Origin of the sequence: Acinetobacter sp. ANC 4862 (assembly GCF_004336635.1) — a bacterium.
In the GTDB taxonomy this organism is placed as follows: Bacteria; Pseudomonadota; Gammaproteobacteria; order Pseudomonadales; family Moraxellaceae; genus Acinetobacter.
This window is the reverse complement of sequence record NZ_SJXH01000031.1, coordinates 1-40,518: the sequence shown is the minus strand read 5'-3', so window position 1 is coordinate 40,518 and position 40,518 is coordinate 1. Positions and strand designations below refer to the sequence as shown.

The 40,518-nt window shown below is 40.8% G+C and carries 37 protein-coding genes and 2 pseudogenes; 18 read left to right on the top strand and 21 right to left on the bottom strand.

What is annotated here, in order from left to right:
• A pseudogene (locus tag E0409_RS12685) lies at positions 1–164 on the top strand (IS982 family transposase); the annotation flags it as partial.
• Positions 165–484: 320 nt separating this feature from the next.
• Here the strand turns inward: E0409_RS12685 and E0409_RS12680 are convergent.
• Entirely contained in the window at positions 485–1,417 is a 933-nt protein-coding gene (locus E0409_RS12680; protein WP_131291414.1) for a hypothetical protein, read from the bottom strand.
• Between the two features lie 283 nt (positions 1,418–1,700).
• Here E0409_RS12680 and E0409_RS12675 point away from each other — a divergent pair, with 283 nt between their 5' ends.
• Entirely contained in the window at positions 1,701–2,171 is a 471-nt protein-coding gene (locus tag E0409_RS12675; protein WP_067863637.1) for a YaiI/YqxD family protein, read from the top strand.
• A gap of 12 nt (positions 2,172–2,183) precedes the next feature.
• Positions 2,184–3,095, top strand: coding sequence for a DMT family transporter (locus E0409_RS12670; protein ID WP_131291412.1), 912 nt, complete (start codon positions 2,184–2,186; stop codon positions 3,093–3,095).
• 4 nt (positions 3,096–3,099) lie between these two features.
• Here the strand turns inward: E0409_RS12670 and E0409_RS12665 are convergent, their stop codons facing one another.
• On the bottom strand, positions 3,100–3,669 hold the full coding sequence (locus E0409_RS12665) for a PilZ domain-containing protein (RefSeq protein ID WP_131291410.1): 570 nt from the start codon (positions 3,667–3,669) through the stop codon (positions 3,100–3,102).
• A 23-nt stretch (positions 3,670–3,692) separates the two neighbouring features.
• Between E0409_RS12665 and E0409_RS12660 the strand changes: the two genes are divergently transcribed.
• The 3 genes from E0409_RS12660 (at position 3,693) to E0409_RS12650 (ending at position 8,117) form a co-directional block, all read left to right on the top strand.
• The gene (locus tag E0409_RS12660) at positions 3,693–4,928 is read left to right on the top strand and encodes a lipoprotein-releasing ABC transporter permease subunit (RefSeq protein WP_131291407.1); all 1,236 of its coding nucleotides are present in this window, start codon (positions 3,693–3,695) and stop codon (positions 4,926–4,928) included.
• Complete coding sequence (gene lolD / locus E0409_RS12655) at positions 4,921–5,604, top strand: lipoprotein-releasing ABC transporter ATP-binding protein LolD (RefSeq protein WP_131291405.1); 684 nt, start codon at positions 4,921–4,923, stop codon at positions 5,602–5,604. Before E0409_RS12660 ends, lolD begins: the two co-directional genes overlap by 8 nt.
• A gap of 86 nt (positions 5,605–5,690) precedes the next feature.
• Positions 5,691–8,117 (top strand): DNA internalization-related competence protein ComEC/Rec2, encoded by a 2,427-nt coding sequence (locus tag E0409_RS12650; RefSeq protein WP_131291403.1) that lies wholly within the window; start codon positions 5,691–5,693, stop codon positions 8,115–8,117.
• Here E0409_RS12650 and E0409_RS12645 read toward each other — a convergent pair.
• Positions 8,114–9,070, bottom strand: coding sequence for a lysophospholipid acyltransferase family protein (locus E0409_RS12645; RefSeq protein ID WP_131291401.1), 957 nt, complete (start codon positions 9,068–9,070; stop codon positions 8,114–8,116). The two genes, E0409_RS12650 and E0409_RS12645, sit on opposite strands and share 4 nt — an antisense overlap.
• Before the next feature lie 130 nt (positions 9,071–9,200).
• On the opposite strand from E0409_RS12645, the gene sppA reads away from it, so the two are divergent.
• Entirely contained in the window at positions 9,201–10,226 is a 1,026-nt protein-coding gene (gene sppA / locus E0409_RS12640; protein WP_131291399.1) for a signal peptide peptidase SppA, read from the top strand.
• Positions 10,223–11,026, top strand: coding sequence for an alpha/beta fold hydrolase (locus E0409_RS12635; protein WP_131291396.1), 804 nt, complete (start codon positions 10,223–10,225; stop codon positions 11,024–11,026). The genes sppA and E0409_RS12635 overlap by 4 nt, the downstream gene beginning before the upstream one ends.
• An 81-nt stretch (positions 11,027–11,107) precedes the next feature.
• Here the strand turns inward: E0409_RS12635 and purN are convergent, their stop codons facing one another.
• A complete protein-coding gene (gene purN, locus E0409_RS12630) occupies positions 11,108–11,737 on the bottom strand; it encodes a phosphoribosylglycinamide formyltransferase (protein ID WP_131291394.1) in 630 nt (209 codons plus the stop codon).
• 10 nt (positions 11,738–11,747) lie between these two features.
• On the bottom strand, positions 11,748–12,815 hold the full coding sequence (gene purM / locus E0409_RS12625; RefSeq protein ID WP_131291392.1) for a phosphoribosylformylglycinamidine cyclo-ligase: 1,068 nt from the start codon (positions 12,813–12,815) through the stop codon (positions 11,748–11,750).
• Positions 12,816–12,949: 134 nt separating this feature from the next.
• On the opposite strand from purM, the gene cxpE reads away from it, so the two are divergent.
• From cxpE to E0409_RS12605, 4 genes are all read left to right on the top strand, one after another.
• Entirely contained in the window at positions 12,950–14,170 is a 1,221-nt protein-coding gene (gene cxpE / locus E0409_RS12620; RefSeq protein ID WP_131291390.1) for a chloramphenicol efflux transporter CxpE, read from the top strand.
• A 15-nt stretch (positions 14,171–14,185) separates the two neighbouring features.
• Entirely contained in the window at positions 14,186–14,890 is a 705-nt protein-coding gene (gene hda / locus E0409_RS12615; RefSeq protein ID WP_131268040.1) for a DnaA regulatory inactivator Hda, read from the top strand.
• 118 nt (positions 14,891–15,008) lie between these two features.
• Positions 15,009–16,805 carry a rhombotarget A gene (gene rbtA / locus E0409_RS12610; RefSeq protein WP_131291388.1) on the top strand — a complete coding sequence of 599 codons (1,797 nt, stop codon included), beginning with the start codon at positions 15,009–15,011 and terminating at the stop codon, positions 16,803–16,805.
• A gap of 36 nt (positions 16,806–16,841) precedes the next feature.
• A complete protein-coding gene (locus E0409_RS12605; protein WP_131291386.1) occupies positions 16,842–19,271 on the top strand; it encodes a CSLREA domain-containing protein in 2,430 nt (809 codons plus the stop codon).
• 57 nt (positions 19,272–19,328) lie between these two features.
• Here E0409_RS12605 and E0409_RS12600 read toward each other — a convergent pair whose 3' ends face one another.
• From E0409_RS12600 to E0409_RS12580, 5 genes are all read right to left on the bottom strand, one after another.
• Positions 19,329–19,736 (bottom strand): DUF3106 domain-containing protein, encoded by a 408-nt coding sequence (locus tag E0409_RS12600; RefSeq protein WP_131291383.1) that lies wholly within the window; start codon positions 19,734–19,736, stop codon positions 19,329–19,331.
• Complete coding sequence (locus tag E0409_RS12595; protein ID WP_131291381.1) at positions 19,726–20,046, bottom strand: hypothetical protein; 321 nt, start codon at positions 20,044–20,046, stop codon at positions 19,726–19,728. Before E0409_RS12595 ends, E0409_RS12600 begins: the two co-directional genes overlap by 11 nt.
• Positions 20,043–20,657 (bottom strand): RNA polymerase sigma factor, encoded by a 615-nt coding sequence (locus E0409_RS12590; RefSeq protein ID WP_131291416.1) that lies wholly within the window; start codon positions 20,655–20,657, stop codon positions 20,043–20,045. Before E0409_RS12590 ends, E0409_RS12595 begins: the two co-directional genes overlap by 4 nt.
• Positions 20,658–20,826: 169 nt before the next feature.
• Positions 20,827–21,603: a TrmH family RNA methyltransferase gene (locus E0409_RS12585; RefSeq protein WP_131291379.1), complete on the bottom strand. Its 777-nt coding sequence runs from the start codon at positions 21,601–21,603 to the stop codon at positions 20,827–20,829.
• 54 nt (positions 21,604–21,657) lie between these two features.
• On the bottom strand, positions 21,658–22,632 hold the full coding sequence (locus E0409_RS12580; protein WP_131291377.1) for a class 1 fructose-bisphosphatase: 975 nt from the start codon (positions 22,630–22,632) through the stop codon (positions 21,658–21,660).
• 187 nt (positions 22,633–22,819) lie between these two features.
• Between E0409_RS12580 and E0409_RS12575 the strand changes: the two genes are divergently transcribed.
• The gene (locus E0409_RS12575; protein WP_131291375.1) at positions 22,820–23,014 is read left to right on the top strand and encodes an NF038105 family protein; all 195 of its coding nucleotides are present in this window, start codon (positions 22,820–22,822) and stop codon (positions 23,012–23,014) included.
• A 51-nt stretch (positions 23,015–23,065) separates the two neighbouring features.
• Here E0409_RS12575 and pal read toward each other — a convergent pair whose 3' ends face one another.
• From pal to E0409_RS12540, 7 genes are all read right to left on the bottom strand, one after another.
• Positions 23,066–23,635: a peptidoglycan-associated lipoprotein Pal gene (gene pal, locus E0409_RS12570; protein WP_131291372.1), complete on the bottom strand. Its 570-nt coding sequence runs from the start codon at positions 23,633–23,635 to the stop codon at positions 23,066–23,068.
• 38 nt (positions 23,636–23,673) lie between these two features.
• Complete coding sequence (gene tolB, locus E0409_RS12565; protein ID WP_165541338.1) at positions 23,674–24,957, bottom strand: Tol-Pal system beta propeller repeat protein TolB; 1,284 nt, start codon at positions 24,955–24,957, stop codon at positions 23,674–23,676.
• A 207-nt stretch (positions 24,958–25,164) separates the two neighbouring features.
• Positions 25,165–26,430: a cell envelope integrity protein TolA gene (gene tolA, locus E0409_RS12560; RefSeq protein ID WP_131291368.1), complete on the bottom strand. Its 1,266-nt coding sequence runs from the start codon at positions 26,428–26,430 to the stop codon at positions 25,165–25,167.
• 3 nt (positions 26,431–26,433) lie between these two features.
• Positions 26,434–26,883, bottom strand: a complete 450-nt coding sequence (gene tolR, locus E0409_RS12555) for a protein TolR (RefSeq protein ID WP_131291366.1) — start codon at positions 26,881–26,883, stop codon at positions 26,434–26,436.
• On the bottom strand, positions 26,883–27,581 hold the full coding sequence (gene tolQ, locus E0409_RS12550) for a protein TolQ (RefSeq protein WP_131291363.1): 699 nt from the start codon (positions 27,579–27,581) through the stop codon (positions 26,883–26,885). Before tolQ ends, tolR begins: the two co-directional genes overlap by 1 nt.
• Positions 27,582–27,605: 24 nt before the next feature.
• Positions 27,606–28,016 (bottom strand): tol-pal system-associated acyl-CoA thioesterase, encoded by a 411-nt coding sequence (gene ybgC / locus E0409_RS12545; protein ID WP_067724926.1) that lies wholly within the window; start codon positions 28,014–28,016, stop codon positions 27,606–27,608.
• 245 nt (positions 28,017–28,261) lie between these two features.
• Positions 28,262–29,611, bottom strand: a complete 1,350-nt coding sequence (locus E0409_RS12540; RefSeq protein ID WP_165541337.1) for an amidohydrolase — start codon at positions 29,609–29,611, stop codon at positions 28,262–28,264.
• Positions 29,612–29,918: 307 nt separating this feature from the next.
• On the opposite strand from E0409_RS12540, the gene E0409_RS12535 reads away from it, so the two are divergent.
• Positions 29,919–30,500 carry a hypothetical protein gene (locus tag E0409_RS12535; protein ID WP_131291359.1) on the top strand — a complete coding sequence of 194 codons (582 nt, stop codon included), beginning with the start codon at positions 29,919–29,921 and terminating at the stop codon, positions 30,498–30,500.
• A 382-nt stretch (positions 30,501–30,882) separates the two neighbouring features.
• Here the strand turns inward: E0409_RS12535 and ruvB are convergent, their stop codons facing one another.
• From ruvB to E0409_RS12520, 3 genes are all read right to left on the bottom strand, one after another.
• Positions 30,883–31,884 (bottom strand): Holliday junction branch migration DNA helicase RuvB, encoded by a 1,002-nt coding sequence (gene ruvB / locus E0409_RS12530; RefSeq protein ID WP_131291357.1) that lies wholly within the window; start codon positions 31,882–31,884, stop codon positions 30,883–30,885.
• Between the two features lie 256 nt (positions 31,885–32,140).
• A complete protein-coding gene (gene ruvA / locus E0409_RS12525) occupies positions 32,141–32,743 on the bottom strand; it encodes a Holliday junction branch migration protein RuvA (protein WP_131291355.1) in 603 nt (200 codons plus the stop codon).
• A 122-nt stretch (positions 32,744–32,865) separates the two neighbouring features.
• A complete protein-coding gene (locus E0409_RS12520; protein ID WP_131291354.1) occupies positions 32,866–34,206 on the bottom strand; it encodes a deoxyguanosinetriphosphate triphosphohydrolase in 1,341 nt (446 codons plus the stop codon).
• Between the two features lie 581 nt (positions 34,207–34,787).
• Between E0409_RS12520 and purL the strand changes: the two genes are divergently transcribed.
• From purL to E0409_RS12510, 3 genes are all read left to right on the top strand, one after another.
• Positions 34,788–38,618 (top strand): phosphoribosylformylglycinamidine synthase, encoded by a 3,831-nt coding sequence (gene purL, locus E0409_RS12515; RefSeq protein ID WP_131291353.1) that lies wholly within the window; start codon positions 34,788–34,790, stop codon positions 38,616–38,618.
• Between the two features lie 220 nt (positions 38,619–38,838).
• A complete protein-coding gene (locus E0409_RS16780; protein WP_252151816.1) occupies positions 38,839–38,970 on the top strand; it encodes a KGW motif small protein in 132 nt (43 codons plus the stop codon).
• Positions 38,971–39,257: 287 nt separating this feature from the next.
• The gene (locus tag E0409_RS12510) at positions 39,258–39,959 is read left to right on the top strand and encodes a hypothetical protein (RefSeq protein ID WP_131291352.1); all 702 of its coding nucleotides are present in this window, start codon (positions 39,258–39,260) and stop codon (positions 39,957–39,959) included.
• 84 nt (positions 39,960–40,043) lie between these two features.
• On the opposite strand, the pseudogene E0409_RS12505 reads toward E0409_RS12510, so the two are convergent.
• Positions 40,044–40,241, bottom strand: a pseudogene (locus E0409_RS12505) (hypothetical protein); the annotation flags it as partial.
• A gap of 51 nt (positions 40,242–40,292) precedes the next feature.
• Here E0409_RS12505 and E0409_RS12495 point away from each other — a divergent pair.
• Positions 40,293–40,518: transposase (locus E0409_RS12495; RefSeq protein WP_131291350.1), on the top strand; the 226-nt coding region annotated here is incomplete at its 3' end.

Genomic DNA, 40,518 nt, shown 5'->3' with positions numbered 1-40,518 from the left:
AAACTTTAATTGGCTTATTGAAAGAAAAATACCATTTAGTAAGCAGTAAACATCGGGCTATTTCCGGTTTCCTAGCAGGCATATTTTCTTCTCTATGTGCCTATCAACTCTGTCAGAAGAATAAGCCAAAAATTCATGTCGTTAGAAATTTAGCTTATCCGTAACTAGGGTTAATTAAAATATTTATTTTATCGAAATAAATATCGCACTTATTCTCAGCTTCTTATCAATCAAGGGTTGGACTGTATAAAATGCTTAAAAATTAACCATAAAATATAATCAGCGGCGTATTTTAAAAGATAATGTTTTGAATTTAAAATTGTGGATAAATTTATTTTATTTTGAATTTAAAAATATTAAATATAATGTTTAACTGTGGATAAATATGAAGCATCATTTGAAACCAGATAATAAAAATCCGACATAAAAAAAAGCAGCTAAATCGTGATGTTGATCATCACAATATTGAGCTGCTGTTTGTAGCTTACTGTTTTTTAGAATGAATATTGACTTGAATCCAAAGGTTGCCTCGAATAAATTGACCAATTTGGAAGTCTTTATATGCTGCATTCTGGGTTGCAATACGGATCAGGGTTGCTTCCTGATTTTCATCATGAATCAAGGCCACATCATAAAGCGTGTAGTCTTGCTCCATAAAGGACATTGAGGTTTTACCGACAATATTACCCTGAAACCAGGCTTCATCTTCTTGCCCCATATTTTCGCCATAAAGATAAGCCACCATTTTTGAGAAATCGACGGTGACCGGTTCTTTATCATCTTCTGATTTAGGCTCCCAGGCATCAATTTGCTCTTGCAAATTGGCAGGGGCAACGCCGTCATTGGCCGCTAAAATATCATTTAAAGCACGGTGGTGCTTGATTGAAGCAGGGTCATCGACCACCAAGTGTTCATGGTCTGAAACAGCTTCAAGTTCATAAGCCCATGCATTTAACTGAGCCAGATAGGTTTGACCTTTTTCATAGTGTTCATGATTCACGCTATATAGGGTATCAAAGGCATAAACAGTGGTATTTTCACCTAGGTTTAAGCGTAAAACAGCCTGCGTATTGGATTTACAGCTAATAATACGTTCAATTTTGGCCTCAACTTTATACGGGCCTTCGAAACTTGGAAATGCAGTTTTCACCGCTTGTGGCTTGTTATTTTCAACCGCAATCACTTGGTTTATTTGTACCGCTGCTTTCTTTGGTCCTTGAATGAGCCATGTGGTTTCGTCCATGTCACATTCTTCGGCACACAAACCCATTGGCATAACCGGTGCATTCAGCGCTAGACCAAGCCACTTTGGTACATCTGTCGTTGGATTATCTGTGAGTAAATTCCAGTGTTCAACATGGCTGCCAAAGTTTTGATCTTCAATGGTGATAATTTCTGGTCTATTCTGATTTTTCATATTCACAATTGATGTTGGGTTGTATTTGTATATTAAATCGAGGGTTATTTTAAAATTTCAAGTCATCTGGCTAAATTTAATCATCAAATTATGAGAAAAGTGCTCAATACTCAGGCTAAGAGCTGCTTGTATTAGAAATACCTATGTATAAAAACTTATGTATAAAAACCAGGTTCATCGCATTCAAATACCAGGTAGGGAATTGACTTAATAGATTTATCCATCCTCTTGTCATACGAATTTGTTAAACTAGCTCTTAATATTTTCTTGCTATGGATGCTTTGTGCTGCCATTTAAACTTTGGGTCGATGCCGATGCATTACCTAAAATTCTACGTGAAGTCATTATTCGCGCTTCAGATCGTTATCAGTTAGAAGTCACTTTTGTCGCCAATCAAAATGTCGGGATTACTCCTTCAGTTCGAATCAATTCCATTCAGGTGATGAGTGGGGCAGATGCGGCCGATAAAGAAATCATAGATCGCATGAAAGAGCATGATATTGTGATGACACAAGACATTCCGCTTGCGGCTTTGGTAATTGAAAAGGGTGGAATTGCGATCCATCCACGCGGTGAAGTTTATACCACGGCGAATGTAAAAGCCCGTCTGCATTTACGTGATTTTATGGATTCATTACGCGGGGCAGGTGTCAACACTGGTGGGCCACCGCCGATTTCTGAACGTGATAAACGTGAATTCTCCAGTTCACTCGATCAAACCATCCAGAAACAGAAACGTAAAACTGCACAATAAACCGAGTCAATTATGCCCTCTAAAGCCAATATTGTTTCAACCTATGCCTTATTGGTATTTATTTGGGCCACGACACCACTGGCTATTGTGTGGAGTGTCTCTGACCTGCATTTAATGTGGGCATTGGTGTTGCGGTTTTTTATTGCCTTACCCCTCGCAGTGCTGTTATTGGTAATTTTAAAGGTTAAATTTCCCCTTGACCCAACCTCTTGGCATAGCTATTTGGCTGGGTCGTTTAGTTTAATCGGATCGCAGATTTTTACTTATATTGCGACCAGCTATTTAAGCTCAGGCATTATTGCCCTGATGTTTGGTTTGGCACCGATTATGGCGGGTCTGATTGGACGCTTTGGCTTTAAACAGCGTTTAAGTCGTTTACAGTGGCTGGGCATGTTGATTGCAGTTACAGGCTTAGCCATTATTTGTTTTGGCGGTGAAAATCAACATGTCAATCCAATCGGTATTGGCCTCATGTTGCTGAGCGTATTTACTTATGCCTTATCGATTTTTTGGGTCAAGAAAGTGAATGCGAATATTGATCCTGTGGCACAGGCAACCGGTTCTATTTTTGTTTCAACTGTAGCTGCAATCTGTATTATGCCTTTTATCTGGCAATATGCACCCACCCATATTCCTAATGCCAAGTCATTATTGGCACTGCTTTATGCTGTGATAATGGCATCACTGATTGCAATGTTCTGCTATTTCAAATTGGTGCAAAATATTCAAGCGACAACTTTGTCATTAACCACGGTAATGACCCCAATGATTGCTTTATTTATTGGTGCGGTACTGAATAACGAGTCATTGTCGGCAATGGTTTTTGTCGGGGCATTTATTTTATTGTTTGGTTTATTTGTCTATTTTTACCGTGACCTTAAGGCGAGTCGTAAGCTCGCCCATAAGATTAAATCGGGTACTTAAATTTTTAATCTTTAGTCTTGCTTACCGTAATACATTCGCTCAGTTTCACCCGATCTTGTGGATGTAAGGTAATGAAATAGGCGCCAGTACGGAATTTACCATTGTCTTCAGCTCGGCTATAAACCACTTGTGCAGTTGCTGCAATATGAAAGAAATTTTCAGGGTGGCTTAAGGTCACATGAATATAGGTTCCTTCCTGAATTGGATGCTCATTAAAGAAACTGAACCCGGTTTCTGAAAAATTGACATTTTCAGGGATAGGTAACATGGATTGTACAATTGCATCGTACAAAGAACCGGTAATAAGGTTTAATTTTTGATTGAATAAGGATAAGATTCGAGCAATTTGTTGATCTCTTTCAGATAATTGTTCTAATTCGTAGTTTATTGCATGATCAAATTGATCTAATTCTGCGAGTAGTAGAAAATAGCGTGGCAGTACAAAGTTAGGATCGTAAGGGTCATTAAACGCGACATCATCAGAAATAATCTGATAATTAATTCGCAAGGCAGCATCTATACGCGACATAACGCGACGTTCCATGTTGCCGCTTTGATGCTGTAAATTTTCCATAATTATTCCTCGGACTAAATGGTATGTTTAAACCAATCTCGCTGTATATAGGGTTGAGATATACTCGCGCACGGCGTAGTAACCACTTTATTTCTTTTATTGCTCTGGTTTCTATGATCGGCCTCACATTAGGTGTAGCCGTCCTCATTACAGTCTTATCTGTGATGAATGGCTTTGACCGAGAACTGAAAAACCGCGTCTTAGGAATGATACCTCAAGCTACTGTTTCTTCAACACAAATTTTAACAAATTGGCCTGAACTTGCAAAAAAAGTTGAACAACATGAGCATGTTAAAGGCGTAGCACCATTTACCCAGTTACAGGGGATGCTTACAGCGCAAGGACAGGTGGCCGGAATCATGGTCACGGGGATTGAACCTTCATATGAAAAGAAAGTTTCGATCATCCAAGATCACATGATTGCAGGCAGTATTGATAGCCTGAAAAAAGGTGAATTTGGCATTGTTTTAGGTAAACAAATGACCGATTCACTGGGTTTAGGTTTAAATGACAATATTACTTTAGTCCTTCCAGAAGCAACGCCTTCACCGGCCGGTGTAGTGCCGCGTTTCAAGCGTTTTAAAATTGTCGGGATTTTCAGTATTGGGGCAGAGGTAGATTCAATGATGGGTTATATCGCCTTGAATGATGCTTCGACTCTGTTACGCTTGCCCGATGGTGCCCAAGGTGTTCGTTTAAAACTGGATGATATCTTCCTTGCACCTGAAGTTGCGGATGATATTGTTAAAGACTTACCAAGCAATTTCTATGCATCGAACTGGACGTTTACCCATGGTAATTTGTTTAGTGCCATCCAGATGGAAAAAGCCATGGTCAGCTTGCTTTTATTCCTGATTGTTTTAGTGGCTGCATTTAATATCGTGTCATCACTGGTGATGGTGGTCACAGATAAAAAATCCGATATTGCGATCCTGCGTACCTTGGGTGCTTCACCTGCGACCATCACTCGCATTTTTATGGTGCAAGGAACCATCATCGGGGTGATTGGTACGGTTTCTGGTGCCATTCTCGGGATTATTTTTGCTTCAAGTATTAGTGGTGTGATTGGCTGGCTGAATACCACATTTGGTTTGAACCTGTTTGATGCTTATTTCATTAATTATTTACCGTCGTATTTGCGCTGGCAAGATGTGGTCGTGATTGTATGTTTATCATTACTTTTAAGCTTCCTTGCGACTATCTACCCAGCTTTGCGTGCTGCGAAAACTCAACCTGCAGAGGCTTTACGTTATGAGTAATATTGTCCTCGAAGCTAAAAATATCTCGAAAAGTTTTACCGATGGCAAAACTACAGTAGAAGTGATTAAGGACTTGTCTTTGCAAGTCAAAGCAGGTGAGTTTGTCTCGATTGTGGGTTCAAGTGGTTCGGGTAAAAGTACCTTGTTGCATGTGTTGGGGGGGCTGGATTGCCCTACTGCAGGACAAGTCTTTTTAAACGGCAAGCGCTTTGATAATTTGGGTGAAGCTGAGCGTGGTTATTTACGTAATCAGCATTTGGGTTTTGTTTACCAATTCCATCATTTATTGCCTGAATTTACAGCATTGGAAAATGTCGCAATGCCGCTGATGCTGCGTGCAGGAACCAACTATAAGCAGTCGAAAGAGCAAGCAGAATACTTGCTGAATCGCGTCGGATTATCGCACCGTATGACCCATAAACCGGGCGAGTTGTCTGGTGGTGAACGTCAGCGTGTGGCTTTGGCACGTGCTTTGGTGGCGAAACCTGAACTGATGCTGGCCGATGAACCTACGGGGAACTTGGACCGTAAAAATGCAGTGAAAATTTTTGAACTGCTCAGTGAATTACGCAGCGAATTCAATATGGCGATGCTGATAGTGACCCATGATGAACAATTGGCTCAAACCGGTGATTCGATTTTGCATATGCAAGATGGTGTCTGGATTGATGCTTAGACACTGATCGACAAATTAAAAAATTGATTGAAGCTCACTCCGGTGGGCTTTAATATTGCGCAAAATAAAAAAAACTTATAAAAATAATGATTCAATTAATCTGCGTAGGCTGGGTAATCGGTATTGCCAGTATGGGAAAGACTTTCCCGATCTTGCAGGCCTTAATGCTGCCTTGTATTGCTCTTTTCTTCCTGTCTTTGCTTTTAAAGCTCACTATTTTAAAACAAGCTCACTCTTTGTGGTTTAAATTTTTACAGCTCTGTATAGGATTCAGCCTGGGCATTACGCTTGGCTATAGTTATGCCTATCATCAACTCAATGACCGTTTACAGTTTCGAGAGAAGCAGGCTGAACCAGTTGAAGTAGTTGTTCATGTTAAAAACATCAATCAATTGGGCGATCAAACGATACAACAAAAAATACAGGTGTTGAATCGACATGCTGAAGTTGTGCAATGGCAGGCATTTTTAAAACATGAAATAGATGCTCATCATCAACCTGTACTTGAATTGGGTCAATATTATCGTTTGCAGGGGAAACTTCTGCCGGCGCATAGCTATGCAACGCAAGGTGTTTTTGATCAAGAGCAATGGTATGTCCAGCAAAATATTATGTCGGGCTTTAAAGTGATCTCGGTACAAAAGCTGTCTGAGCAAGATATTTCTGCTTTGGGGTATGGTCGATATGTAAGGCAACAGCATTCTTTTTCAAATCAGATCCAACTGTGGATGGAACAACAACGCCTAGCGCTACGAAATTTTATTGATCAGCAGCCTGTAAAGCATAAAGGGCTACTTTTGGCTTTGTTAACAGGAGATAAAAGTTTACTCAAACCCGAAACTGAACAGTTATTTCAGCGCTTTGGCATGAGCCATTTGCTGGCAATATCAGGACCACATGTGCTGATTTTTGCGTTATTAGTATGTTGGAGCTTGCATCAACTGATTTGCCGCTATTGTCCAAAAGCTTATTTAAAGTGGCCAAAGCAATATCTATTGATTTTGCCTTTTTGTATTTGCGTGCTGTTGTATTGTGCTTTTGTGGGGTTTGAAATTCCAGCCTTCAGAACTTTGCTCACGTGCTTATTGATCAGTGGATTTGTACTGTTCCAACAGAAAGTTCAACCTTTAAGTATTTTGCTGTTTAGTGCTTCAATTTTATTGATATTTGACCCGTTTAGTATTTTATCGGCTGCGTTCTGGTTGTCCTATGGTGCATGCTTTGTGTTGTTACGTATTTATCAAACTGTGCAACAGCAAAGTCACGCTGAAGAAATTAAGACCAAGGTTCAGGCGGTTAAAACCCAAGTTAAAATTTTAATCGAATCACAGTGGAAAATCTTTCTGGCCTTATTTCCATTGATGCTGGTTTTCTTTAAACAGGTGGCCTGGATTACGCCATTGAGCAATTTATTCGCCATTCCATGGATTGGTATCGTGATTGTTCCCTTAGATGTGATCGCGGCATTGTGCTATTTCATTTTTGAGCCTTTGGGAAGTCTGATTTTCCAAATCAATGATGAGGGTATTTCAGCTTTGCTTATTTTGATGCAGGGTTTAGAACATCTTTTTTCACCTGCATTACAACCGATGGCGATGAACATTTGGGTGTTGCTGAGTTTATGCCTAGGGTTAATGATTCTGTTTTTACCGCGTGGTGTAGTACCCAAAACCTGGTCAGTATTATGCTTTGTGCCTTTAATAATGATTGATTCGAGTCAAAATGAGTTTGAGTTGACAGTATTGGATGTCGGGCAGGGACAAGCGATTTTTATCCGTGATCAAGAACAGACACTGATGATTGATACGGGTGGAAATTATGATGAAGCTAAATTTAGCGTAGGCAAGCAAATCATTTTGCCCTTTTTATCGGTGAATGGTGTGGGCGAGTTGAACCAACTGATTTTGACCCATCTAGATCAGGATCATAAAGGGGCTTATGAGTCGATTAAACATGCTTTACCCATTAAAAATATATATTCAAATGAACAGGTTGAGGTCACTGATTCCAGCCAGTTTGATTATTGTCGTCAAGGTCAAAAGTGGCATTGGAGCGATCAAGTTGCTCTTACCATTTTGTCACCCAAAGCAGAGCAGTTGGGAAATGCTAAAGATGAAAAAAATGAAATGTCCTGTGTGGTTTATTTACAGGTAAAAAATGCCCAACCTTATCAAAATTTTTTATTGATGGGAGATGCCGGTTGGTCAACTGAATATCAGATTCTACAGGATTATCCTGATTTAAAAGTCGATGTTTTGGTTTTGGGACATCATGGCAGTCGACATAGCTCTGCCTATCATTTTTTAAAGCAATTGAATCCAAAAATGGCGGTGGCGTCAGCAGGCTTTAATAACCGCTATGGGCACCCAAGCGTGGTTGTTGAATCCCGCTTGAAAGAGTTAAAAATTCCGCTCCTTACCACGATAGAACATGGGAGTATTCGTTTTTTCAAACACAAAAGCATCATGGCTATTGAGTTTGAACGTGATTCAAAACAATGGTTAAAGCCCTAAGCTATTTCAGCCTGAGTTGCTTTCGCTCGAACTTCTGCAACCAATTTGAGTGCTTCATCTGTATTTAAATGATAAACATGATCCAGCTCTGGATTGGCTTTAAAGCGCTTATAACTCCAGTGATAATGTTCTGGATAACGGCGAATTAAATTTTCGATGGCTTCGAAAATAACAGCGGTACCATCATTGGCGTTACCTTGGTAAATACGGTCATCGATAGGCTCGATGTGCATATCAAAACCATGATTATCATTACGCAGCGCATATAAAAATAAAGTTTTGGCTTTGGTTTTTTGAATCAGTTTGGCGCTCAAATTACTGGTGGCTAGAGGAATCCCAAAATAAGGAATCATTTCTCCACCCACATTCGGGGTATGGTCTGGCAAAATCACCGTGGTACCACCTTGTTTTAGCGCTTTAAAAATTTGTCTTACCCCGGATTCATCGGTAGGCACCAAATGAGCTTGTTCACGACTTCGGGCTGCACGTACAAACTGATCAGCAGATTCATTTTTGACCGGTTTATACAGAATGGTCATTTGTGTGAATTGAGCCAAGTAGGCATTCATGATTTCCCATGTGCCAAAATGCGGGATAATCAGTACCAAACCTTCAGGTGCTTTGAGTGCATCTTGAAGCAGGTGTTCACCGCTAATGGAATGAATACGTGCAATATTCTTATTGTTATCAGCACCCCAAATGCTAAAAAATTCGAAATATGAAGTCAGCTCATTATGAATTGCCTTTGGAATAATCTGCTCATGTTGTTCAGCCGTTAATTCTGGCAAAGCAATTTGAAGATTAAGGCGAATCGTATCTGAGGTTTTTGACATTTTTAAAAAATTGACGAGCCCAGCTAACATTCGAGCGATAAATCTAGAAATTTGAATCGGTTGCCGGCTTACAAATTTCAGTAAGCGGTATGTACTATCCGTTGGAGTATTGTGGGTCATTGCTTATCGTCAATGTATGTAAAGAGTCAAAAAGTGCAAATATTATAGGCGAAAATAGCTTGTTTAGGCAGATTTCTCTGATGCAGTGTATATAATGAGTTCAATTTAACTCATCCTTGGATTATTTTGTATGTCCGATTGGCCACCAAAACCAGAAAATGAAATTCAGAATACACAACATAATTCACAAAACATCACTGGCAAAGAATGGCATATTTTAGAAAAAGCCGTTTTAGCTTCTGTAGAAGAACAACGCCGTGCCCGCCGTTGGAGCATCTTTTTTAAATTTCTCACTTTCGCTTATATCCTGTTTGTTTTAGTGGTATTGGGGAAAAGTTGCAGTACCTCATCCACCGATCCAACGGCAACGACCAGTTCACATATTGCGGTAGTGGATATTATCGGCACCATTGCTGCAGACAAGCAAAGTGTCAATAGTACTGATACAGTCAAAGCATTAAAGAAAGCCTTTGAAAGTAAACAAAGTAAAGCAGTGGTGTTAAATATTAACTCACCAGGGGGTTCACCGGTTCAGTCGGATGAAATCTGGCAAGAAATCCAATATTTGAAAAAAGCCCATACTGGTAAAAAACTGTATGCAGTGATTGGTGATACGGGTGCTTCAGGTGCATATTACATCGCTTCTGCTGCAGATGAAATTATTGTTAATCCATCCAGCCTAGTCGGGTCTATTGGGGTAATTATGCCGAACTATGGTGTGAATGGCTTGATGAAAAAGTTGGGTGTTGAAGACCGCACCATGACTTCAGGTGAAAACAAAGCATTGCTTTCCATGACTCAGCCGGTTGATGCTGCACAAAAAGCACATGTACAAGGTGTACTTGATAATGTGCATGAACATTTTATCAATGCAGTAAAACAGGGGCGTGGTAAGAAGCTGAAATCTCAAGATCCAGCAATATTCTCTGGTTTATTCTGGACAGGCGATCAAGCAGTGAAATTGGGTATTGCAGATCGTACTGGCAGCTTAAATACGCTGAAGCGCGAATTAAAAGTGGAAAAAGCAGTGAATTACACCATTGAATATAATCCTTTCGATTCAGTACTTGGACGTATCGGAAGCGCTATCGGTCAAGGTTTTGCGACTTCACTTTCACAACAAGTGCAATCTGAACAAACGACCAAATTACAATGAAGCCATTGATCCATTTTGCGCACGCCAATGGCGTGCCATCAAAAGTCTATCAAAAGCTCTTTGATTTGCTGAAAGATGAATACGACATTATTTATGTACCATTGCTTGGACCAGATAAACGCTACCCCATTGATAACCATTGGGAAAGCCTGACCAATCAAGTTATTGATAGTATTGTACGTCAAGCCAAAGGTCGTCCAGTGATTGGACTCGGGCATTCATTGGGTTCTGTACTGACCTTTCAGGCGGCGTTAAAACGTCCTGAACTGTTTGAGCAGGTGATTATGATTGATCCGCCCTTAATTATGGGCAAAGATGCATTTGCTTTGCACGTGGCCAAAACCTTAAAGCTGAAAGCCGTAGATAAGATGTCGCCGGCATCTTTATCCTTACGTCGCAGAGATCATTGGGAAAGTCGTGAACAGGCAGCTGAATTGCTTCGTCCTAAAGGCTTTTATCAACATTTTGATGAAACATGTTTCCAAGCCTATATCGATCATGCTTTAACGGAAGACAAGGTGCGAGGCGGTGTGGAGCTGACCATTTCCAAAATGGATGAGGTAAATATCTTTAGAACCAATCCATCCTTATGGTGGCTGCCGCAGCCGAAACCTCAAGTGCCTGTCCAGCTGGTGATGGCTGAAAAAGGGCCATTTATTGAGCGCGGCTTTCCGCAAATAGCGAAAAAGAAGTTTGGTATTCCTTATACGGTTGTTCCAGGAAGTCATATGTTTCCACTTGAAAAACCGCTCGAAACTGTAGAGTTAATTAAGCAATTGATTCAACAGCAGTCAGCTTAATTTCTGAGGCAGTTGATGAATAGAAAACCAAGCAATAAAAAACGCATCCTAGGATGCGTTTTTTATTGCATAAAATTCGGCTTAAAGCTTACAGAATTGAACCGGTTCCTGCATCGCTTGACCACGATACAATACACCTTGTTCAGTATATTGAACTGTTCCTGTACAGATCCATTCCACCACTTGCGGGTAAATGACATGTTCAAGTACATGAATGCGATTCGCTAAAGAACTTACATCATCATCCAAATTTACTTTTAGTACACCTTGAGCTAATGCCTGACCGGCATCCAGCTCGGCAGTCACATAGTGGACTGTGCAGCCATGCAAAACATCACCCGTATTAAGTACACGTTGATGAGTATGCATGCCTTTGTAATTTGGCAAGAGAGAAGGGTGGATGTTGAGCATTTTCCCTTCCCATGCTTTGACAAACTTGGCACTCAAGATGCGCATAAAGCCTGCAAGAACAACCAAATCAACATCCCAATCTAGCAATTGTCGATGCATCACATCATCAAAAGCTTCGCGGTTCGGATATTGTTTATGTTCAATAACGGCAGTTTGAATTCCTGCTTTTTTAGCACGTTCTAAAGCATAAGCTTCAGGCTTATTGGAAATTACCCCAACAATTTGACCTGACAGATTGGCATCAATCAGGGCTTGCAAGTTACTTCCACTGCCTGAAACGAGGACAGCAATTTTGATCATGTGCAGTTCTTTATGCAAAAATTACGCGAATTTTTTCATCAGCACCGGCAACAGATTCAGCATTGTCTTGGATATGACCCATCGTCCATGCTTTTTCGCCAAGACTTGTGAGCAATTCAACAGTTTTGTCAGCTTCACTCGCATCAACAACAATCACCATGCCTACGCCACAGTTAAATGTACGATACATTTCATGTTGTTCAACACCGCCTTCACGTTGAAGAAGTTTGAACAATTCTGGCCATTCCCAAGATGCTTCATTCACGACAGCTTGAGCACCGTTTGGAAGTACGCGAGGTAAGTTACCAGGTAAACCACCACCTGTGATGTGTGCCATAGCGTGAACATCAACTTGTTTGCAAAGTTCAAGCAATGGTTTTACGTAAATGCGTGTAGGTTCCATTGCCACGTCGGCAAGTGGGCGACCATCCACGATTTGTGTTAAATCAACGTTTTTCACGTCTAAAATTTTACGAAGTAAAGAGTAACCATTTGAATGAGCACCTGAAGAAGCCACACCAATCAATACGTCACCAGCTTTAACTTTGGTACCATCAATAATTTTGCTTTGCTCAACTACACCCACGCAGAAACCTGCAAGGTCGTAATCTTCACCTTCATACATGCCTGGCATTTCAGCAGTTTCACCGCCAACCAATGCACAGCCTGCAAGCTCACAACCTGCACCAATACCAGTCACGACATTTGCAGCGACATCCACATTTAAGTGACCAGTTGCATAGTAGTCGAGGAAGAATAATGGTTCAGCACCACATACAAGAAGATCGTTTACACACATTGCAACCAAGTCCTGACCAATCGTGTCATGACGGTTCAAATTGAGTGCTAAACGTAATTTTGTACCAACACCATCTGTGCCAGATACGAGAACAGGTTCTTCATAACCTTTAGGGATTTTACAAAGAGCGCCGAAGCCGCCTAATCCGCCCATGACTTCAGGACGTGAGGTACGCTTAGCGACAGATTTGATTCGATCGACAAGTGCGTCGCCCGCTTCAATGTCGACACCCGCATCTTTATAGCTTAAACCAGTGTTTGGGGAAGTTGAGTTGCTCATAATGAAGTCTCCGCATTCGCGCCGCGATTATACCCGAATATACGAAACTCTTATGTTATTTATGCGCTAAAATGCTATCTTTATTCAAATATTTTACTTTCTATAACGAATAAACCGAAAAAAGGCGAATTTGCATGGTGGATCGTACCTTACGTCGCATTTTTATACTCTCAGGAATTGCATTAATCCTTTGGGTTTTGTATCTGCTTAAACCAGTGGTATTACCTTTTATAGCCGCATTTTTGGTGGCTTATTTATTTAGCCCGTTGGTGGATAAACTTCATAAGATCGGTTTGCCACGTTGGTTGTCCATTAGTATTGTCTTTGTTGGCATTGGCGTGGTTCTTACCTTGGCCATGTGGTATTTGGTACCCCTCGTTTGGCAGCAGTTGATGTATGCGCGGGACAGTATTCCAGCAGGAATTCATTGGTTAAATTACACCTTTTTACCTTGGGTATCGCAAACTTTTAGTGTTGATCCGATGGAAATCGATACGCAGCAAATGTCGACTGTGGTCATGGAATATATTCAGACCAATTATAGTGCTGATAGTATTCAGGCAATGTTGTTAAAAGTCGCTCAATCGGGTCTGAATTTCATACAAATTGGCGGAACAGTGGTTCTGATTCCAATTATTGCATTCTATTTCCTGTTAGATTGGGATCGTATGCTCGAGAGTTTCCGCCGTTTAATTCCTCGTCCTTATGAGAAAAGTACTTTACACATTGTAGGTGAATGCCACAGCGTATTAGGTGCCTTTGTTAAAGGTCAGTTTTTGGTGATGTTCCTGCTCGGTACGGTATACGCAGTCGGTTTGCAAGTCATTGGTCTTGAAGTAGGACTGATTATTGGAATGGTTGCGGGACTGGCGAGTATTATTCCTTATCTAGGATTTGCTGTTGGGATTATAGCTGCTGTCATTGCAACACTATTCCAGTTTGGTATTGATTGGATGCAACTGGTCTTGGTAGGCGTTGTCTTCATGATTGGCCAGGCCATTGAAGGTTATGTTCTGCAACCTTTCTTACTCGGTGATAAAATTGGTTTATCTCCTGTGGCAGTGGTCTTTGCAGTATTGGCAGGTGCGCAGCTTGCTGGTTTCTTGGGAATGTTGATTGCTTTACCGGTTGCAGCGATTATTGTCGTACTGTTACGCCATGCACGCGACTGCTATGAGAAGAGCCGTATATATGGGCACTCTTCCGTGATAATACAGGATACTGGAGCAGGATCAATTTCGATTGAAACGGATCAGCTAGATGTCGATATTGAATTGAAAAATCAAGAATCAAAAGGTCTGCAAGATGCTGAAAAATCGAGTAAGATTGAAGTGATAGACAATAAAGAACCTTGAGGTCAAAACACATATATGCGTCAACTGCAACTAGATATAGAACCTCAACTGGATGCCCGAATTAGTGATTTTTCGGGTCCGAGTTGGGGGCATGTTATTGATGCAGTTCGACAGCTTCACGCCGGTTTAATAAACCGTTTTTATGTGTATGGTGGTGCGGGTTCAGGTAAGAGCCACTTGCTTTCTGCCATTTGCGATTCTTATTTAGAGGTAGGTAAGTCTGCCATTCAAGTCTCATTACTGGAATTGCTTGATGCGCCAACTGAAGCAATTACTTCATTAGATCAATATGACCTTGTGGCATTGGATGATATTGAAGCCATTAGTGGTGTTCCGCATTGGCAAAAAGCAGTATTCCATTTAATTAATTATAATAATGAAGGTGGAGGGCAGTTAGTTTTCTCTTCTCGTGTTGCGCCCATTGAATTGAAACTTGAACTTCCGGATTTGCAGTCACGTTTGACTCAAGCGGTGAGCGTTAAAGTACCGACAGGGAGTTTATATGCAGATCGCTATGCGCTAGTAACATCAGTCCTAACACGTCGCGGAATTCACATTGATCAACAAATTATCGATTATTTGTTGCTGCATGGACCTCATCAAACCTCTATTTTACTACAAACTTTAGAACAATTAATTCAGCTGTTAAAAGGTGAAAAAACAAAAATCAGTCATGCCAATTTAAGACAAATTTATGCCTTAATTGATGAATATCGGTAAATAATAAAAAATCTTGAGTAATTACTCTAGCTGTGACAAAGTACAGCAAAATAATTCGATGTTGCAGGGAATGTGCAACTTAAGAATAAAAAAGATAAAAGAATATAAGGAGAAAGATATGCTCAAACGGGGCATAGGCATAGGGATGCTGTGTCTAGCAGGACATGCTTATAGTGCAGAAATAACCGTCACCATTACAGATGATATCACCAAAGATGATAGTGAATGTTCATTGCGTGAAGCCATTGAATATGTCAATAAAGGCATGCCTGAAGCAGGCTACATGGGTTGTGGCGGTAAAAATGCTTTGTCGACAATTCTATTAGACAAACAAAAAACTTATACCCTTAACGCTAAAGTTGATGTGAAAGCAAGTCTGGCCTTAAAAACTTATTATGACACCACAGTGACTGAAGAAGCAATTGCGGGCTTGAATAATGCTGTCATTAAAATGGCAGGCAAAGATCAAATTTTTAATATTGACCATGATCCGAAAGATTTAGCTTTGATCACCATCAAAGAAGTGAGCTTTGAAGGTTGTAACAAAAGTATTTGTGCCGACAAAGGCGGGATTTTCTATAACAATGAACGTTTGGTCTTGCAATATGTCAAACTCTCTGGCGGTAATGCACGTTTAGGGGGGGCAATTTATAATGTCGGTGAGAGTAGTGCAACACAAAACTACATTAGCCAAGTCGCGATTAGCGACAGTATTTTGGAAAATAATACAGCCGTCACTGGTGCTGTTTTGTATGGTCAACGACCGGCATTTGCACTGAGCAGTGTTGTCTTTAAAAATAACAATACCACTTCAGATGCTGCTAATATTTTTAGTGAAAAACCGATTGCTGATGTTACTCTGCTAAACGATAAAAATATAAATAAACTCAGCAATAGTACATTTTTAAATAACAGTGGTTATATCATTAATATTCGTGACGGTATTGCTGTAAATAATGTGACGATTGTAGGTAATCAGGCAGGTGTACAATTCGATTCACAAGAAGGCTACGGTTATCTTGCCAACAGTATTGTCGTGGGAAATGGTAGCGGCACGAATTGCCAATTTAACGCAGATGATAAGACGTTAATACAAAACAATTTAGTGGGGAATGAGTGTAAGAGTGGCGATGCCAAATATCCAAATGAATTTTGGGGTGGTAGCAAACTTTTTGCCGGCAATAGTAGTGAAGGTAGTTGTAAATCGTTAATTGAAGATCCAGATGCTTTACTGTGTCCATACAGCACACCGAAAAATACCTTCTTGGGCTATATTCGCCCGCGTATTTTATTCAGTGCTCAAAATATGTTTGATACTTTGATCTTGAATAAAGGTCGTCTGGATTTGTCATTAGACAGCACACAGTTGATGTGTGAAACCATGGATCAACGTAATAAAAATCGAACAACGGATAATAGCTGGTGTGACCGCGGAGCAATAGAAATTGTTGTACCGAGCTCTAAACAGCGTATTGGACAAGATTTAAAAGTAGGCGAAGTTGCTAAGCTGAACATTTTAGAATATTTGGGTGACAGTGACTTATACCCAAAAGAAAAATGTGAAAGCCTGCTAAATATGAAGAACCCAGCAGGCGGCGAATGGCAAGATGGTTGTGCCTACATCGATCAAACTTTAACAAAGTCAAAAGGAACTCTGACTTTAGATATCGATGGTAATTTGGTTTATACCCCAAATGGCAATTGGCATGGTGCAGATATTTTTAACCTTCAAATTGTTACGTCATCGACACATTTCAATGAAAACAAAAAATATATAGTGCTTGAAGCCTATATGGTGCAAGAACCGAACAATGAATTTGAAGATAAATCTGTAAAAACCTCGGGTGGGGCGTTCGGATTCTTCAGCTTATTTGCTGTATTGGGACTGGTGGGTATACGCCGCTTTAAAAAATAAGAAATAAGAAATAAAAAATAAAAAAAGGGAAAAGTGATGCACACTTATAAAAAAGGATTGCTCTGTGTCATGGTTTTATCTGCAATGTCATTGATGGCAGCTGAAGATGGAACCATTTATGTCACAACATTTGCAGATGAAAATGGTGAAAATGCCAATGCCTGTTCATTGCGTGAAGCGATTATCACGGCAAAGAAAAATGCAGCTTATGGAGGGTGTACACCAGGCAATACGGTGTTTGGTCAAACTGACTATATTCAACTTGAAGCCGGTAGATATAAATTGGATTCAGAATTAGCACCTGAATCGAGGGTAATTATTAACGGCGCATCGCGTGAGAATTTTAAAGAAAAGAATAAATTGACCCAGACCTATCCAGCACTGGAAGGTATTAAAACCATGATTAGTGGTGAAGGGCGTACACGGATTTTTAACACCAGTAAAACTGAAATTAGCTTTACCCTCAATAATATTCAGCTTGAAAATGGCTATGCTGGTACTCAGGCTGGGCAAAATGGTCGTGGTGGTGCAGTACTGATTGGCGGAGATTTAATCTTTAAGAATGGTGCGATTGTCAATTCTAAAGCAGAGGTTGCAGGTGGTGCAATTTATAATGTTGCATTGAATAGTGAAAAGAAAATATCCATTAATGGCAGTTTAATTCAAGGCAACACTTCAGCAAAAGGCAGTGTGATCGCGATGGACTGCTACGGCAATTTGGACGATACCAAACCAGTCGTTTATTTTGAGCGCAACAGTATTATCAACAATGGTTCAAGCAGTAGTTTAAGTGCTTTTGATTTCTGTGGTTCAGCAAAAGTTGATTTAATTACCAATACCATTGCGCAAAATAAAGCCAGCACCAGCAATGGTAGTATTTTACGTATGGTCACAGAGGGCTTAAATCGCTTAAGTCCTTTTTCAACGTTTAAAATCAACAGTAATACCATTGTTGAAAATGAAGCGCACAGTACTTTGCTCTATGATGAGAATGGCAGCAAATATGTCGATTTTAACGTTTTGGCTTTTAATCAAGGTGGTAAATCGTGTCGCTACTATTCTGATACAGGCGTGCCAAAAGAAAATATCGTATTTATTTTGGCAAAAAATGCTTTAAATTTAGGCACTGGCTTAGATCAGTGTATGCTACCTAAAAGTAGTTTAGATGCCACAACGATAAACTCGAAAAATATTGATGTATCGACCACAAGTTTCTCGACTCTACTTTCTGAGCTGATCCCTGCATCCCCATATAACACGTTCTTGCCGCTGTATTATCCACGCAATAATCAAACAGCGACGGATTTAGTCGATGTGAACAGTAGTGGTTGTAGTGATTATGATCAACGACTTCTAGAACGTGCTGATGATACAGTTTTACAATTAAATCCCGATCTACAAAGTAGTTGTGATATTGGTTCTGTTGAGCAAATGAACCTAGCGGCTGTTGATATCTCTGATCTTAAAAATTCATCTTTGGTGACTTTGCTAGACTATTATCAGAAAAATATTGATGAGCTGAGAGAACTAATTACTGAAAGTACTGAAAAAAAAGAAGATGTTGAAGATTTTAAGGAAGAGTTAGCGAACTTCGAAAACCTGCTTAAATACACCAAGCAATACCAAAAATATCGTGCGATTTATTTTAATCCGTTTGAGCTTGCGATTGCAGGCGAAGAGCGTGTTCCAGACAGTAAAAATGAAGAATATCGAATTAAAGTATTGGATACCAAGCATTACGATATTATTGCAGAGCCTTTTGGGATTGGCGTACTGACCGTTAAAGATGGTCAGCCGGTACTAAATGGTTCAATGGATGACTTGAAGTGTGAGTGGAAAGCTGATCTGAAACGTATCATGATCTATCGTAGCAGTGGTGCACTTTTAGAAAATGGTGATAATGCATATTGTAAATACACGATTAAAGAAAAAGCTGGCACAGCACAAGAGTCATCAGGCATTTTAAAAGTCAGCTTTACCAATATTGCACCTATTGCTACAAATGATAATTATGTTCTAGATGCAAGTCAGTATCTAACCGTGAGTGTAAACCCACTAGAAAATGACAGTGATGATGGGGATGGTCCGATTTCGACTGTGACGAAACCGAAAGCTATTTATCATCAAAATGATGTAGGACAAGATATTCCAATCCGTTTTCCTGAATTACCTGCGGGTTTAATTATGAAAGCTGAGTATGAAGGTCCTTGTCCTGAAGCATATATTCGTGAGACCTGTTATGGTGGTAAAATTCAATTTACCGTAAAAAATGCTTATAGCCAGTTTGATTACCCAATTCGGTATGCAATTTTTGACTCAGATGGTGGAATTTCAAACGAAGCAACATTGTCATTGAAAAATACAGCAAAAAACACCAACTCAAGTAGTAGTGGTGGTGGATCATTCGGTATTTATGGTCTATTGGGACTTATTGGATTAGGTCTGTACCGACGTAAAATGAAATAAAACTAAAAAAGCCTCGAAAGAGGCTTTTTTAGTGGGTACTGTTGAGTATTTTGAGCATTAATGATGAGTAATATTGGGCTGTTGTGAGTATTTAGTGATGTATTCATCACGAATAGCGGGTCTTTCCTCAGCTGTCGCTTTTTGCATACGGCTGCCTAAATCTTTACGCTCTTGGCTACTCATTTTTTGCCAGGTTTCTCGCATTTTTTGCTTTTCTTGCTCGGGTAATTGGGTAAACCAATCCATACGCTGATGCAAAGCTGTACCTTGTGCTTCAGGTAATTCCTTTAGCGATTGATAACGCTGAATAAGTGCGCGTTGTTCAGCATCTGACAGAGTTTCCCACGTTTCTTCCAATTGAGTATCTGCATCTTTAGAAAAAATCCAAAAACGTTCAAAACCAGCGAAACTGGTTTGTAGAAATCCGAGTGCACAAAAAGCAAATGCTAATCTTTTAGCTGCCATGTGGAACTTTGTCCTCGCCTAAAACCATTAACATCTCCAAATCTTCAACCATTTGGGGTGATAATTTTGGAGTAACTACAACTTGATTTTGAGGCTTGTCAGCCATTTCAATAGAATTTGGGAAGACCACGAAACCTGCAATTGCCGCAGCCAGTGCAAATCCTGACATTTTCCAAAGTCCGTAACGGGAAGTGTCCCGGTCTTGAATTTCTTCAATAACATGATTCATCACAACAGGTTTGTCTTTATGATGTTGTGCGAGTCCATCGAGTTTGGAAGTAACTTGTTTTAAGAAATCATCTTGTTTCATTCGGATGACCCTCCAGAATATGGATTCAAATGTGCCAACGAGTTCCTAAGACCTTGAATAGCACGGTGATAATGCGTTTTTACACTACCTTCACTGCATTCCATAATTTGCGCAGTGGTGTGTGTATCAAAACCTTCCCAAGCACGTAGCATAAAAGCTTGTTGCTGCCGAACGGGAAGCTTGGAAATGGCTTCCTGTATTTCTTCGGCAGTCACAGCTTGATCAAGAAAATCGAATGGACTGGGGGTACTTTCATCGACAATATCATTCAGTTCAATATCGTCGTCATCTAGGCTAACCTTTTTAAAAAATGAAAAAGGTTGCGCTCGACGGGCTTCTTTTCTACGCCAGTCTTGTAGTTTATGGTTCAAAATGGTGTAAAACAGGGGGTACCATTCATCAGTCGGCTTTTCGGCATATGTTTTATGCAAGGAAATAAATGCTTCTTGCACTAAATCCATCGCAATGCCTTGTTGACCTTGAGTAGCACTTTCCATCATGACTAAGGCACGTCCAGTGACATCCTGCATGAAAATTTTCAGGCGTTGTTCAGCCGTACTCTTCAGAGTACTCAAATTTTCCGCATGAGACTGTTTTGGTGCTGAATCCATAGAGATGGAAAATCCTGTCATTGGATACCCACCATTATTTCCATTTTCATGTATATATAACGTTGGAAATAATGGTTTGGTTGACAAAAAAACTTATTATTTTTCTAGTGTAATCTATTTTTAAACATCAACGCGTGACGGTTAAAATAAAGTAACGAAAGAGAAAGGATTATAAACGCTGACGAACCATCTCAAAGAAACAGACCGAACCTGCAATTGCAACATTCAAGGATTCTTGTCCGCCAGGCTGCGGAATAGAAACTGCTTGTGCATGAGCAAGGGCATAGTCAGAAACCCCTTGACCTTCGTTACCTAGGATCCATACACAAGCTTTCTTTAAATCTTTCGAATATAAACTTTCTGATTCGTGTGAACTGGTGACATACACAGGAATTTTAAATTTATCTAAAAGATCTTCAAGGGCAATATTTTCATAGGTATGCAATGAAAAATGTGCACCCATGCCTGCGCGTAATACCCGTGGCGACCACAGTGATGCTGAACCTTTGGTACATACAATTTGTTTAATACCGGCTGCAGCCGCAGAACGAATTAAAGTGCCGACATTGCCTGGATCCTGGATATTTTCCAAAATTAAGGTGTCTGCCGTGAAGTCTAAGGCGTTGCTTGAACTTGGTAAATCAACAATTGCCAGGCAAGCGAGTGTAGTGCCTAATGTGCTTAAATCTTTATATAAAGATTCACTAATCACAAATACCGCACCTTGGTATTTTTCTGCAATAAGATCGAAATCTGGGTGAGCTAAGGCATGTTCAGTGGTGAAAATAGACTTAATTTTTCGATCTTCTGCCAACCATGAAAGGCATAAATGCGTACCTTCAAGAACAGTTTGACCTTGTTTTTTACGATACGAGTTTTGGTCGATTAAGCCACGTAAGTGCTTAATTTTAGGATTATCTTTAGATTCTAGAAAAATAGTAGGCATGGGAGAATAAATCCACGGAAGTAAGCAGTAAGCACTTACTTCCGCTATAAAAAATTAATTATGGTAGTGAGTAACTAAGTCAACTTCGTTTTTAGAACCAATGACAACAGGAACACGTTGATGTAGTTCTGTCGGTTGAATATCAAGAATACGAACGCGACCTGTAGTAGATGCACCACCAGCTTGTTCCATCAACATACTCATTGGATTTGCTTCATACATTAAACGAAGACGACCAGCTTTTTGTGGATCTTTGGTGTCGTATGGATATAAGAAAATACCGCTGCGGCAAAGGATACGATGAATATCACCCACCATACAAGCAACCCAACGCATGTTGAAGTCTTTGCCACGAACAGAAGTTTTACCATCCTGAAGTTCACCAATGTAGCGTTTTACTGGTTCTTCCCAATGACGTTGATTTGATGCGTTGATAGCATATTCTTTGGTATCAGCAGCCACTTGAATATCTTTAGAAGTTAAAAGGAATTCTTGAGTTTCTGGGTCGAAAGTAAAGAATACAACACCCGCACCAACGGTAAGCGCCATCATGGTCGATGGACCATACAATACATAACCCGCAGCTACCTGGTTTGTACCTGCCTGCATGAAGTCCTCAGCTTTGGTCACTGCATTTTTAGCAGGCAAAATTGAGAAAATTGTGCCGACACACATATTGATGTCAATGTTGCTTGAACCATCAAGTGGGTCGAACAATACCAGAAATTCACCATTTTCTTGTGCAGGGGTAAATTCATCGAGTTCTTCTGAAGCCAAACCACCCACATGAGGATGAACTTTTAAAGCATCGATCAGATAATCATTGGAAATGACATCCAGTTTCTTTTGTTCTTCGCCTTGTACGTTTTCGTGTTGCGCACTACCCAATACACCCGCCAAAGCTCCTTTTTGTAATAACTGATCAATGTCTTTGCATGTATTACCAATTGTTTCAATAACTTGAGCAAGTTCAGGTGTTAAATTCCCTGTTTTTTGTTCTAGAAATTGGGAAAGGGTGAGGTATGACATGACAGGAAAACTCCAATTAGAAAATGATAAAAAATTATCAAAAGAATATGGGGACTCATTTTAGATGAGAACGCAGCAAAAGGACAATTAAACTCGACTATTTGTCGTGATTTTACTCTTGTAAGTTTTGTGGAAAATGCTATGTTGAGGAGCAGAGGGTATTAAAAATCGTGATAGGAGCACAGTTATGACAACGCAAAAGTTTGATGCGACTCCAACGCCAAATGAAGCTATGAGTTTAGATGATATTTCTGAAGAGAAAGTGAAAGAAGCTTGGAAAGCTTATGAAGCAAAACCAGAATATAAAAAATTCAACAAGCATGATCTCATAGAATCCATGCAAAGCTCGAAAGATGAAGCTACAGAATCTGAAAAAGCTTAAATCATAAAAAAGCGCTCAATCAATAAGTTGAGCGCTTTTTTATTCAAGCCATTATTTTAATAATGGTGGAACAGCTTCGTAGTTCAGTTCTACGCGGCGGTTTTCTTTCCATGCATTTTCATCATGACCTGCATTAATTGGCATTTCTTTACCATAGCTCACTGCTTCCAATTGTGTTGCAGCAACGCCATTGGTGATCAGGAAGCTTTCTACCGCTTTAGCACGACGTTCACCCAAAGCCATGTTGTATTCACGTGTACCACGTTCATCGGTATGACCGGTTAAAGCCACTTTCGAATTTGCATTGGCAACAAGGAATTGTGCATGTGCTTGCAGGGTTTGATAGTCTTCATTAGAAAGATCGCTGCTGTCATAGTCAAAGTGAACCACACGTTTTGCCAAGAATGCTTTATTTGCTGCAGTTACACCTTTTGAAGAAGCACCTGCCAGGTTTTGCGCATTTAGAGCCGCATCTTCACTTAAGCCCTCAGTACTTACTGTACTTGCTTCAGTTGGATTTTGACCTGCTTGAATTTCAGCAGCAGGTTTACGGCTGGCACAACCAGTCATCACTAATGCTGTTGCAAGAACAGGAAGGACCAATAATTTAATTGCATTCATCTTTATCTCCATGATCATCATTGCTTTAACTTAAATTGTTATTTAGGTGCCCAAGCAGGTTCGCGAACCTCGCCTTGTTCACTCGGTAAATTCATGCGGAAACGACCATCAAGGGACATGATGGACAATAAACCACGATTCCCTTCACGTGTTGCATAGACCACCATTTGCCCATTTGGCGAGAAACTTGGTGATTCATCCAAACTGGTGGGGGTCAGAATATTGGTAATGCCGGTATTGATGTCCTGAATAGCCACTTTGTAATTGCTGCCACTTGGACGATGGACTAAAGCGATTTTTTTACCATCTGCACTTAATGTGCCACGTGCATTAAATGCCCCCCGGAACGTCAGGCGCTTACTTGAAGTATTTTCAAAGTTATAAGTATAAATTTGTGGTGAACCGCCTCGATCAGAGGTGAAAATAAAGGATTTACCGTCTGGGGCATAACGGGCTTCTGTATCAATGGCACTGTCATTGGTCATACGTTGTAACTGGCGTGTTTCCAGATTCATTTGATAGATTTCAGGGTTGCCATGCAGAGATGCAGTAAACAACATACTTTTACCATCAGGCGAGAAGCTTGGTGCACCGTTTAAACCACGGAAGCTCGCTAATTTTTCACGTTGACCTGTAGCCAAGTTTTGTACATAAATTGCAGGGCGTTTGGTTTCAAATGAAACGTAGGCAATTTTTTTCGCATCCGGTGTCCAAGCAGGGGATAAAATTGGATCACGAGAGGTGAGAATGGTTTTTGGCTGTTCGCCATCTGTATCTGCAATTTGTAAAGTATAACGCTGTTCAGGAGTCGCCGGATTACGCAGTACATAGGCAATGCGTCCGCTAAAGTCACCTGCAATACCGGTCAATGCCTGATAAATTGCATCACTAATCATGTGACCCGCTTGACGAATGCGCGAAGCAGGAACAGTCAGTAATTCATTTAATAAATACTGCTGTTTTTCAATATCATAGAGTTGATAATGAACTTCATACGCGCCGTTTTCTGTTGTTTTTACTGTACCTGTAACCACATAGGGAACACCTGCAGATTTCCATGCCTCTGTATTTGGGCTATTCATACTCGCTGTTGCAGGTAGGTTTTTTGAAGCACTGGAAAATTTGCCTGAACGGTTTAAGTCATTTTCGACAATCGGATAAATGCTTTGATCATTATTAAACGGAATAATCGCAATCTTCGGTGCTTCTTCTGGTGCTTTAGCGATTTCTAAATGCAGTTGTGCATAAGACTGTGTCGCTAAAACAGGACTTAAAGCTGTCAAAATGGTTAGGCAAAGTAGATGTTTACGCGTCATTTCCATCATCCGCTACGTACTCTAAAAAATGTAAATTATTGTGAATTCGGGTGTGTCACATAATGGCATGATTTTGCTTTATTGGAAGTACATCATGATGACTAAACTGTTATAAGACTGTGAAAAGTGAATAAAATATTATCTATTTTTAGTGAAATTGGGGTTTAAACGCCCAAAAAAGCCACATCAATTAAATTGATGTGGCTTTTTATTTTATTTCGCAGTAAAGCTTGAAGTAAAGGTTCTTGCTTCACGTCGTGCATCTGGATCGGAAGGCATTGGGTAAGGCGCTGCTGCACGTACAGCGGCTTCCACACTTGCTTTCATGTCCGGATCACTTGAACTGACGATGACCGATTGAACTGCTCCACTATCACTTAAAGTCACACGAGCAGTGGCTTTTTGACCAGATGAACCGCTCGGAATATCCCACGCACGTCTGACTTTATTTTCAAAATCACGTTTTGCAGTTGAGGCAATTTTCTTTGCTTCCGCTTTTTTAGTCGCGGCTTCTTCTGCGGCTTGTTTAGCAGATGATGCTTTGGCTTCTTCAGCAGCACGTTCACGCGCTTCTGCATCAGCTTTGGCTTTATTTGCTGCATCGGCTTTGGCTTTATTCGCTGCATCCGCTTTAGCTTTATTCGCTGCATCCGCTTTAGCTTTATTTGCTGCATCGGCTTTGGCTTTATTTGCTGCATCGGCTTTGGCTTTATTTGCTGCATCGGCTTTGGCTTTATTTGCTGCATCGGCTTTGGCTTTATTTGCTGCATCGGCTTTGGCTTTATTTGCTGCATCCGCTTTGGCTTTATTTGCTGCATCGGCTTTGGCTTTATTTGCTGCATCCGCTTTGGCTTTATTTGCTGCATCCACTTTGGCTTTATTCACTGCATCTGCTTTGGCTTTATTTGCAGCGTCGGCTTTGGCCTTCGCTGCAGCATTTGCTTTCATTTTTTCAGCAGCGTCAGATTTAGCTTTTGCAGCGGCATCCGCTCGTGCTTTTTCAGCAGTCTCTGCTTTTGCCTTGGCTTGAGCTTTTAGTTTATTGGCTTCAGCTGCCTTTGCCTGTTCGGCAGCTTGTTGGTCAGCTTTTTTCAGAGCTTCCGCTGCAGCCTTGGTTTCCTGTGCGGCTTTATTTACATCAGGCTTTGCTGGTGCTGGTGCTGGTGCTGGAGTAGGAGGAGTAGGCTGGGTAACGGGAATCACTGGAGCAGGTTCAATACTCGGTTTTGCCGTTTGTTGAACTTGTTCTGCCACTTTTTCATGTGCTGTTTCAGACGAGTCTGTCTGTTCTAAAGGTACAGGATCGGGTGGGAGCAAGTCCTCAGGCGTGACCAAAACCATTTTAATTTGTTTAGGTGGCTCGACCGGTTTACTCATGCCCAAAAAAAGTAAGCCAGTCATTGCCACAGCATGGATTCCGAGGGTAAATCCAAGCGCAATTGTTTTTTCTTTGGATTGTGGCTTTTTCAAATCTTTCATACTTTATTCTAGAGGCTTGGTTAGCAGACTAACTTGGGTTAAACCAGCATCTTGAAGACTCGACATTAAAGCCATGACATCTCCATAAGGACGTGTGGTAGCACCATTAATGACAACATTCATTTCCTTGTTATCATTTTTGGCTTGGGTTTGTGCCTCAACTAAAAGACTCGTCAACTGAGCCAGATCAACAGGGCCGGTTTTTTGGTTTTTGTATTCCAAATAATAAAGACCATCCTGATCCAGCGTCACGATTGTCGGTGCATCTTTAGATTCGATGGGATTACCATTGGCTTGAGGTAAATCGACTTTAATCCCGCTGGTGATCATAGGTGCTGTGACCATAAAAATCACCAAAAGTACCAACATGACGTCAATATAAGGGACGACATTCATCTCACTTTTTAGTGGTTTTTTGACACGCTCAAAGCGTCCAGAACGCTGAATTGCCATTAGTCATTTTCCTGTGCAGAACTCACAGTTTGACGTTGTAATAGCGCCACCATTTCTTCAGCAAATAATGCACGGTCTGAATAGACTGTTTCACCTTTAGCGGTGTAATGGTTAAAGGCCAATACTGCTGGAATTGCAGCAAAAAGACCAATCGCTGTTGCAATGAGGGCTTCGGCAATACCCGGAGCAACGGTTGCCAAAGTGACTTGATCGACATCCGCCAGACCAATAAAGGCATTCATAATGCCCCAAACCGTACCGAACAGACCGATATAAGGTGCAACAGAACCAATGCTGGCAAGTGCGCCCAAGCCTTGTTCAAGCAGACCTTGGTCACGGCTTAAACCGACACGCAAAATACGTTCTGTGCCTTCAACAGTTTGTTGTGTGGTTGCCTGGAATTTTTTGAGTTTAAAAAACTCGCCAATGCCTTGATAGAAGATATCTTCCAAACCGGTGCGTTTGGAATTCAGTTGCGCGTTGTTGTATAGGGTATTAAGTTCAGCGCCAGACCAGAAGATTTTTTGAAAATGTTCATCTTCAGCCTGGGCTTTTTTATAACTCATATGTAACTTGGCAATCAGATACCAACTGTATAAAGATGCTAGCAGGAGCACGAGCATTACCAGTTGAACGATGGGACTTGCTTGTAAAATAAGATCTGATATGTGTAAAGATGATTCTAGTTGTGTTGCCATAGTTACAATGTGCCAATAAATTTTTTAGTCTTGTCCTAACTCTTTTAGAATTAGATTACGGATTTCCTCAGGAAGCCGTGTTGGACGCATGCCGTCTACACTAATACATGCCAATTCGACTTCGCCAGATGCAAGCATGATTTCACCACGATAAATATTTTGTTGCAATACAAAAGATGTTGCTTTACATGAAACAACACTCGCAGTCACGGTAATGAGGTCATCCATCAGGATTGGACGTGAATATTTCACATTTATTTTATGTACTACAAAGTGATAATCTTTTTGGTGCCAGTAGTGGTCAACACCTGCCGCACGTAACCATTCGGTACGGGTACGTTCCATAAAACGAATATGGTTTGCATGATAGACAATGCCACCTGCGTCAGTGTCTTCAATATATACACGAATGTTGAACTCGAATTTATTCGCCATGATTGTGTCCCATTTTTCAATTCGGTTTTATGGTTTTAGTTGTACTTTTAGCGAGTTAAAAAATCTGTAAAAATGACGTTTTTTTCGCTAAGAGTCAAGCTGTGTAACGCATTGAAGTTTAGCAGTTTGAGTTTTTAGTCCAATGGCACAAGGTTTCAAATGAGATCTATTCTGTATTCAATCAACACAACCTTTAGATATAAAAAAAGTGAGCAAAGGATGCTCACTTTTAAAAAAAATGGACTTTATTTTTTTGCAGCTTGCATCTTTTTCCAGTCAGTCTGTACCTGTTCGGCGACTTTTGGATAATCCAGGATGAAGCGTACATGGCTTTCTACCCCGGTTTTTAAAGTTGCATTATCGACGATAAATAACGGGTTATGGTTAGGTGCGGCTTTCGCCATGTCTTGATCGGCAGGTGTTGCGCCCACAAAGACAAATAAAGATGGCATCAGCTGACCATAATAGGCAAAGTCTTCACTTGCACTGGCATTGTTGTCCAGCACATGCAGTTTATCTTCGCCATTCACTTGGGCAAGTGTAGGTTGCATCAGCTTGGTTAAGGTTTTGTCATTGGTGGTTACCGGCGCATATGGCGCAATTTCCACTTTTGCAGTGACATCATTGGCTATAGCATTATGTTCGACCATTTTCGGTAAAGTTTTTAAAATGCCTTGACGCACATCTTCACTGTTAGAGCGAATGGTGCCGACCATATTTACCTGATCAGGGATGACATTACCTGTTGTTCCACCGCGGATACTGCCAATACTGACTACGCCCATGCCTTTGGTTAAATCTGCATTACGACTGACTAAACTTTGCATGTTATTGATCATTTGCGAAGACGCATAAATTGGATCACGACCGAGCCAAGGCATAGAGCCATGCACCTGTTTACCATTCACTTGAATGCGTAAGTGGTCGGCACTGTTCAGAATCGCGCCATCTTTATACAAGATATTGCCACTTGGCATGCCTGCCATCACGTGCATACCGAAAATCACTTCCGGTTTTGGATTGTTCAATGCACCATCGGCAATCATTTTACGTGAACCGATTAAATGACCTTGGGTAAAGTTATCAATATCGGCACCGCCTTCTTCAGCCGGTTGGAATACAAATATCACAGTACCGGCAATTTTATCTTTATTCGCTGCTAAGGCTTTGGCGGCACCCAGTAGCATTGCGGTATGGGCATCGTGACCACAGCCGTGCATCACGTGAGTTTCTGCCCCTTGATAAATGGCTTTGGCTTTACTGGCATAAGGGAGTCCAGTTTTTTCTTCAATCGGCAGGGCATCCATATCGGCACGCAATGCCATCACTGGACCAGGTTTAGCCCCTTTAAGTACACCAATTACACCGGTTTTGGCATAGCCTTTACGCACTTCAATGCCATAAGATTTCAACTCTTTTTGTACCAGCTCAGAAGTTTTGAATTCCATATTTCCAAGTTCAGGGTGTTGATGAATATGTTGTCGAAGCTTAATGGTATGCGCTTCTACATTTTTAACGGAATCATCAATCCAGTCTGCAAAGCTGAGTTGGCTGCAAAGGACAAGGGGAAGACAAAGGGAGATCTGCTTGTACATGTTCATATCTTGGGAAAATCCTGAAGAGTTTGAAATAGTTAAAGTGACTCTCTAGGATTGCATACAGATCTAAATTCGACCAAAACCCTCTAAGTATTTGTTTATACTTTAAAAGTATATTAAGTATTAATGTTTGTTCTCAAAGGGCTTTATTCGCTTTTTTACATTGTAAAATTATGTATTTCATGTGAAAGTGAGTTTATAAAGTTTGTATATAACACTTACTTTTTGAATCTATGCCTAGCGATTTCATTTGATTCAATCTATGGATGGCGCATTGCATGACGGGTAAATATTCGAGTTTAAAATGAACCGTTTTTTGAAATATCTCATCATTTTCGCCATTGGATTTGCACTGTGGTCATATTGGCTGAAACCGGATAAAGGTATTTCAGATGCTGCTGATTATCAAACCACAGCGGGAATTCATCAGTTTAATGGCTATAGCATGACAAATTTAGAGCCTTATACTGGAGAGTTTCGGGTTTTATCTAGAGAAAATTATAACTTTGGACGCGAGTCTGAGATTAGCCCTGTCGATTTTGCTTTGGGATGGGACAAAATGGCTGATCCACAGGTCTATCAGCAGTTGTCGATTCGACAAAGTAACCGTTGGTATTATTGGCGTTATGAAAATGCTCCACCCATTCCGGTACGTGAAATTGAAACGCAAAGTGCCAATACTCATTTGATTCCTGCAAGCAAAGCCATCGCTAAACAACTGGCTCAAATTGATCAAGATGATTTAATTTATTTAAAAGGGCAGTTGGTGGAAGTGAAGTCTTCAGATGGATGGACGTGGCGTAGTTCTTTAAGTCGTGAGGATACAGGCGGTGGTGCGTGTGAGTTGATGTTGGTGGAAGAGGTTAGGGTGATTTCCAAATCATAGAGCTTTTATTTTTAGTGGTGCTAGTTTGTTGATCAAACAGCCGCTATATCCTTTGATTTTGTGCTTATAAAAAGTTTTAGCATTCGCTTAGATAAATTATAAGATTTCATTGCCACAATTTTTCAATAAAATTGAAATGCATTTGTGTAGGCAAGGTCTTACTTTTGAGAAGCCAAAATGAGGATCTCAAAATATATTTTGAGTCCGCAAGAAAAGCCTTTGTTACCCATACACAAGATCCTGAGCCAGTTTTAAGCACTGCTTTAAAATGCAGCGCAAGGGATGGCTAACGTGTGGCATCCCTGCCACACTCGTGTATCCAAAGCTTGCTTAAATTAAGCTATGAAATACTAATGAACCTAAGTTATTTTTAAATCATTTATCACTTCGGCTCAGGCGGTGTCATCCCAAACTGCAAATACGCCATATTGGTGGCAATACGTCCTCGAGCAGTACGCATGGTATAACCTTGCTGAATTAAATACGGCTCAATCACATCTTCCAAAGTGCCCGAATCTTCTGCCATTGCGGCAGCCAAAGCTTCCACACCGGCAGGGCCACCATCAAAACGTTCTAACAACATGCTTAAATAACGACGGTCTAAAGTGTCCAAACCATCTTTATCAACTTTCAACATATCCAGTGCACGTTGCGCCATATCCTGATTAACTTCACCTGTGCCTTTGACTTGAGCATAGTCACGCACGCGACGCAGTAAACGATTGGCAATACGCGGTGTACCCCGTGCACGACGGGCAATTTCTTTAGCCCCATCATCGGTCATGGGAACATCCATTAAACTTGCTGAACGTGACACAATATGAGTTAGGTCAGCCACTGAATAAAACTCTAAACGCTGCACAATACCAAAACGGTCACGCAGTGGAGAGGTCAGTAAGCCTGCACGCGTCGTTGCAGCCACTAAAGTAAATGGCGGCAAATCCAGTTTAATTGAACGTGCACCGGGTCCTTCACCAATCATGATATCGAGTTGGTAATCTTCCATTGCCGGATACAGAATTTCTTCAATCACGGGTGAAAGACGGTGAATTTCATCAATAAATAAAACGTCACCTTCTTCCAGATTGGTCAGCATGGCTGCCAAATCACCGGCACGTTCCAGTACCGGTCCAGAAGTTGATTTTAAATTACCGCCCATTTCTCGCGCGATAATATTGGCCAGGGTGGTTTTACCTAAACCCGGTGGACCAAAAATTAAAGTGTGATCGAGTGCTTCACCACGACCACGTGCTGCGCCAATAAAGATCTCCATTTGCTCACGTACCACCGGCTGACCAACATAGTCATCCAGTGAAGTCGGGCGAATGGCACGATCAAAATGATCTTCGGGTTTTTCAGAACCACTGATGAGACGGTCTTGCATATTTGTTGAATCTATCCCTAAATGGTTGATTTGAGCTGGATAAATTCACAGCCTCAAAAAATCTCTCGGACTCATTTTGCCTTTGCGTAGGCAGTAGTTACTTTTGAAAGATGAGCAGGATATATACTGCGCAAGGTAACAAAAATCTTTTGTTGGATTGAGGATATATCCCTATATCCCAATCCAACTCGGCGACATCCATGTCGCCAAAGCGCTAGCAAATTCTGGACTGAAAATTTGCTAATAGGTAGAGAGCTTATTTATTCATCGACTTTAATGCTGCACGGATAATATCACCGGCTTCAGTGTAATCACCTTTCACGGCATTAATCAGTTTTTGAGCTTCTAAAGGTTTATAACCTAGTGATTGTAAAGCTGCTTCTGCTTCAGCAACCGCTGAATTCCCCATAAACTGAATTTGTGGCGCTGTTGAATTGGTCGGGACATTGCCTGAAGACATGGCTTTAAAACGGTCACGAAGTTCAATCATGAGGCGTTCAGCAGTCTTTTTACCCACACCCGGAACTTTAACCAGTGTATTCAGGTCTTCATTTTCAACGGTGTGAATGAGCAGATCGATACTTAAAGTCGATAAAATACCGAGTGCCATTTTAGGACCAACGCCGTTCACTTTAAGAAGTGTACGGAAAATGGTTTTCTCTTGTGCATCTAAAAAACCGTAAAGCAATTGTGCATCTTCACGTACGGTTAAATGCGTCCATAAAGTCACTTTCTGCCCTTTGTGTAATTGGCAAAACGTAGAAAGCGGGGTATCCACTTCATAGCCCACGCCATTTACATTTAACAGTACTGTCGGTGCTTCTAAAGCAAATACTTCACCAATGAGACATCCAATCATTTTGATTTTTTCACTTATCTATCGTTCGTTGCATAGTAGTGAGCATTTGCACGAAAGGCAAAATGCGCACGCATATTTATTTAAATTTTGCAGGGAGTTTCGCCTGAAGATCTGCAAAATCTTTACATCCAGCCGGCTTTATTGCCTTGTAACTCTTGCGACAGGTTATAGGCCTGATGGTCTGAAAACTTCGAAATAATATCCAAAACCTGCATAATATTTTCATAGTGATTACTTTCAAAATATACCCCTGCACGTTGCAGCATCGACATCAATCGCTGTTCCTTAAAACTTAAAGTTTTATGCGGCGTAGTCAAAGGAATAAAGGCATCCAAAATATTTTGCAGACTTTGATGGGCAATAATCTCTAAACCTGCTTTTTGTGGGTGTTCAAAAATTTTGTCACGTGCCAGTTCTTTGGCGCGATTAATGCCAACTTCAATATCTTGTGAACAGTATTGCAATAAACTGCCTTTAAGCTGACCACTCAAAATTTCCAGATGATGTTTGGCAAATGCCGTGGTCACTTCATCCACCAGACGCTTCATCACTCGTCCCCTTAAGGCAGCAATCTTTTGTTGCCAAGTGGTGTGCAACATGGCCAATTCTTCAGGAATGCCATAATCACCAATTAAGTTCAGGAAAATAGGCTCCACTTCTTCATAAGAGAGCATGTTTAAAATAATGCCATCTTCAAGATCAATCAGGGCATAACAGGTGTCATCTGCTGCTTCTAATAAATAGGTCAGTGGATGACGGCAATAGTGATATTCACCCAGCTGAATTAAACCGAGCTGCTCTGCAATTTGCTTCAAAATCTCTTTTTCAGATTGATAACAACCAAACTTTGCCCGTTGACTGGCAGGGCGGTCGCCTTGTGATGCAATGGTTTTGGACAGCCACGGGTACTTTAAGTAAGCCCCTAAGGTTGCGTAAGTTAAGCGCATGCCACCATCATTGGGATGATAGTCAATTTTGGTCAGTAAGCGTAAACCTTGGGCATTGCCTTCAAACTGGCGTACATCGGCTTGTTCTTCAGGCGTGAGTTTTTCTAAAAAATTGCCATGTGAAGCATCATCAAACCATTCGCGAATGGCATATTCACCGGCATGTCCAAAAGGTGGATTGCCAATATCATGCGCAAGGCAAGCTGCCTGAATAATCGCCCCGACATCGGCAGGAGAAATCCACACTGGCAGTTGATCTTTAATTTTTTCCGCTGCAAGCATGCCGAGTGAACGACCAATACAGGATACTTCTAGCGAATGGGTTAAACGGGTATGAATACCGTCGTGTTGTGTCAGCGGATGCACTTGGGTTTTACGGTTTAGCTGACGAAAACTTTGCGAGAAAATAATGCGGTCATAATCTTTATGAAAGGGGCTACGTGCCTGTTCTGTACTTTGTTTTTTGCTACCAATACGAACTGTCGAAAGTAGTTCTAACCAACGCATTTGTTCCATTTATCATTATTCAGTGATGACCTGAAATCATCATGCCAAAAAAAAGCCGAACAGACTAGAGTGGTGCGACATGATTTGTCTTGTGAATAGAGAACATAAACGGTCAGGGGATGCTTCATGTTTCCTGAATGTTTTTAAATCGCATTGATCCTACTGGTTCAAACTCTGAGAATGATGCGGACTTAGACTTCGATTATTCTATTTAATGAACAAATGAAAGATGATGTGCTTGAGTTTTCGCTATGTTATCTCAGTGTTGGTGACAGCATTGATCAGGTTGATCCGCAATCACTTAAAATTGTAGCTGAGGCGGTGGTTCATCTGCCGAAAACCCTTGCTAGGCAATCACTCTACGAATTGTAAATAACATTTAGAAACAAGATGCTAAAGAATCCGATAGAGATAAAATTCAAAATTTTTAACTGAAAATTAAAGTATTCTTCATTATTCTTACATGAATAGATGCCACATTCGTGAATTTCTATCTAGCTGATTTTGCCAATACACAGTAGAATATGCGCTCTCTCTAAGTCACATTGGCGGTATGGTCCAAAAGACCTGCCCGTGGAGCCAAAATCAGCATGTTTATCGTGGCCGGTGCACCAGCACACTCTTCTTTTAAGAAAACTCAACTCTTAAACCGTTTAGCGTCAATGAGTTCTGTTCAATCAATTGAAAGTCAATGGATTTATCTGTTTGATCAAGCGCTCAACGAGCAGCAGCATCAATCTGCATTACAACTATTAAATGACGGCGCGTCTTTTGAAGTTCGCCAAGCGGCAAGTGATGAAATTCAAGTTCTTGTAACACCGCGTTTAGGGACAATCTCTCCGTGGTCTTCTAAAGCGACTGATATTTTTGCCAATTGTAATACCCCGATACACCGCCTTGAACGCGGTGTTTTGTTTACTTTAAAGGGTATTTCTGAAATATCGAATGAAGTGAAACTGGCATTGCATGACCGCATGACTGAAAGCGTTTTCAGTCAAATTGATGATGCCGTTGCTTTATTTAACGAGACTGAACCAAAACCTTTAAATAGCATTGATATTTTAGGTCAAGGTAAAGAAGCACTGGTTAAAGCCAACTCTGAATTTGGTTTTGCATTGTCTGATGAAGAAATCGACTACTTAACTGCAGCATTTACCAAGATGGGTCGTAACCCACATGACATCGAGCTGATGATGTTTGCACAAGCAAACTCTGAGCATTGCCGTCATAAAATCTTCGGTTCAGAATGGACAATTGATGGTGAAAAACAACCATTGTCATTGTTCCAGATGATTAAAAATACCTATAAAGAATCTCCTGCAGATGTATTGTCAGCATATAAAGACAATGCCTCTGTAATCGTGGGTTATGACACACAACGTTTCTATCCAAAACCGGATGAAAATGGTCACCACGTTTATAAATATAAGAGCCAAGCTGCTCATATCCTCATGAAAGTGGAAACCCACAACCATCCAACAGCGATTGCACCATTTGCCGGTGCAGCGACAGGTTCAGGTGGTGAAATTCGTGACGAAGGCGCAACAGGTCGTGGCGGTAAACCAAAAGCAGGTTTAACCGGTTTCACCGTGTCTAACTTGAATATTCCTGGGTTTGAACAACCTTGGGAAGACAATTACGGCAAACCATCGCGTATGGCATCTCCACTACAGATCATGATTGATGGTCCTTTAGGTGGTGCTGCGTTTAATAACGAATTTGGTCGTCCTGCCTTAAATGGTTACTTCCGAACTTTCGAACAAAACGTCAATGGTGATGTAAAAGGTTTCCATAAACCAATTATGATTGCCGGTGGTTACGGTAACATCCGTCCTGACCATGTAGAAAAAGATCCAATCCAACCGGGCGACTTGTTGATCGTGCTGGGTGGTCCTGCAATGCTGATCGGCTTAGGCGGTGGTGCAGCATCTTCTGTAGATAGCGGTAAACTGGGTGAAAACCTCGATTTCGCATCTGTACAACGTGAAAATCCAGAAATGGAACGCCGTTGCCAAGAAGTGATTGATACTTGCTGGCGCTTTGAAGATAACAACCCAATCGTATCTGTACATGACGTGGGGGCGGGTGGTGTATCGAATGCAATGCCAGAACTCGTGAACGATCACGAACTTGGTGCAGTCTTGAACCTTCGTAAGATTCCTTCATTAGAGCCAGGCATGTCTCCAATGGAAATCTGGTCGAATGAAGCGCAAGAACGTTATGTATTGGCGATTCGTCCATCATCATTAGAACTTTTTGAATCGATCTGTGCACGTGAACGCTGTCCGTTTGCCGTGTTAGGTGAAGCGACTGAAGCACGTCATTTGACGGTTGAAGATCCATTGTTTGGTAACAAAGCTGTGGATATGCCAATGCAAGTGATGTTGGGTGGTACACCTCGCATGAGCCGTTCATATGAAACCATTGAACGTAAAGGCGATGACTTCACTGCGGCAAATGTTGATCTAAAAGATGCGATTTACCGTGTTCTTAAGAACCCAACCGTTGCGTCTAAATCATTTTTGATCACCATTGGTGACCGTTCGATTACTGGTATGGTTGCACGTGACCAGATGGTGGGGCGTTGGCAAGTTCCTGTAGCGGATGCTGCAGTGACCACTACAAGCCTTGTAGGTTATACAGGTGAAGCAATGGCGATGGGTGAACGTCCTCCTGTTGCATTGCTCAATCCTGCGGCGTCTGCACGTTTGGCTGTGGCTGAATCGATTTCAAACATCATGTGTGCCAACATCGAACAGATCAGCGACATTAAATTGTCTGCGAACTGGATGGCTGCGGCCGGTCAAAAAGGCGAAGACCAAGCGCTATTTGAAGGTGTTAAAGCGATTGGTATGGAAATGTGTCCAGCCTTGGGTATTGCAATTCCAGTCGGTAAAGACTCATTGTCTATGCGTACTACCTGGAACGACGAAGGCGAAGACAAATCAGTCACTTCACCAATGACAGGTGTGATTACTGCATTTGCACCCGTCGGTGATGTGCGTAAAACATTAACACCAGAATTGAAAAATGAAGATTCAGTACTGGTACGCATTGACTTGTCTAAAGGTCAGTTCCGTTTAGGCGGTTCGATTCTTGCTCAGGTTTACAAAGCTATTGGTTCTGTGACGCCTGACGTAGACAGCTTCGATGACTTCAAAGCATTCTTCGCATTGGTTCAAGACTGGAACAACCGCGGCTTAGTGAAGGCTTACCATGACATCGGTGATGGTGGTTTACTCGCGACTGTTGCAGAGATGATGTTTGCTTCACGTTTGGGTGTAGCACTTGAAGATCAATCGACTGAAGCTTTATTTGCTGAAGAAATTGGTGCAGTACTGCAAATTGCATCTAGCGATTGGGAAGCACTACAAGCTGAAGTTGCTGAATCAGTATTGAAAGATGCAATTAGCGTTGTTGGTCGTGTAAATAACACGGATCAATTGTCTATCAATGGTTTAGTCCTTGAACGTGCTGACTTGCAAGTGGCGTGGACTGAAGTTTCACATCAAATCCAACGCTTACGTGACAACGTCGAAACTGCGGATTCTGAGTTCGCTTTAATCACAGACAAGAACCACAAAGGTATCATTACACAGCCGACATTCGACTTGAATGAACCTGTTGAAGCGCCGTTTATTAATTCACGTCGTCCAAACATGGTGATCTTGCGTGAACAAGGCGTAAACGGTCATATTGAAATGGCTGCGGCATTCGACAAAGTTGGATTCAACACTGTCGATGTTCACATGAGCGACCTTATTGCAGGTCGCATTAGCCTGGATGACTTTGAAGGTCTGGTGACTTGTGGTGGTTTCTCTTACGGTGACGTCATGGGTGCAGGTGGTGGTTGGGCTAAATCAGTTCTATTCAACCCTAAACTTCGTGATCAATTTGAGAAATTCTTTAATCGTCAAGAAACCTTCTCTCTAGGGATCTGTAACGGTTGTCAAATGTTGTCGCAATTGGCGCCATTGATTCCGGGTGCTGATGCTTGGCCACGTTTCCACCGCAACACTTCTGAAGTTTTTGAAGCGCGTGCGGTTAACGTTCGTGTAGAAAAATCTCACTCGATCTTGTTAGACGGTATGGAAGGTTCGATTTTACCAATCGCAGTTGCGCATGGTGAAGGTCGTGTTGTTGCAACTGAAGATAAAATTGCTGCGTTAAATGCAGGCAATCAAGTTAGCTTGCGTTATGTAGACAGCTTCGGTAACCCTACACAACAATATCCATTGAACCCGAACGGTTCACCGGAAGCGATTACTGGTGTGACGTCTATGGACGGTCGTGCAACGATTATGATGCCGCACCCTGAACGTAACTTCCGTGCAGTTCAGCATTCTTGGAAACCTGAAGAATGGACGGAAGATGGTGCATGGTTACGCATGTTCCGCAATGCACGTAAGTTCATTGGTTAATTCTGAAGTGTTTTGAAAAAAGCCACCTTCGGGTGGCTTTTTTATTTTGTACATATTTTTTATTTAATTTTATTTCTCCCGCTGGACTTGGTTTGGATTTTGCTTTTATATTGGAGTGAAAGAGTATTTGTGTGTTTTATGCACAATGATGATGCAATATAGAGGAAAGATGGTTCACTAAATATAAGTTCAGGATTGAATCTCTAAGTGAGGTGACACAATGCTAAAAACTGTGACATATACAAATGTTGATAAAGCGACTTTACGTAAGAAAGGCTGGATGTTTTTTATGGCAGTTGTTGGGTTGCAAATGTTGTTCTTGATCGGTAGCTATTTGCTTCAAAATTCTTAAATTTTTAAATTGAAAAAGCCACCGTGAGGTGGTTTTTTTATGGCTTCAATATTGATATGTACAGCCGAATTGATTGTGTAAAGTTTCAATAAATAACGCGTAGGCGACGTTTTACTTTTGAAAGGTCAAAAGTAACAAAAACCTTTTATTTGGCAGAAGATACATCCTTGTATCTTCTGCCAAATGTGCGACATCCATGTCGCTAGTCATGTGATTTTATGGTTGATAATAAAAATAGAGTTTTTCTTTTGTTATTATGGGGTAATTAAAAATACATGAGATAGAAATTGAAAACTAAAGAAAAGAGATCAAAAAATAATATAGTTTTTGGAGCTGTTGTTGGCTTAGCGGGGATTGCTTGTGGTTTGTGGCTTCTAATCTATTTGGAGAAATTATCAGGAACTGAGTTTGTAGGTTTTAGTCTTGGATTTGCTGTGATTGGATTGATTATCGCTTTTGCTGCTGAGGTGCAGGAATTTTCGATTGCAGGAAATGGTGTTAAATTGAAAGAGCTGAGATCAGAAGCTGAAAAAACGATTCATGAATTAAAACAAGCACGTGCAGAGTTATTTCGTATTCTAATGCAAAAAAGTGTTGAATTTTCTGGTGGTTGGAGAAGTGATTCTAGAGTGGATGAGAGAGTTATTCCTTTTCTTAAATTATTTGAACAGATTGAAAAGTTTGATGGTGTTAAGGAACTAGAAATTGATATTAAAAAGGCTTTAAATGTTTTGATGGTTGGACAGTATAATCAGTTTAAGTTTATTCATGAAATCCAAAAAAATGTAGGTGATAGTTTTAATGAGCAAGATAAACCAGATATTTTATATATAAAATTAAAAGATGAAATGCTGCATGAAATTATAAAAATTCGATCACCTGAACCAAATTTTGATGATGTTAAATTGGATGTAATACAAGGTATACAAGCCTATTCAAAACTATATTCTATAAAAGTTAAACTTGATAAATTAGAAAGTGAATCATAGAGAATGTTTAAATCTATCTACTATGTTCTAGAATTAACTTATAAAAAACGGCTTCAATCAGCCGTTTTTTTTATTCTTAATTTTTTAAGGTGCTAACGGTTCTTGCTGTTCAGTATCAGGCATAGGTGCGGATTCTTCCTCATCATTATAAGGATTTTCCAGTTCCAAAGCTTGATCAAGCTCAGAATCAAAAACATCGGTCAGCATACTGTCGTAACGTTTGGCATTATAGGTCAGTAGACTGGATGCTTCCTGTTGAGTGATAAAACCTGTTTCTACCGCATGAACCGTACCGGGTTTGTCGGAGACCAACTTTCTTGAGAGAATGTCCCAATGACAAAACCAAAATATACTCCTGAAATCAGAGAAAGAGCGGTTCAATTATTGATTGAATCTGAAAAAGATTATCCTTCTACTTGGGCTGCAATCACAGCAATTGCACCTAAGATTGGCTGTACTCCTGAAACACTACGTTCCTGGCATCAGAAGTATTTGAATCAACAGAATCCAATCAAAGTACAGCAGCTTTCAGACCAAGAACGCATTAAACAACTTGAAC

What these genes read in the sequence shown, in the direction of transcription:
- purN (WP_131291394.1), bottom strand. Translation starts at nt 11,737, where the DNA reads ATGATCAAAATTGCTGTCCTCGTTTCAGGCAGTGGAAGTAACTTGCAA.
- ruvA (WP_131291355.1), bottom strand. Translation starts at nt 32,743, where the DNA reads ATGATTGGATGTCTCATTGGTGAAGTATTTGCTTTAGAAGCACCGACA.
- E0409_RS12635 (WP_131291396.1), top strand. Translation starts at nt 10,223, where the DNA reads ATGAAGCCATTGATCCATTTTGCGCACGCCAATGGCGTGCCATCAAAA.
- E0409_RS12660 (WP_131291407.1), top strand. Translation starts at nt 3,693, where the DNA reads ATGTTTAAACCAATCTCGCTGTATATAGGGTTGAGATATACTCGCGCA.
- E0409_RS12600 (WP_131291383.1), bottom strand. Translation starts at nt 19,736, where the DNA reads ATGGCAGCTAAAAGATTAGCATTTGCTTTTTGTGCACTCGGATTTCTA.
- E0409_RS12605 (WP_131291386.1), top strand. Translation starts at nt 16,842, where the DNA reads ATGCACACTTATAAAAAAGGATTGCTCTGTGTCATGGTTTTATCTGCA.
- cxpE (WP_131291390.1), top strand. Translation starts at nt 12,950, where the DNA reads ATGGTGGATCGTACCTTACGTCGCATTTTTATACTCTCAGGAATTGCA.
- E0409_RS12650 (WP_131291403.1), top strand. Translation starts at nt 5,691, where the DNA reads ATGATTCAATTAATCTGCGTAGGCTGGGTAATCGGTATTGCCAGTATG.
- pal (WP_131291372.1), bottom strand. Translation starts at nt 23,635, where the DNA reads ATGAATGCAATTAAATTATTGGTCCTTCCTGTTCTTGCAACAGCATTA.
- E0409_RS12540 (WP_165541337.1), bottom strand. Translation starts at nt 29,611, where the DNA reads ATGTACAAGCAGATCTCCCTTTGTCTTCCCCTTGTCCTTTGCAGCCAA.
- tolB (WP_165541338.1), bottom strand. Translation starts at nt 24,957, where the DNA reads ATGGAAATGACGCGTAAACATCTACTTTGCCTAACCATTTTGACAGCT.
- E0409_RS12520 (WP_131291354.1), bottom strand. Translation starts at nt 34,206, where the DNA reads ATGGAACAAATGCGTTGGTTAGAACTACTTTCGACAGTTCGTATTGGT.
- lolD (WP_131291405.1), top strand. Translation starts at nt 4,921, where the DNA reads ATGAGTAATATTGTCCTCGAAGCTAAAAATATCTCGAAAAGTTTTACC.
- E0409_RS12665 (WP_131291410.1), bottom strand. Translation starts at nt 3,669, where the DNA reads ATGGAAAATTTACAGCATCAAAGCGGCAACATGGAACGTCGCGTTATG.
- E0409_RS12680 (WP_131291414.1), bottom strand. Translation starts at nt 1,417, where the DNA reads ATGAAAAATCAGAATAGACCAGAAATTATCACCATTGAAGATCAAAAC.
- tolQ (WP_131291363.1), bottom strand. Translation starts at nt 27,581, where the DNA reads ATGGCAACACAACTAGAATCATCTTTACACATATCAGATCTTATTTTA.
- E0409_RS12585 (WP_131291379.1), bottom strand. Translation starts at nt 21,603, where the DNA reads ATGCCTACTATTTTTCTAGAATCTAAAGATAATCCTAAAATTAAGCAC.
- purM (WP_131291392.1), bottom strand. Translation starts at nt 12,815, where the DNA reads ATGAGCAACTCAACTTCCCCAAACACTGGTTTAAGCTATAAAGATGCG.
- ruvB (WP_131291357.1), bottom strand. Translation starts at nt 31,884, where the DNA reads ATGCAAGACCGTCTCATCAGTGGTTCTGAAAAACCCGAAGATCATTTT.
- E0409_RS12575 (WP_131291375.1), top strand. Translation starts at nt 22,820, where the DNA reads ATGACAACGCAAAAGTTTGATGCGACTCCAACGCCAAATGAAGCTATG.
- rbtA (WP_131291388.1), top strand. Translation starts at nt 15,009, where the DNA reads ATGCTCAAACGGGGCATAGGCATAGGGATGCTGTGTCTAGCAGGACAT.
- E0409_RS12645 (WP_131291401.1), bottom strand. Translation starts at nt 9,070, where the DNA reads ATGACCCACAATACTCCAACGGATAGTACATACCGCTTACTGAAATTT.
- E0409_RS12670 (WP_131291412.1), top strand. Translation starts at nt 2,184, where the DNA reads ATGCCCTCTAAAGCCAATATTGTTTCAACCTATGCCTTATTGGTATTT.
- tolR (WP_131291366.1), bottom strand. Translation starts at nt 26,883, where the DNA reads ATGGCAATTCAGCGTTCTGGACGCTTTGAGCGTGTCAAAAAACCACTA.
- purL (WP_131291353.1), top strand. Translation starts at nt 34,788, where the DNA reads ATGTTTATCGTGGCCGGTGCACCAGCACACTCTTCTTTTAAGAAAACT.
- E0409_RS16780 (WP_252151816.1), top strand. Translation starts at nt 38,839, where the DNA reads ATGCTAAAAACTGTGACATATACAAATGTTGATAAAGCGACTTTACGT.
- sppA (WP_131291399.1), top strand. Translation starts at nt 9,201, where the DNA reads ATGTCCGATTGGCCACCAAAACCAGAAAATGAAATTCAGAATACACAA.
- ybgC (WP_067724926.1), bottom strand. Translation starts at nt 28,016, where the DNA reads ATGGCGAATAAATTCGAGTTCAACATTCGTGTATATATTGAAGACACT.
- E0409_RS12590 (WP_131291416.1), bottom strand. Translation starts at nt 20,657, where the DNA reads ATGGATTCAGCACCAAAACAGTCTCATGCGGAAAATTTGAGTACTCTG.
- hda (WP_131268040.1), top strand. Translation starts at nt 14,186, where the DNA reads ATGCGTCAACTGCAACTAGATATAGAACCTCAACTGGATGCCCGAATT.
- E0409_RS12595 (WP_131291381.1), bottom strand. Translation starts at nt 20,046, where the DNA reads ATGAAACAAGATGATTTCTTAAAACAAGTTACTTCCAAACTCGATGGA.
- tolA (WP_131291368.1), bottom strand. Translation starts at nt 26,430, where the DNA reads ATGAAAGATTTGAAAAAGCCACAATCCAAAGAAAAAACAATTGCGCTT.
- E0409_RS12535 (WP_131291359.1), top strand. Translation starts at nt 29,919, where the DNA reads ATGAACCGTTTTTTGAAATATCTCATCATTTTCGCCATTGGATTTGCA.
- E0409_RS12580 (WP_131291377.1), bottom strand. Translation starts at nt 22,632, where the DNA reads ATGTCATACCTCACCCTTTCCCAATTTCTAGAACAAAAAACAGGGAAT.